This is a genomic window from Xylanibacter rodentium (assembly GCF_013166575.1).
GTDB classification, from domain to species: domain Bacteria; phylum Bacteroidota; class Bacteroidia; order Bacteroidales; family Bacteroidaceae; genus Prevotella; species Prevotella rodentium.
Genome location: NZ_JABKKE010000014.1, coordinates 1 through 57,671, shown reverse-complemented (window position 1 = coordinate 57,671; position 57,671 = coordinate 1). Strand labels below are relative to the sequence as shown.

Annotated in this window: 46 protein-coding genes, 1 tRNA gene and 1 pseudogene (1 of these 48 running past the window's edge); 29 read left to right on the top strand and 19 right to left on the bottom strand. The window is 48.9% G+C overall.

Annotated elements, in window-relative coordinates; all coding sequences use genetic code 11:
• Both HPS55_RS09185 and HPS55_RS09180 read left to right on the top strand, forming a co-directional pair.
• A protein-coding gene (locus HPS55_RS09185; RefSeq protein ID WP_172177908.1) for a glycosyltransferase crosses the window boundary here: on the top strand, nt 1–441 show its end. It extends 813 nt beyond the left edge of the window; the window shows 441 of its 1,254 coding nt (coding positions 814–1,254); the start codon falls outside the window, past its left edge; it ends in the stop codon at nt 439–441.
• Nucleotides 442–461: 20 nt separating this feature from the next.
• Nucleotides 462–1,262, top strand: a complete 801-nt coding sequence (locus tag HPS55_RS09180; protein WP_172177907.1) for a glycosyltransferase family 2 protein — start codon at nt 462–464, stop codon at nt 1,260–1,262.
• 59 nt (nt 1,263–1,321) lie between these two features.
• On the opposite strand, the gene HPS55_RS09175 is transcribed toward HPS55_RS09180, so the two are convergent.
• Complete coding sequence (locus HPS55_RS09175) at nt 1,322–2,269, bottom strand: alpha/beta hydrolase (RefSeq protein WP_172177905.1); 948 nt, start codon at nt 2,267–2,269, stop codon at nt 1,322–1,324.
• A gap of 727 nt (nt 2,270–2,996) precedes the next feature.
• Between HPS55_RS09175 and rfbD the strand changes: the two genes are divergently transcribed.
• The 8 genes from rfbD (at nt 2,997) to HPS55_RS09135 (ending at nt 10,620) form a co-directional block, all read left to right on the top strand.
• Nucleotides 2,997–3,863 (top strand): dTDP-4-dehydrorhamnose reductase, encoded by an 867-nt coding sequence (gene rfbD / locus HPS55_RS09170; protein WP_172177903.1) that lies wholly within the window; start codon nt 2,997–2,999, stop codon nt 3,861–3,863.
• 39 nt (nt 3,864–3,902) lie between these two features.
• On the top strand, nt 3,903–5,033 hold the full coding sequence (locus tag HPS55_RS09165) for a dTDP-glucose 4,6-dehydratase (protein ID WP_172177901.1): 1,131 nt from the start codon (nt 3,903–3,905) through the stop codon (nt 5,031–5,033).
• Nucleotides 5,034–5,603 (top strand): dTDP-4-dehydrorhamnose 3,5-epimerase, encoded by a 570-nt coding sequence (rfbC, locus tag HPS55_RS09160; RefSeq protein WP_172177899.1) that lies wholly within the window; start codon nt 5,034–5,036, stop codon nt 5,601–5,603.
• A 123-nt stretch (nt 5,604–5,726) separates the two neighbouring features.
• Nucleotides 5,727–6,245: a DUF3237 family protein gene (locus HPS55_RS09155; RefSeq protein WP_172177892.1), complete on the top strand. Its 519-nt coding sequence runs from the start codon at nt 5,727–5,729 to the stop codon at nt 6,243–6,245.
• 314 nt (nt 6,246–6,559) lie between these two features.
• Nucleotides 6,560–7,027 carry a nucleoside deaminase gene (locus HPS55_RS09150; protein ID WP_172177891.1) on the top strand — a complete coding sequence of 156 codons (468 nt, stop codon included), beginning with the start codon at nt 6,560–6,562 and terminating at the stop codon, nt 7,025–7,027.
• Between the two features lie 794 nt (nt 7,028–7,821).
• On the top strand, nt 7,822–9,288 hold the full coding sequence (gene xylE / locus HPS55_RS09145) for a D-xylose transporter XylE (RefSeq protein WP_172177889.1): 1,467 nt from the start codon (nt 7,822–7,824) through the stop codon (nt 9,286–9,288).
• 177 nt (nt 9,289–9,465) lie between these two features.
• On the top strand, nt 9,466–9,816 hold the full coding sequence (locus HPS55_RS09140; RefSeq protein WP_172177888.1) for a response regulator: 351 nt from the start codon (nt 9,466–9,468) through the stop codon (nt 9,814–9,816).
• Between the two features lie 51 nt (nt 9,817–9,867).
• On the top strand, nt 9,868–10,620 hold the full coding sequence (locus tag HPS55_RS09135) for a HesA/MoeB/ThiF family protein (protein WP_172177887.1): 753 nt from the start codon (nt 9,868–9,870) through the stop codon (nt 10,618–10,620).
• Nucleotides 10,621–10,669: 49 nt separating this feature from the next.
• On the opposite strand, the gene HPS55_RS09130 is transcribed toward HPS55_RS09135, so the two are convergent.
• Both HPS55_RS09130 and HPS55_RS09125 read right to left on the bottom strand, forming a co-directional pair.
• Nucleotides 10,670–11,257 (bottom strand): sugar O-acetyltransferase, encoded by a 588-nt coding sequence (locus HPS55_RS09130; RefSeq protein ID WP_172177886.1) that lies wholly within the window; start codon nt 11,255–11,257, stop codon nt 10,670–10,672.
• A 112-nt stretch (nt 11,258–11,369) separates the two neighbouring features.
• Nucleotides 11,370–12,068 (bottom strand): SIR2 family NAD-dependent protein deacylase, encoded by a 699-nt coding sequence (locus tag HPS55_RS09125; protein WP_172177885.1) that lies wholly within the window; start codon nt 12,066–12,068, stop codon nt 11,370–11,372.
• 670 nt (nt 12,069–12,738) lie between these two features.
• Here HPS55_RS09125 and HPS55_RS09120 point away from each other — a divergent pair.
• From HPS55_RS09120 to HPS55_RS09100, 5 genes are all read left to right on the top strand, one after another.
• Nucleotides 12,739–13,392, top strand: a complete 654-nt coding sequence (locus HPS55_RS09120; RefSeq protein WP_172324919.1) for an autotransporter domain-containing protein — start codon at nt 12,739–12,741, stop codon at nt 13,390–13,392.
• A gap of 87 nt (nt 13,393–13,479) precedes the next feature.
• Complete coding sequence (locus tag HPS55_RS09115) at nt 13,480–14,127, top strand: TapB family protein (protein WP_172177883.1); 648 nt, start codon at nt 13,480–13,482, stop codon at nt 14,125–14,127.
• Nucleotides 14,128–14,236: 109 nt separating this feature from the next.
• The gene (locus tag HPS55_RS09110) at nt 14,237–14,890 is read left to right on the top strand and encodes a hypothetical protein (RefSeq protein WP_172177882.1); all 654 of its coding nucleotides are present in this window, start codon (nt 14,237–14,239) and stop codon (nt 14,888–14,890) included.
• A 49-nt stretch (nt 14,891–14,939) separates the two neighbouring features.
• Nucleotides 14,940–15,221: a hypothetical protein gene (locus HPS55_RS09105; RefSeq protein WP_172177881.1), complete on the top strand. Its 282-nt coding sequence runs from the start codon at nt 14,940–14,942 to the stop codon at nt 15,219–15,221.
• A gap of 175 nt (nt 15,222–15,396) precedes the next feature.
• The gene (locus HPS55_RS09100) at nt 15,397–15,960 is read left to right on the top strand and encodes a hypothetical protein (RefSeq protein ID WP_172177880.1); all 564 of its coding nucleotides are present in this window, start codon (nt 15,397–15,399) and stop codon (nt 15,958–15,960) included.
• A 546-nt stretch (nt 15,961–16,506) separates the two neighbouring features.
• Here the strand turns inward: HPS55_RS09100 and HPS55_RS09095 are convergent.
• Nucleotides 16,507–17,451 carry an Rpn family recombination-promoting nuclease/putative transposase gene (locus tag HPS55_RS09095; RefSeq protein WP_172177878.1) on the bottom strand — a complete coding sequence of 315 codons (945 nt, stop codon included), beginning with the start codon at nt 17,449–17,451 and terminating at the stop codon, nt 16,507–16,509.
• A 399-nt stretch (nt 17,452–17,850) separates the two neighbouring features.
• Between HPS55_RS09095 and mutS the strand changes: the two genes are divergently transcribed.
• Nucleotides 17,851–20,463, top strand: a complete 2,613-nt coding sequence (mutS, locus tag HPS55_RS09090; protein ID WP_172177876.1) for a DNA mismatch repair protein MutS — start codon at nt 17,851–17,853, stop codon at nt 20,461–20,463.
• Nucleotides 20,464–20,553: 90 nt separating this feature from the next.
• Here the strand turns inward: mutS and HPS55_RS09085 are convergent.
• Nucleotides 20,554–20,635 (bottom strand) — tRNA-Leu (locus HPS55_RS09085).
• A 379-nt stretch (nt 20,636–21,014) separates the two neighbouring features.
• Here HPS55_RS09085 and HPS55_RS09080 point away from each other — a divergent pair.
• Together HPS55_RS09080 and HPS55_RS09075 are read left to right on the top strand one after the other, a co-directional pair.
• Nucleotides 21,015–21,302: a hypothetical protein gene (locus HPS55_RS09080; RefSeq protein WP_172177874.1), complete on the top strand. Its 288-nt coding sequence runs from the start codon at nt 21,015–21,017 to the stop codon at nt 21,300–21,302.
• 374 nt (nt 21,303–21,676) lie between these two features.
• Nucleotides 21,677–22,534, top strand: coding sequence for an OmpA family protein (locus HPS55_RS09075; protein WP_172177872.1), 858 nt, complete (start codon nt 21,677–21,679; stop codon nt 22,532–22,534).
• 123 nt (nt 22,535–22,657) lie between these two features.
• Here the strand turns inward: HPS55_RS09075 and HPS55_RS09070 are convergent, their stop codons facing one another.
• Nucleotides 22,658–24,166 carry an endonuclease gene (locus HPS55_RS09070; protein WP_172323545.1) on the bottom strand — a complete coding sequence of 503 codons (1,509 nt, stop codon included), beginning with the start codon at nt 24,164–24,166 and terminating at the stop codon, nt 22,658–22,660.
• A gap of 100 nt (nt 24,167–24,266) precedes the next feature.
• Nucleotides 24,267–24,863, bottom strand: coding sequence for a phosphatase PAP2 family protein (locus HPS55_RS09065; protein WP_253945870.1), 597 nt, complete (start codon nt 24,861–24,863; stop codon nt 24,267–24,269).
• A 333-nt stretch (nt 24,864–25,196) separates the two neighbouring features.
• Between HPS55_RS09065 and HPS55_RS09060 the strand changes: the two genes are divergently transcribed.
• The 3 genes from HPS55_RS09060 to HPS55_RS09050 all read left to right on the top strand — a co-directional run bounded on the left by HPS55_RS09060 (nt 25,197) and on the right by HPS55_RS09050 (nt 31,385).
• The gene (locus HPS55_RS09060) at nt 25,197–27,860 is read left to right on the top strand and encodes a chitobiase/beta-hexosaminidase C-terminal domain-containing protein (RefSeq protein WP_172177868.1); all 2,664 of its coding nucleotides are present in this window, start codon (nt 25,197–25,199) and stop codon (nt 27,858–27,860) included.
• A gap of 108 nt (nt 27,861–27,968) precedes the next feature.
• Nucleotides 27,969–30,689 (top strand): chitobiase/beta-hexosaminidase C-terminal domain-containing protein, encoded by a 2,721-nt coding sequence (locus tag HPS55_RS09055; protein WP_172177866.1) that lies wholly within the window; start codon nt 27,969–27,971, stop codon nt 30,687–30,689.
• Between the two features lie 81 nt (nt 30,690–30,770).
• The gene (locus tag HPS55_RS09050) at nt 30,771–31,385 is read left to right on the top strand and encodes a hypothetical protein (RefSeq protein ID WP_172177864.1); all 615 of its coding nucleotides are present in this window, start codon (nt 30,771–30,773) and stop codon (nt 31,383–31,385) included.
• A gap of 252 nt (nt 31,386–31,637) precedes the next feature.
• On the opposite strand, the gene HPS55_RS09045 is transcribed toward HPS55_RS09050, so the two are convergent.
• The 8 genes from HPS55_RS09045 to HPS55_RS09010 all read right to left on the bottom strand — a co-directional run bounded on the left by HPS55_RS09045 (nt 31,638) and on the right by HPS55_RS09010 (nt 39,999).
• Nucleotides 31,638–33,053 carry a TolC family protein gene (locus tag HPS55_RS09045; RefSeq protein WP_253945869.1) on the bottom strand — a complete coding sequence of 472 codons (1,416 nt, stop codon included), beginning with the start codon at nt 33,051–33,053 and terminating at the stop codon, nt 31,638–31,640.
• Between the two features lie 9 nt (nt 33,054–33,062).
• On the bottom strand, nt 33,063–34,175 hold the full coding sequence (locus tag HPS55_RS09040; protein WP_172177862.1) for an efflux RND transporter periplasmic adaptor subunit: 1,113 nt from the start codon (nt 34,173–34,175) through the stop codon (nt 33,063–33,065).
• Between the two features lie 57 nt (nt 34,176–34,232).
• Nucleotides 34,233–35,477 carry an ABC transporter permease gene (locus tag HPS55_RS09035; protein ID WP_172177860.1) on the bottom strand — a complete coding sequence of 415 codons (1,245 nt, stop codon included), beginning with the start codon at nt 35,475–35,477 and terminating at the stop codon, nt 34,233–34,235.
• A 51-nt stretch (nt 35,478–35,528) separates the two neighbouring features.
• The gene (locus HPS55_RS09030; RefSeq protein ID WP_172324917.1) at nt 35,529–36,788 is read right to left on the bottom strand and encodes an ABC transporter permease; all 1,260 of its coding nucleotides are present in this window, start codon (nt 36,786–36,788) and stop codon (nt 35,529–35,531) included.
• Nucleotides 36,785–37,513, bottom strand: a complete 729-nt coding sequence (locus HPS55_RS09025) for an ABC transporter ATP-binding protein (RefSeq protein WP_172177856.1) — start codon at nt 37,511–37,513, stop codon at nt 36,785–36,787. Before HPS55_RS09025 ends, HPS55_RS09030 begins: the two co-directional genes overlap by 4 nt.
• A gap of 342 nt (nt 37,514–37,855) precedes the next feature.
• On the bottom strand, nt 37,856–38,206 hold the full coding sequence (locus tag HPS55_RS09020; RefSeq protein WP_172177854.1) for a GntR family transcriptional regulator: 351 nt from the start codon (nt 38,204–38,206) through the stop codon (nt 37,856–37,858).
• Entirely contained in the window at nt 38,203–39,072 is an 870-nt protein-coding gene (locus HPS55_RS09015) for a hypothetical protein (protein ID WP_172177852.1), read from the bottom strand. The genes HPS55_RS09020 and HPS55_RS09015 overlap by 4 nt, the downstream gene beginning before the upstream one ends.
• Before the next feature lie 51 nt (nt 39,073–39,123).
• Nucleotides 39,124–39,999 (bottom strand): ABC transporter ATP-binding protein, encoded by an 876-nt coding sequence (locus HPS55_RS09010; protein WP_172177850.1) that lies wholly within the window; start codon nt 39,997–39,999, stop codon nt 39,124–39,126.
• 1,323 nt (nt 40,000–41,322) lie between these two features.
• Here HPS55_RS09010 and HPS55_RS09005 point away from each other — a divergent pair.
• From HPS55_RS09005 to HPS55_RS08965, 8 genes are all read left to right on the top strand, one after another.
• Nucleotides 41,323–41,826, top strand: a complete 504-nt coding sequence (locus tag HPS55_RS09005) for an RNA polymerase sigma factor (protein WP_172177848.1) — start codon at nt 41,323–41,325, stop codon at nt 41,824–41,826.
• Nucleotides 41,823–42,320: a hypothetical protein gene (locus HPS55_RS09000; RefSeq protein ID WP_172177846.1), complete on the top strand. Its 498-nt coding sequence runs from the start codon at nt 41,823–41,825 to the stop codon at nt 42,318–42,320. The genes HPS55_RS09005 and HPS55_RS09000 overlap by 4 nt, the downstream gene beginning before the upstream one ends.
• A 17-nt stretch (nt 42,321–42,337) precedes the next feature.
• Nucleotides 42,338–42,784 carry a DUF6108 family protein gene (locus tag HPS55_RS08995; protein WP_253945868.1) on the top strand — a complete coding sequence of 149 codons (447 nt, stop codon included), beginning with the start codon at nt 42,338–42,340 and terminating at the stop codon, nt 42,782–42,784.
• A gap of 47 nt (nt 42,785–42,831) precedes the next feature.
• A complete protein-coding gene (locus HPS55_RS08990) occupies nt 42,832–43,704 on the top strand; it encodes a hypothetical protein (RefSeq protein ID WP_172177844.1) in 873 nt (290 codons plus the stop codon).
• Between the two features lie 86 nt (nt 43,705–43,790).
• Entirely contained in the window at nt 43,791–47,933 is a 4,143-nt protein-coding gene (locus HPS55_RS14090; protein WP_216653141.1) for a phosphoribosylformylglycinamidine synthase, read from the top strand.
• Nucleotides 47,934–48,020: 87 nt separating this feature from the next.
• On the top strand, nt 48,021–48,569 hold the full coding sequence (locus HPS55_RS08975; RefSeq protein ID WP_172177842.1) for a chromate transporter: 549 nt from the start codon (nt 48,021–48,023) through the stop codon (nt 48,567–48,569).
• Nucleotides 48,566–49,141 carry a chromate transporter gene (locus tag HPS55_RS08970; protein ID WP_172177840.1) on the top strand — a complete coding sequence of 192 codons (576 nt, stop codon included), beginning with the start codon at nt 48,566–48,568 and terminating at the stop codon, nt 49,139–49,141. The genes HPS55_RS08975 and HPS55_RS08970 overlap by 4 nt, the downstream gene beginning before the upstream one ends.
• Nucleotides 49,142–49,232: 91 nt before the next feature.
• Nucleotides 49,233–50,213, top strand: coding sequence for a family 43 glycosylhydrolase (locus HPS55_RS08965; RefSeq protein ID WP_172177838.1), 981 nt, complete (start codon nt 49,233–49,235; stop codon nt 50,211–50,213).
• A gap of 782 nt (nt 50,214–50,995) precedes the next feature.
• On the opposite strand, the pseudogene HPS55_RS08960 reads toward HPS55_RS08965, so the two are convergent.
• From HPS55_RS08960 to HPS55_RS08945, 4 genes and pseudogenes are all read right to left on the bottom strand, one after another.
• Nucleotides 50,996–52,609: pseudogene (locus HPS55_RS08960) on the bottom strand (arabinan endo-1,5-alpha-L-arabinosidase); the annotation flags it as partial.
• Nucleotides 52,610–52,727: 118 nt separating this feature from the next.
• Complete coding sequence (locus tag HPS55_RS08955) at nt 52,728–53,198, bottom strand: T9SS type A sorting domain-containing protein (RefSeq protein WP_172177834.1); 471 nt, start codon at nt 53,196–53,198, stop codon at nt 52,728–52,730.
• A 163-nt stretch (nt 53,199–53,361) separates the two neighbouring features.
• Nucleotides 53,362–56,484 carry a glycosyl hydrolase gene (locus HPS55_RS08950; RefSeq protein ID WP_172177832.1) on the bottom strand — a complete coding sequence of 1,041 codons (3,123 nt, stop codon included), beginning with the start codon at nt 56,482–56,484 and terminating at the stop codon, nt 53,362–53,364.
• Between the two features lie 31 nt (nt 56,485–56,515).
• Nucleotides 56,516–57,151, bottom strand: a complete 636-nt coding sequence (locus HPS55_RS08945; RefSeq protein ID WP_172177830.1) for a SprT-like domain-containing protein — start codon at nt 57,149–57,151, stop codon at nt 56,516–56,518.
• Nucleotides 57,152–57,671: the final 520 nt, after the last annotated feature.

Genomic DNA, 57,671 nt, shown 5'->3' with positions numbered 1-57,671 from the left:
AGCCCTGACGATTTGCATCTGATTCTTTTCGGAAGCGTACGTTCGTCAGAGGCGTTGGACGGCATTCCTGTGCCCTACACCCATATGGGGCATGTGACTGATGAGGAGACGCTTTCGCAGCTGTATTCGGCATCCGACGTTCTTGTTTCGTCGTCGCTTTACGAGACATTCGGACAGACCATCATCGAGGCCATGGCCTGCGGATGCACTCCGGTGTCGTTCGATAACAGCGGGCAGACCGACATCATACGCCATAAGCAGAACGGATATCTGGCCCGCCACATGTCCGTGGAAGATCTTGCAGCCGGTATTGACTGGGCTCTCCGTACGAGTCTGCCGCGTCGTGACCTGAGAAAAGACGTCATGTGCCGGTATTCGGAGAGCACCGTAGCCGGAAAATACATACAATTGTACAACAGTATATCCGGAACGAAGGCCTGAGGCTCTCAATAACAGACGATATGATGAAATTCAGCATAATAACCATCACATACAATGCTGCTGAGGCATTGCCGCGCACGGTGGACAGCGTATTTGCACAGACATGGCCCTGCGTGGAACACATAATAGTGGACGGGGCTTCTACGGACGCTACGCTTGATGTGGCGCGCGATTATGAACGCCGTTCACGTGAGGCGGATTCCGGCCATGACGTTGTCATAACATCCGAATCCGACAACGGACTGTATGACGCCATGAACAAGGGATTGGACAGGGCCACGGGCGATTATGTACTTTTTCTGAATGCCGGAGACTTTTTCCCTGATGCAGAAGTGCTGACCGTCGTGGCGGCAAAAGCGTGTGGAGAACAAATGTCGCATGGAAATCGGCCTGCAGTGGTTTATGGAGATACGGATATTGTCGACTCTGAAGGGCGTTACCTTTATCCGCGACGCTTGCGTCCGCCCCGTCGTCTTGCATGGCGCTCGTTCATGCACGGCATGCTGGTGTGCCATCAGGCATTCTATGCACGCACCGACATTGCGCGAGCCATACACTATGACTTGCGTTACAGATACTCGGCTGATGTCGATTGGTGCATACGGGTGATGAAAGCAGCAGAGAGACAAGGCTTGCCGATAACGAATACCGGTACTACCGTGGCATGCTACACAGAGGAGGGGCAGACCACACTGCATCATCGTGCTTCGCTGAAAGAGCGCTATCGTGTCATGGCATATCATTATGGGGCTTTGCCGACACTGCTGATGCACTGCTGGTTTGTATTAAGGAACTTTATAAGGAGATTAGGTTTTAAGTAGGTATTCAAAATTAATCGTATATAACCTTAATCTGATGATAATTGATTTTGAATATCTACTTACCTGAGAAATGTCATAATCCTGTCCCTGTATTCGTCGGGATAATCGTAAAACGAGCTGGCATGTTCGGTGCCTCGCGTTATCCACATTTCTTTGTATCCATGTTTGGCTGTGTACAGGGGGAAAACCATCCATGACGGCACGAATGTGTCGGTTTCGCCATGTATGAAGAGCATGGGGCGGCGACATTTGGCCACCTGTTTCAACGGTGAGGCCTGTCCGAAACTCCATCCGTATTTCAGACGACATAGCATACTTGTTACAGGTAATAGCGGGAACGACGGCAAGCCGAACTGTTCCTTTAGTTGCACGCTGAACTCGTCCCATACGCTCGTATATCCGCAATCCTCGACAAAGCATGTTACATACCGCGGCAGTTCCTCGCCTGACACACACATCGTCGTGGCCGCACCCATCGACACACCGTGTACCACAATCTGTGACTCGCGTGTGCTGTCGCGGAATGTCTGTTCTGCCACTTCTGTCCACTTTATAACGTCTTTGCGGTCTTTCCATCCCATCTGAATTTCCTTACCGTCGCTCAGCCCGTGGGCATGCAGGTCGGGTATCAGTACGTTGTAGCCCAGACAGTGATGATACATATGACCAAGAAAAAGAAACTTCACCGCGCAGTCCTTATATCCGTGAACCACTACGGCCGTGCGGCCGTGGGCGGAATCGTTGCGTGCATATAGGGCATGATGGCGTTCGCCGGAAGGCATGGTGACAAATGTATCGCGCAATGCTCCGCATCGGCGCATGCTGTCCGTCCACTCCTGCATATATGGGTAATTGCTGTATAGCGTGGCGTATGCACTGTCCATGTCGTGCCTGTTGGGATCGGGTGTGAGCGAATAAGAAAGCATGTATAGTCCGCTCCATGTAATGGCGGTAACGAGAACAATGACAACCGCCAAGACTGAATATATTATTCTCTTTTTCTTCATAAACTTATTCTTCTTTTATCATACATCACAGCAAATGTAATACATTTCTTCTTTATTGCAATATTCTTTTGACATAAAAACAGATTTTTCTGACATAAAAACATAATGATACACTATTTACGTTTTGTTGATATCCGTTAAATATCCGATGGTTAGGATGTCGGTATCTGTTGTGTCTGCTTTACGGTTGTAAGATTAGGTATTCAAAATCAATTATCATCAGATTGTTCCAAAATGAGATTACGGTTATATACGATTAATTCTGAATACCTACTTAAGTTGGTCAACAAAATTAAACTACATAATCGTCCGGATATATGATGGATGCGCCTTGAAAAGGCAGCAAGCGCATAGCCCGGGGTAGAGCGAAGCGGCACCCCGGGCTATGTGCTTGTTGCCCCGTTGGGGCGCGTTCTGTCAGGGCACGTTCTGTCCGGAGGATGATATAGTTTAATTTTGTTGACTAACTTATAATATAGTTTGCAATCATTGGCTTTCATGTATGGATATTTTTTTTCGATTACAAAATCCAATTAAAAGATAAGGAAAGTCAAAATAAAACATTAAATTTGCAACGGCATATCTATATAGGTAGGGAATACATCGGATAAACTTCGCGAAGTGGCGTAGCTTATGCTGGAGAATGACTACGATAAATACTTGATGTCGATTATATGGCGTTGGGCATTATATGCCGGACTTTAAAAGAAAATTTAAACGAAGACAAATGAATATATTAGTGACAGGAGCCAACGGACAGCTCGGACATGAGATGCAGTCGGTGGCTGAGAAGAGCGGAGATAAATTTGTATTTACCGATGTTGCCGGGGGATACGAGCGACTGGACATCACTGATGTGGAAGCCGTACGCCGTATGGTGGCCGAAAGGGAGATTGAAGTGATAGTGAACTGCGCCGCATATACCAATGTAGACAAGGCCGAGACTGACGTCGAACTGGCCGATATGCTCAACAACAAGGCTGCCGGAAATCTGGCGCAGGCCATGAAGGAGGTTGATGGAACGCTGATACACGTGTCGACCGACTACGTGTTCCAGGGCGACCGTAACGTGCCATGTCGCGAGGAGTGGCCCACAAATCCGCTTGGAGTGTACGGCAAGACAAAGCTGGCAGGCGAGAAGAGCATCGAGGCCACGGGCTGCAAGCACATCATAATACGCACGGCGTGGCTGTATTCCAAGTGGGGCAAGAACTTCGTGAAGACTATGCAGAACCTAACGGCCACACGCGACACGTTGAAGGTGGTGTTCGACCAGGTGGGCACTCCCACCTATGCCGGCGATCTGGCGGCCGTGATAGGCCATATCATCGGGAGCGGACAACTCGACAAGACAGGCGTTTATCACTTCTCCAACGAAGGAGTGTGCTCATGGTTCGACTTTGCCAAGGCCATCTGCGAGCTTAGCGGCAACACGTGCGACATACAGCCGTGCTACAGTGAGGAGTTTCCCAGTCCGGTGGAGCGCCCACATTTCTCCGTGCTTGACAAGAGCAAACTGAAGAGCACGTTCGGTGTGACGGTGCCTTACTGGACCGACTCGCTGAAGAAGTGCATCGCAGAGCTGGCCGAGTAATCCCACATTGTCCTATATCTGATAAAAAACAACATTGAAATGAAGAATATAATTATCACCGGCGGTGCCGGATTCATCGGTTCTCATGTGGTGAGACTGTTCGTGAACAAATATCCCGAGTATAATATAATCAACCTCGACAAGCTGACGTATGCCGGCAATCTGGCCAATTTGAAGGATATAGAGGACAAGCCCAACTATACTTTCGTGAAGGGTGACATCTGCGACTTCGAGCTTATCCGCAGACTGATGCGCGAGCACAGTGTGGACGGCATCATCCATCTGGCCGCCGAGAGCCACGTGGACCGCTCGATAAAGGACCCATTCACCTTTGCTCAGACCAACGTGATGGGCACGCTCACGCTGTTGCAGGCAGCGAAGGAATATTGGGAGAGCCTGCCCGAGAAATACGAGGGCAAGCGATTCTATCACATTTCGACCGACGAGGTGTATGGCGCGCTGCAGCTCACCAACCCCGAGGGCATAGAGTCGCCGTTTACCACCAAGGCTTCGTCGTCGGAGCATCACCATGCCTACGGTGAAGATTTCTTCCTTGAGACGACAAAGTACACCCCACATTCGCCATATTCGGCATCGAAAGCCGGTTCCGACCATTTCGTACGTGCGTTCCACGACACCTACGGTATGCCCACCATCGTGACCAACTGCTCTAACAATTACGGTCCGTATCAGTTCCCCGAGAAACTCATTCCGCTGTTTATCAACAACATCCGTCATCGCAAGCCGTTGCCGGTATACGGTGAGGGGCTCAACGTGCGCGATTGGCTGTATGTGGAGGACCATGCCCGTGCCATCGATGTGATATTCCATAAGGGAAAGATAGCCGATACCTATAATATAGGTGGATTTAACGAGTGGAAGAACATCGACATCATCCGCGTTGTAATCAAGACGGTGGACCGTCTGCTGGGACGCCCTGAGGGTGCCGATGACGACCTGATAACCTATGTTACAGACCGTATGGGGCACGATATGCGCTACGCCATTGACTCTCGCAAGCTACAGCGTGAACTGGGGTGGGAGCCGAGTCTGCAGTTTGAGGAGGGTATCGAGAAGACTGTGCGCTGGTATCTGGACAATCAGGAATGGATGGACAACGTGACCAGCGGCGACTATCAGAAGTATTATCAGGATATGTACAACAGATAAATGGAGGTAATAAAGACAGATATAGAAGGCGTGGTAATCATTGAGCCACGTATCTTCAAGGATGCCCGTGGGTATTTCTTTGAAAGTTTTTCTCAGCGCGAGTTTGATGAGAAAATCCGCCATATAGAGTTTTGTCAGGACAACGAGAGCATGAGTTCGTATGGTGTGATGCGTGGTCTGCATTTCCAGCGTCCGCCGTTCACGCAGAGCAAGTTGGTGAGATGTGTGAAGGGCGCTGTGCTCGACGTTGCGGTGGACATCCGCAAAGGATCGCCCACGTATGGTAGGCATGTGGCTGTGGAACTGACGGAAGACAATCATCGGCAATTCTTCATTCCGAGAGGTTTTGCACATGGTTTTGCCGTGTTGAGTGATACGGCGGTGTTCCAGTACAAGTGTGACGAGTTCTATCATCCCGAGACTGACGGAGGTATATCAATCATAGATGATTCTCTTGGCATTGACTGGCGGATACCCACCGAACATGCCATTCTTTCGGAGAAGGATACCAGACACGAGGTGCTGAAAGATTTCGACAGTCCTTTTGATATTAATGTAGATCTGTATTGATGTCAGGAGACAAGCAAGGGCTGTATCGGAAAAGATAGTGCCATGTCGGATGGCTGCTGTTTTTCTGATATAGCCCTTGCTTGACGTCTTGTTTGTTTTATTCCTGTTTTATGTCTTGTTTTTATGAAAAAGCTGTTCCTTTGCCTTATTGTTTCTATATTGTCTTATACTGTTTCTGCCCAAAAGGTGATACCGCGGGCCGAGATTCCGAAGATGACTTTTGTCATGCAGCTCAATGTCACCGTCGGGCCGGCATACAGTATAGGTGACACACCGCTTGGCCGACGGCAGATTATACCCATTACGGGCGGAACGTTCGACGGACCGTTTCTGCGCGGTACGGTGTTAAGCGGTGGGGCTGACTATCAACTGTTGTCGGCCGATGGCAAGCGGACTGAACTGGAAGCTGTCTATTCCATCAGAACAGACGACGGTGTGTATATCCATGTGCGCAACAGAGGGATTATGGTGGATGGCAAGGATGAGAGTGGAGGCGGCTCCTCTTTTTATTTCAAGGCGGCTCCACGGTTTGAAGCTCCGGCCGACAGTGAATATGCCTGGTTGAACAATGCAATCTTCGTATGTTCTCCCTCGTTCGGACTGAAGAACGGTATCACGCTTGATGTGTGGAAAGTGGAATGACGGTAATCATCTCTCGTTTTCTTGCCATGGCAGAGTTTGAGCAAGCTCACTCTGCTCATTTGGCTTAACGAAAGCGTTGGATTTCATCCTTCGTTTTCTCACCATTGCAATGCCCAAACAAATTTGGCATTGCTCATCTGGCTTAACGAAAGCGTTGTTTAAAAAGCATAAAGAACTGAAAGAATAAAGAATAACAAAGAGTGGATGTTGGGCGGCAGGCAGGAATTGATTATATTTGTAATGTCCGGTATCATAAAGGATTGCCTGTGATACATGGAACAGTATTAAGGAAATAATAAAAACGCATAGACATTATGAACAAGGAACAACTTATGGCAAGAGCTATCAGACTTTCGGAGGAAAGCGTCAGTCATGGCGGTGGCCCTTTCGGTGCTGTCATTGCCCGTGATGGAGATATATTGGCTGAGGCAGCCAACTGTGTTACGACTCACTGTGACCCTACTGCACACGCCGAAGTCAGTGCTATACGTGAGGCGGCAGCACGTCTTGGAACGTTCGACCTGAGCGGTTGTGAAATTTATACATCTTGTGAACCGTGTCCGATGTGCCTCGGTGCAATATATTGGGCTCGTCTGGATAAGATATATTATGCCAACAACCGTGAGGACGCGGCACGGGCCGGATTTGACGACGACTTTATATATCGTGAACTGGAACTGAAGCCGGCCGCCCGACATAAGCCGTCTGAAATAATAATGGAGCAGGAGGCCAAAGAGGCTTTCCGCAGATGGATTGACAAGGATGATAAGACAAAATATTGAAATGGCAATAACAGAGTTGGCAGGCTTGTATTTTGGATGGTAGGAAAAACGAAGATAAACGGGTGGACAATTGGTAATCACATCGTATGTATCTGTGACATATTGACGAGCAAAATAGTGTTTTTGAATCATAAAATCTGTTGTTTGCGCACACAGTGTTTTGATTTACGTCAAGAATATATGTGTTTTCTCGATATAGAAGGCCAAATATCTTGTATGGTTCGTAAATTCGCCGTATCTTTGCAACGTCAAAAGGTTAATAGATTGTTTTAGGTTAGTAGTAATATTTATAGTTTTAGGTTTTTAGTTATTGGTAAAAAGAAAGTTTAAATGTGGATAACATAGGCAACCGTGAGGTTCCCTTAACTTTCAGAAAGTTAGTATTAGTCATTGTCTCGGCTGCACGCCGTAATGAAACGACAGCGGATGACAGACTGAAATGACATATTAACAAACATAGGCTTTGGACGCCGCTGCTCGATGACGAGTGGTGGCGTTTTTGGTATTTTCACCGTAGACTTTATTGACAATATTTGCGGTTTGAACAAAAAATATTCAGGAATGGCTTTATATTTGGAGGAAAAGTGTTATATTTGCTCTGATTTATCGAAAACGACCATAAAATGAACGTTTTCGTCAAGCCAAATGAGCAGAGTGAGCTTGCTCAAACTCTGCCATGGCGAGAAAACGGGGGATGAAATCCAGGGGATTCCGTAGTCTTGAACGTATACTTAATGTGTATGTCATTATAATTATAACAATGATGTGTATAAAACAAATCTAATTGAATATAAATGGAAAAGAATCAGACAGGTAGCAAATCTTACCTTATTTCAATCGTGATGGTCGCCGTGTTGGGCGGCTTGCTCTTCGGTTACGACACGGCAGTGATATCGGGAGCAGAGAAGGGGCTTCAGGCTTTCTTCCTTGGTGCTTCAGATTTTACCTATACTGACGGATGGCACGGATTCACTTGTGCCAGTGCCCTTATAGGGTGTATTATCGGCAGTGCTGTTTCGGGTTTTCTTGCCTCCAATCTCGGTCGTAAACGTTCACTTTTTCTTGCTGGTTTGCTGTTTTTCGTATCGGCATTGGGTTCAATGTCACCAGAATTCCTCTTTTTTGAGCACGGTGTACCGACAAAGAGTCTGCTCGTGGTGTTCAATATTTATCGCGTTATAGGAGGCGTTGGAGTAGGATTGGCCTCGGCCATCTGCCCGATGTATATAGCAGAGGTGGCACCGTCGAACATTCGCGGCACCCTTGTGTCGTGGAACCAGTTTGCCATCATCTTCGGCCAGCTCGTGGTATACTTCGTCAATTTCATGATTCTCGGAGAGCACACCAATCCCGTTATCGAGCAGATAGGTCAGGGCGTAAATGCCGTCGCTTCCGGCAGCGACCCGTGGACCATTACCACAGGATGGCGCTATATGTTCGGCAGCGAGGCTGTACCGGCCGGACTTTTCGCCTTGTTGATATGTTTCGTTCCGGAGACTCCGCGTTATCTTGTGATGGTGGGGCAGGACGACCGTGCGCTTGGTATCCTAAGCAGGATAAACGGTGCGGCTTTGGGCAGCCGTATCCTCTGCGATATCAAGGATACCATCAGCGAGAAGACCGAGCGTCTGTTCACTTACGGATGGCTTGTAATTTTCGTCGGCATCATGCTCAGCGTGTTCCAACAGGCTGTGGGCATCAATGCCGTGCTTTACTATGCTCCGCGTATCTTTGCAGACATGGGTATGGACAAGCCTATGGTTCAGACGGTGATGATGGGTGTGGTCAACATTCTCTTCACTCTCGTGGCTATATTTACGGTCGAGAAATGGGGCCGCAAGCCGTTGCTCATTTACGGTTCTATCGGTATGGCAATAGGAGCTTTCGGTGTGGCCGTCACATTCGGAAATCCTGATCTCAGTTTTGTCACCATGGTCAGCATCATGGTATACAGTGCCTCGTTCATGTTCTCGTGGGGGCCCATCTGCTGGGTGCTCATATCAGAGATATTCCCCAATACTATCCGCGGCGCCGCAGTGGCCATCGCCGTGGCTTTCCAGTGGATATTCAATTGGATTGTAAGTTCGACATTTGTGCCGATGTTCAATATGAAGACTGCTTCCGACCCCGATTTCGGTCACTGGTTCACCTATGGTCTTTATGGTCTAATCTGTGTGGTGGCTGCCGTGTTCGTTTGGAGACTTGTACCGGAAACCAAGGGAAAGACTCTTGAGGAAATGAGCAAACTTTGGAAGAAATAGTAACTACGTGTGATTTGAGTTTTACTTATGGGATGTGCCGATGTATGTGTCATTAGTGTATATCGATGGTTGATATATCGGTACATTTTTGAGAAATGTGGATATTATAAATAATGGAAATCCGGAATGGTGAGACATTAATCTTTTACCCATCCGTAAAAAAACTACTGATACGTTATGAAGACAGTGATGATAGCAGAAGACAATGATAGTAACTATATGCTGATGACATATATATTGAAGCATAACTACAGTGTCGTGAGAGCCCGTAACGGGCAGGAAGCAATAGATATGGCAGAGAAAGGCGGTGTAGACCTTATTCTGATGGACTTGAAAATGCCGGTGTGTGACGGTTTGGAGGCAACATGCCGTATAAAGAGTATGATGCCGGACATACCAATAGTGATGCTCACGGCCAACGCTTTCGATACAGACCGCCGAAAGGCAATGGATGTGGGATGCGATGAGTTTCTTTCAAAGCCTGTAAACAGGGAGAAGTGTCTGAGTGTTATAGCAAGATTTATATGATTTCAACAAGTTCCGATAAGTAGGTTCTGGCTTTATGGAGTAAAAAAGTCTATGATTGGTTTTACAAAAGAAGAGCTTTCGCGCTATAGTCGTCATTTCCTGTTGAAGGAGTGTGGCGTTGAGGGACAGAACAGGATACGCCGTGGGCGTGTGCTCATCGTCGGAGCCGGTGGTCTCGGCTCTCCGGTAGCTCTTTATCTGGCTGCTGCCGGTGTGGGTACGATAGGCATTGCAGACGGTGACGTGGTCGACTTGTCCAATCTGCAACGTCAGGTCATACATACCACGGCCGATGTGGGACGCCCCAAGGTCGAATCGGCCTGCGAACGAATCAAAGCTATCAATCCTCATGTCATTGCAGAACCAATATGTGATTTGCTTAACGAGGCCAATGCTGCTGACATAATCCGCAATTACGATTTTATAGTCGATGCTACAGATAATTTTGCGGCAAAGATGCTTATCAACGATACATGCGTGACCATGGAGAAGCCGTTTTCACATGGCGGCATATTGCGTTTCGAGGGACATACGTTCACGTGGGTGCCAGGCTCGGCCTGTTACCGTTGTATTTTCGGAGGGGAACCTCCGCTCGATGTCGTGCCGCCGGCTGCGGAAACCGGTGTTTTTGGGGTCATTGCCGGCATACTGGGCACCATTCAGGCGGCCGAGGCATTGAAGTTTCTGACAGGTATTGGACATCTGCTTACCGACAGTCTGCTTACTTTCGATGCAAAGACGATGGATTTCGGAAAAATCTGTGTGAGCCGTAATAAACAATGTGGTGTATGTGCGGTTGTGTAAAATTACACCGTATCTATTCGGAATGGTTGAAATACAGATTCTATAGTTATTATGATATTATGTCAACTTTGTCTTCATCTGTTATCTCGCGAATGATGTGGCATGGATTGCCTGCTGCAAGTGTATGTGGAGGGATGTCTTTTGTTACAACACTTCCTGCACCTATTACGGCTCCATCGCCAATATTCACGCCGGGCAATACGGTTACGCCTGCCGCTATCCATACATCGTTACCGATGGTGATGGGACGTGCCCTCATTACTCCTGAATTGCGTTGAGTGGCCTTGAGTGCGTGTATCACTGTGCACAGACGGCAGTCCGGACCTATGAAAACATTATTGCCGATGGTTACATCGGCTTCGTCAAGGATGGTAAGATTGAAATTGCTTATGAAGTTCTCACCGATGTGTATGTTTGTTCCGAAGTCACAGTGAAAAGGGCTGTGTATTGTAAAGTGCTCGCCGATATTCCCCATGATGTTTCTTATGATCTGATTGCGTTCTTCACTGTGTGATGGTGGAAGAGAATTGAGCTTGAAACATTGTTCCTCGCATATACCTAATGCTACGGCAAATTCTTTTGCGAAACCGTTCATCCATTGTCCTGAACGAATAAGTGAAAGATTGTCTTTCGTCATATCTATGATATTGTCTTTGTTAATGGCCGGATAGGATGGCTGTGATGCCTTTTAAAGCAGATGCGTTAAACGCCAGTCATATTATATTGCTTTTAAGCAAAAAAACTATTTGTCATTTCATCAGCAGTCCGCACAACTCACGCATGCCTTCAGATGCTCCTTTCATGATGTGCTGTATGTGCCGGTGCCCGGAAGTTTTTACTGGTTTGGGGTCGATGAGGTATACCGGCACTCCGGAACGGACATAGTGTATAAGGCCGGCTGCGGGATATACATTAAGCGATGTGCCGATGATGATGAAGATGTCGGCATCTGCAGCCTTGTCTGCCGCCTTGCTTATCATGGGCACCGCCTCACCGAAGAACACGATATATGGGCGTAGCAGCGACCCGTCACCGGCCGGTGTACCCGGTTCCACTCGGCAGTTGTCGGCTGTCAGCGTTTGCCAGTAACGCTGATCCTCCGTGTCGCGTGAGGAACATACTTTCATCAGTTCGCCGTGCAAATGGATGACATCTGTTGAGCCGGCCTGTTCATGCAGGTTGTCCACGTTCTGTGTCACCACCGTCACGCGATACTGTTCCTCGAGCTGTGCCACGAGCCGGTGGCCGTCGTTGGGGACTGTGGCCGCCAGTTCCTTGCGTCGCGCGTTGTAGAATTCCGTTACCAATGTGGGGTCGGCCAGCCATCCGTCATGTGACGCTACCTGTTCGACGGGATAGTTCTCCCACAATCCGTCGGAGTCTCTGAACGTTTTTATACCACTCTCTGCCGACATTCCGGCACCTGTCAGTAATACTATTTTCTTCATAATCGATCGTTTTGTCGTGTGAATCCTTTTGTATCTGCAAATATATTACATTTTTGTCTAAAACCAAGCGCTTGTCGTGTTTTCTTTTGCCCCATCTGCATTTCGTATATTGCCTGAACCGGGCGGAAAAGGATGTTCCGGTTGCAATGGGAGTTGTGCAGACTGGCCGGAAATCTGGCGGCCCGCAATCCGGCAGGCCGGATGCAGAATTACGAATGAACCCCGTAGACGGACGAACAGACACAAAAACAATATACAAACTTAAAAAACATGAAAAAACATTTGTCTGCAACAAATAAAAACCATACCTTTGTAATTGTCAAATCAGCTTGAAAGAGCTGGACGACACGACATTTGGGTAAAACAAAAGGACGTTTACGGACGTTATCTTCTACACACAAATCTCGCAAATTTGTCAATCGGGGAAGATGCGCGACGGGAACGTCCATGTCGGATGTATATCATTGTGTGTATGCTCATTGCCATGGGCGTACCGTTGTATTATATATCTCATGACGTGGGCGAACTGCTGTTGCTAATCCCCCGGTAAGGCAATGCGAGAGCCTGTGTGTGGGATAAGTTCAACACAGCCACTCACGTCTTTTTCATTCTATTTCAAACCAATAAAACAAAGCTGAATCTGAGGTGGCTATAAGCTGAATATATTATTATGAAAAAGCTAATTGTAGCAGTGTGTGCATTATGCCTTACGTTCGGCAGTGTCAATGCACAGAAGGTCATGGAAGACAATGTGGAGGGAACGGAACAGACAAAAACGACGTCGGGCAAGAGCGGTGAATCGGATAACGATGTGTTGAAATGTGGCTTCGGAGCTGAATACCAAGGCATAGACGGTGGATTTGGAATGGGCTTTAACTTGATTTACAATCATGTCATGGTCGGCTTTTCATGGTTGTGGGGTGACACAAACGATACTGTGACGAAAAACGATGGATGGCGGGTAAGTTTGGGATACAACTACCGTTATTGGCTCGGCAAGGCTGTATTTATCGAAGGTACTGCCGGTTTTGAATACTGTCATGTGTCTACAGAGTACAAAACCCAAAGCACAAGTGGTACAAGAAATTCCATTCCATTAGCCCAGCAGCTGTCTGGCTCCAACAGGCCCAAAACGGAAATCCGTAAAGACAGCAACGGTGATTTCGGATTGTTCCTGTATCCGAGAGTAGGTGTAAAATTAGGCAAGGTATCTGGAACAGATTGGGGTATATATGCCGGTTACCGTTGGGATTTCAACAAATTCAAGTTTTCTAAAGAATACACTGCAGACTATTTTACTATTGGTCTGACAGGGCTTTTTTAAGGCGCTAATCTAAAGTATTAATCAAAGGTTCATAAATATATGAAAAGATTTGGTACATTATTTTCTTTATTCTTATTCTGTGTCGCAATGTTTTCACAAGGGTCGGAGGGGTATATACAGCAAAGAAAAGGTTCTCGAGTACGTTATGCCGTGATATATGCCAACAAATTGCGTGGTCATGTAGAAAGGACTGTAACTGATGTTTCAGATGATGGTGGCAAACACAAAGTGACACATCTCTACACAATGCTCAACAAAAAAGGGAAACCGTCGAAAAGCGCCGCACTGATGGGAGCCGGGGATGGAATGCAGACATCGGTCACAGTGGAAGACGGAGCATACTATCTCACGCTTGACCTAATGTATGGCAGTATGGGTAATGACAACCGTTCGGGATATCTTCTGAAAATGCCGAAAACACTGAAAGTTGGCGATGAGCTGGAAGGTGGAACCTTGAAGGCGTCTATGAAATTCATGGGCTCCACGATAAACAATGAAGTGACATTCAAGAATTTCAAAGTGACAGAAGAGACAACACTTCAGACAAAGGCCGGAGACATAAAATGTTTGAAAATCACGGGACGAATAACAGGGCGTGTGTCACGTCAGAATGTTGACGAGGAACAAACTTTATATGTGGCTCCTGGTATAGGCATAGTAAGGCAAGAAGCAATGAATTATATGGGTAGCAAGACACCCTATCTTTCTGAAGTAACTGAGATTGAAGGCATATAATAGGCAAAGACCAAAATGAGAGCAACGGAACACGGACACTGTAAACGCACAAGTATATACAGATACCTGTTTCGTTGCCTTGGATTAAAAAACATATTTATAAATTATTATGATAGCAAGAAGGTTGATTACGGCTTTTGTTATGATTCTGTGCATGTCACTGCAACTGCAGGCACAGAATATATGGAAAAGCATACTGAACGGTGTAGCCCAGGGCACATCACAGGTGCTGGAGGCCAACACGATAAAGAAGGTGCTCAACAACCCGTCTCTCCAGTCGGCGGATATGCAGAACTATCTGAAGTTCTATCGCCTGGGCGAAGTCTACGCCGCACAAGGCGACTATGCCAATGCTGCGGAAAGTTATTGCGGTGCATACAACATAGCATCCGCATCGAGAGACAAAGTTCTGAAAACCGTGTGGAATAAGTACGGGTGGGCGGACGACACGAAGAACAAGGTGGTGGCTGCATGTGCCAATGCCGGCATACCGAATCCGTTTGTTCCAGCAACGAATTACCAAAGCGCCGGCAGCAGCTACAGTCCGGGCGTGTCAAGTTCGTACTCGTCGGGAAGCTCTTCGTCATCGCGTTCGACTACGCATCGTGTTTGTACGCTCTGCAACGGAACAGGACTGAAAATCAAGGAGCACTACTCTGCCGGACAAAGGAAATACTGCAACATCTGCTGTGCGGAGAAAGGTACGGGGCACATGCACGTAAGGTGCGACCTGTGCAGCGGTACAGGTAAACTCAATTACTGACACATCGGTAATATTCATACAAATACCCAATCAAAAAGAAACAGCGATTATGAAACACAAATTGACTATACTGCTCTGCGTAGCGACAAGCTTCATGATGCAGTTCGTGTTCACCTCGTGCGAGGAAGACGAGGATGAAGGCTCCGAAAGCTGCTATTCGTGCTACGGGTTCGGTGGATGTATATTCTGCGGCACCACCGGAAAATGCCCTATATGCTACGGGGTGAACCTCGATGAAGATCCTTGCAGCTATTGCAGGAATACGGGCAAATGTCCCGACTGCAAGGGTACCGGCAAATGCTCCGTATGCGGCGGGGACGGACTGATATAGCTGTGGACGCCACGGTTCGGTGGCGTGGCGAAATGCTGATATTTATAGTAGGGACACATTCTTGTATTTGTCTGCTAGTAACATGCTGATACTCAATATTTATTTGGCGGACAAATACAGTAATATGCCTAGTCTATTAATTAAAAACAATTCAAAAACAAATATTTATACAACAATGAAAAAGAGAACATTTTTATGGCTTTTCGCAGCCATGACGTGCATGCTGGCATTCACAGCCTGCAGCAGTGATGACGATGATGATAACATAGATGACATCGAGAATGCCGGAACGGGAGGAGATGAAGAAGTTGGAGGTGATGACACGCAAACATCACGATATAAGGTTAGTGATTTTCTCCATAATTGGTATATAGATTCATTAGAAAAAGACGGAAACGAATTTACAACTTCATTGGTATATGAATCACAAGGGAACATGGAAATGGTGAAAAAGTTGCGTAGCGAGGGTATCGAATTCACTTCAAGTAAAGACGGCTTTTTCTGGTACACGTATAGAAATGAAATTGAGACAGAACCATTTACATGGTCATTGGGTAGTAACTATGCATATGCAAGGGATGGACAAATAATGTATATTAAACAAGGTTCTGTCGTAAAAACATACATCGTAGGAGTACAGAAAGAACCTACGGAATTGAATTCTATAAAATTTGTTTCAATAGTTTTTTGGGATTCAGATGCCCAAAAAATCCTTATGCGGTACTCACGAAAAATATAAGAATCATATCTGCCCTATCACGGACAATAAACTCCTTGTAAACCAGTATTCAAAATACGATAGACGGCAATCAGATTGATTGTAATCATTTTTCACTGCGTTCAACAACATGTCTATTTGTTCGCCAAATATACGGAATATCAATATGTTACAAACGGACAAATACAAGATGTGTTGTTGAACGCAGTGAAAATATGTCTCTACTTTATGCAATATTTATATTTTGGCACAGCCTCATTTATGCGATTCTAAATTCTTATAAATCCCCTCTCGTTCATTTACCAATAGCAATTCTATATATAACTATGTGTTGCAGGTTACTCGTTCATCAATAACCATTGTAGTATAATGTGGCGGTGACCGTTTGGGACAGTAAAGTCATTGACTTTACATATTTAGGTTAATGACTTTACTTGCTGAAGTTATTGACTTTACAGAGTAATGTCAATAACATTGTTTTCCAGATAGGGCTGTTCCGCTATGCGGCTGTGGCGTGAACGGGGGACTGCTTCTTTCTGAACCAGTGAAGATGGGTGTGTGTCAAAACTATAGAATGTCTATATCTTCAACCGGAATACCCGTCATCTGGGATATTGTGGTTGAATCCATGCCATATAATTTCAATTTGCGTGCAACATCAGTCTTACCTGAAATTTCACCTTCAGCGCGTCCTTCTTTAAGACCTTCAGCACGTCCTTCTTTAAGACCTTCAGCATGTCCTTCTTTAAGACCTTCAGCATGTCCTTCTTTAAGTCCTTCAGCACGTCCCTCTTCCCTTCCATTTACAATGGCATACTCCATAACTCCTATAGTATCGCGAAAGCGTCGCAGACTGTCATCATACATCATACGTTCCTGTTTGCTCAGTGAGGCAAGGTCTGTTATCTCGGCAAGACGCTTGAATACGGCACTTTTGGCCGCAAATGGTAGTCTGTTAAGTGTTTCCATATTTTTAAGTACATAAATCCATCGTTCAAAGTCATTCTCACACTCGTCTACATCTTTTATGAACAGAGGAAGTTGCAGATATATCAGGCGCATCTTGTCCGAAAACAGTTTGTGGCTGTTCATGTCCATCAGAGCAACATCGGTGCGAAATTCATTGGAAATCTCGCTTTGGCAGAAATTAAGAAATGATATGCAATATACAGCTTTGACGTCATAGCGCCATTCCGATCCTCGTTCTCCTTGTGCGGCAATGGCACGTGAGGCATAGTAGACTGTTCGTTGCTTGAAGTAAGTCTGCGAGCGGTTTTGCATCTCGACTATGATGTTTTCGCCTGTGTCCGTCTCGCAATAAATGTCGTATATCAGCGATCTGTCGTCATTGCTTACGGGAATCTGTTCCTTGTCAAGAAACTGCAGATTGGTGATATAACGCTCACCTTCAAGCAGGTTGTTGAGGAAATCGATAAGTAACGGCTTTGACATTTCCTGTCCGAATATACGTTTGAAGCCTACATCCGAAAAAGGGTTGATGAAGTTTCCCATAAGCATGAATGTTTATATATTGCAAAGATAGTGCAAACCGAATGCAATCAAGCTCGCTTGAATTGCTGAGATGCAGCCTATCTTCTGCAAAGATAATTATTGTTTTGCAAACAGGCAAGTTTTTTGAGAAGGAAATATTATTTCAAACTTCTTGTAGCTTATTTAAAGAACAACAGTCTTTACAATGAGAATAAGTTGGTGTTGCAGAACTTCTGAATAACATTATTCCTTTCGTTTCATGTATGTTTTATCGCCATGGCAGAGCAGAAAGAAGTTTCGCCTTGCTCATTTCGCTTAACGAAAACATCGGATTGCATTCTTCGTTTTCATAAAACCATCCATTTAATTTTGTTTTTCGCATCATTTGGAGTAACTTTGCATACTCTAAAAACACTGTATATGGCGACGAAAGACAAGGAACTGACCCCGATGATGAAACAGTTTTTCGACCTGAAAGCAAAGCATCCCGATGCTGTGCTGCTGTTTCGTTGTGGAGACTTTTACGAGACATATTGTGAAGATGCCACCACTGCATCACGCATACTCGGCATCACGCTGACACGACGTAGCAACGGAGGTACGGAGATGGCCGGATTTCCACATCATGCGCTTGATACATATTTGCCAAAACTTGTACGTGCGGGCAAACGCGTAGCCATTTGCGACCAGTTGGAAGACCCGAAACTGACCAAAAAACTCGTCAAACGCGGCATCACCGAACTTGTGACGCCGGGTGTGGCCATGAGCGACAATGTGCTGAATTATAAGGAAAACAACTTTCTTGCCGCTGTGCATTTTGGTAAGTCGGCCTGCGGCGTGGCCTTTTTAGACATATCCACCGGCGAGTTCCTTACCGGTGAGGGCACACAGGACTATGTGGACAAGCTGCTCGGTAACTTCTCGCCCAAGGAGGTGCTTTACGACCGTGCGCGCAAGCAAGATTTCGAACGCTGTTTCGGCAACCGTTTCTTTACGTTCGAACTTGATGACTGGGTCTTTACAGATCAAAGCGCACGGCAGAAGCTGCTGCGCCATTTCGGTGTGAAAAACCTGAAAGGATTCGGAGTGGACCATCTGCAGAACGGAATCATTGCCGCAGGGGCAATATTGCAGTATCTCGAACTCACGCAACACACACAGATAGGCCATATCACGGCCATAACCCGTATAGAGGAAGAGCGCTACGTGCGACTCGATAAATTCACCATACGCAGCCTGGAACTGCTCAGTGCGATGCAGGATGACGGGGCATCGTTGCTTGATGTGATGGATCGTACGGTGTCGCCAATGGGGGGCCGGTTGTTGCGCCGGTGGCTGGTGTTTCCCCTGAAGGACGAGCGTCCTATAACAGACCGTCTCGATATTGTGGATTACTTCTTTCGTGAGCCTGATTTCCGACAGTGTATAGACGAGCAGTTGCATCGTATGGGTGACCTTGAACGCATCATTTCGAAAGTGGCTACGGGACGTGTTTCGCCGCGTGAGGTGGTTCAGTTGAAAACGGCTCTGCAGGCCGTGATGCCTATAAAGACAGCCTGTCTGTATGCCGGCAACGACGTTCTCAAGCGGGTGGGCGAGCAACTCAACCTGTGTGAGTCGTTGCGCGACCGTATAGAGCGCGAGGTGGAGCCAGATGCGCCGCAGATGGTGAACCGTGGCGGAGTGATATGCAGCGGCGTGAGTGCCGAACTCGACGAGCTACGCAATATTGCATACAGCGGCAAGGATTATCTTATGCGTATACAGGAACGTGAGACGGAGCAGACGGGCATTGCCAGTCTGAAGATAGGCTACAACAACGTGTTCGGCTATTATCTCGAAGTGCGCAATACCTACAAGGACCGTGTGCCGAAGGATTGGGTGCGAAAGCAGACTTTGGCCAATGCCGAGCGTTATATCACTCAGGAACTGAAGGAATATGAGGAGAAGATACTTGGTGCCGAAGACAAGATTCTGTCGCTTGAGGCTCGGCTTTTCAATGAGCTGATAATGTCCATGCAGGAGTTTATACCGCAGATTCAGATCAATGCCAACATTATAGCACGTCTCGACTGTCTGCTGTCGTTTGCCAAGTCGGCCGAGGAACATGGATATATACGTCCCGGGATAGACTCGACAGACATTATAGACATACGTCAGGGCCGCCATCCGGTCATAGAGACACAGTTGCCGCCCGGTGAGCAGTTTGTGCCCAACGACATATACCTGGACAGTGAGAAACAGCAGATAATGATAATCACCGGTCCGAACATGGCCGGTAAGTCGGCCCTGCTGCGTCAGACGGCCTTGATAGTACTGATGGCTCAGGTGGGCTGTTTCGTGCCGGCCGAAAGTGCGCGGATTGGTTTGGTGGACAAGGTGTTCACACGTGTGGGGGCAAGTGACAATATCTCATTGGGCGAGTCAACCTTTATGGTTGAGATGACTGAGGCATCGAACATTCTCAACAATGTATCGCCGCGCTCGCTTGTGCTTTTCGACGAACTTGGCCGTGGCACGTCTACCTACGATGGCATCAGCATAGCATGGGCCATCGTGGAGTATCTGCATGAGAATCGAAGGGCCCGTGCCCGCACGCTGTTCGCCACACACTATCATGAACTGAACGAGATGGAGAAAAACTTCAAGCGTATAAAGAACTATAATGTTAGTGTGAAGGAGGCCGGTGACAAGGTTATCTTTGTGCGTAAGCTTACGCGTGGCGGTTCGGAACACTCGTTTGGTATACATGTGGCCGATATAGCCGGCATGCCAAAGAGTATAGTGAAACGTGCCAATGTTATACTTCATCAGCTTGAGGCCGACAATGCGTCGGTTGGGGCATCAGGCAAGCCTGCCGCAACCATCGGTGATGCACACGATGGCATGCAACTGTCGTTCTTTCAGCTCGATGATCCTGTATTGTGCCAGATTCGCGATGAGATTCTCGGGCTTGACATCAACAACCTTACACCGGTTGAGGCTCTCAATAAACTGAATGATATCAAGAAGATTGTGGGAGGAAAGGGGTGATGGTAAAAATGATAAATCACGGTTGCTTCTTAAAGGAAAAGGTGTTCATGACTGTGATTTCTTACTGCGAAGCCTTTTCCTTATTCGTTGTGCGCCTGATAGGACTCGAACCTACACGACCGAAATCACCAGATCCTAAGTCTGGCGCGTCTACCAATTTCGCCACAAGCGCATAACGGGTGCAAAGATACGGAGATTTTTGTGAATAGCCAAATTTTTTGTTGTGATTTATAACGTTTCTGTGGAGAATGACGAAACGATTGGTAAAATTAGTTGTTAAGCAATGGCCGATTTTTCATGTTGGAAAGCACGATGATCTTAAAACATTCCATAACACTCTTTAGACAATCTTTATTTGTGTTAATTTGTAATATAATTAATTGTTATTCTTTCTTTTTATAACTTTTATGGTGATTTGTGTTAGCATTTTGTTCTAAAATTCTTCTTTATTGTTAATTTTGTCCCAAAAAACGTTGTCGGAATAACAACGATACGAAAAAAACACTATATTTGCGGTAGCTTACTTATGTTTAACCCTAAAAGAAATACTTATGTTCAACAGTCCTAATGTACAACAAATCCAGAGTTGCCTCGACGCTTACATGATGCGTGTGGGCAAAATTGAAATCAGCGACATTGAGGCCAACCATGAGTTGGAACGTGCCGGAGTGATGATTGATGATCTTGTGTATCCAGGGGAGCCCTTAAGAGCTTTTCTGCGTAAGTTACGCGATTCAAACTTGTTGCCCAAAAATATAAGGCAACAGAATTCGGTGTGGGCTATAAAGCATTCGAAACTGAACGCAAAGATGCAAATGATATTCAAGCAGTATTTATGAGAGAGGATGCATATGGCAGATTCTGGCTTTTTTTGAGGAAGTCTGAGTTTGACGAAAAAATGTGAAGGGCAAGTCTGACTCTTATGTCTTTATGAAGACAGGGAATGACAATGCCCTTTGTTTTTTGTGAGAATACTGCCATATATGTAATTTTCAGTCGTTACCATTCCGCTAAAAGGTGTGAATATTGTATAATGACACGCCTTTGAGGTTAAAATACTTTAATTGGCTGTTACTTTAAGTTATATATGACGTCATATATATAATTTTGCAAACGTACATACCTTGCCGGTGTAATGGCTATGATGCAGGCATGTTGCCGGAAATGTATATAAATGTGCGGAAAATAATAATAATAACAGATATACACAATTATGCAGAAAAGATTATTTTTGATTACTATGGCTGCCGGCTGTTTGTTTATGAGCAGTTGTGTGAGCAAGAAAGCCCTTGAGGGTTGTCAGAACGAAAACAAGGAATTGACAGGAGAGATTAAGGAACTGTCACGCAATTATCAGGAAGCCAAAGAACAGTTGGCTGCGAGCAGATCCCGTGTGGCAAGCCTTGAAGATCAGCTTGAAGTGCAGAAGAAAGGTGCGGCCGCATTGCAGCAGGCCCTTGACAAGAGTCTTACGGCAAGCAACCAGACAACGGTGAACATATCGAAATTGGTGGATCAGATAAACGAGTCAAATCAGTATATCCGCCACCTTGTTGAAGTGAAGAGCAAGAGCGACTCGCTCAACATGGTGCTTACTAACAATCTGACACGCTCTTTGAGCCGTGAAGAGATGAAAGAGGTTGACGTGCAGGTGCTCAAGGGTGTTGTGTATATCTCGCTGGCCGACAATATGTTGTATAAGAGTGGCAGCTACGAGATAAACGACCGTGCGGCCGAGACATTGAGCAAAATCGCAAAGATTATCATGGACTATAAGGACTATGACGTTCTTGTGGAGGGAAATACGGACGACGTGCCTATCTCACGTCAGAATATACGTAACAACTGGGACCTGAGCTGTCTGCGTGCGTCGAGCGTAGTACAGTATCTTCAGACACACTATGGTGTTGACCCCAAGCGCCTCACAGCCGGTGGCCGCGGTGAATATAATCCGTTGGCATCCAACGGCACCGAGGTCGGTCGTACGCGCAACCGCCGCACTCAGATTATCATCACTCCCAAGCTCGACCAGTTTATGGATCTTATTGACAAGGCTCCCGAGGCTAACTGACAAGAATGGACATATCGTTTATGATATAATAAAAACAGGATGTGGCGATTGCCACATCCTGTTTTTTTTGTTTCTTTTTAAGCCTTGGCCGTCATGGTCTTGTCTTCTCATTATGTCTTTGCCTTAAGGCTCTACTTTCAGTTTCCATGTTTTCCCGTCTTGGTTTATTATTATGAAATCCCGTTTACGGATATCGGTTACAGGTTTACCGTCGAGTGTGTATGCCTTGTATGGACGTGAAAAATCAGGATACCCGTCATTTGCGATTGTCGGGGCTGATATATCGGTGGAGGTCTTTATGCCTTTCACGGTCATTTGTTTGATTTCCCATGTACTTGCCTGGACCGATGTGCTGCGATAGCGGAAAACGATGTTTATCTTCTTGCCTGCATAGCTGTTGAGCGAGATGTCGCCAGACTCTCTGAATGTCCAGTTGTTGCCGGCGGGCCATGTGAATCCGGACAGTTTTGCGGTCTGTCCGTTGCATGCCACCTCTACCGACAGAATCTCCGACGGATTGTTGCAGTAGTTGACAGCGTGCTCAAACGACAATGTTGCTTGTGAGCAGCCGGTGAGGTCTATTTCCGGTGTGGTCAGTGTGGCCTCGGCGGCATGGGCGGTATTCTGTGAGAACGCCGTTCCTTTCCACCCGTACTGGCTGTCACGTTTCCATACTTCAAATCCTGCGTAGGGGCCGTTGACGGTCTCGGCGGTGCAGTTGCCGGAGTTGTCGGTGAACATAGCCTCGTATATCATGGTTTCCGTTGGCTCGGGGTCGGGTGTGACGCTGCCTCCTCCGCCATATCCCGATGTGGACAATGTCGTTTCGGGGTTGAAGGCATAGTTGATGCTGTCGCCCCAGATGTATTCCATCAGGTTGGGGAAGTCGACAAACGGGTTGCGGTTGCCTTGGATGCGGCTTACGGCATTGTTGCGTTCAACCTCCAGAGCGTCGACAGCGTCTTTCCGTGCCCACTCCATATATAGAGTATATGCCCATTTGCGCAGCGTGGGATAACTGCCCTGCTGGAGTATCTGCAATGCCTGTGTGCCGCTCCATGAGAATTGCTGGTAGGCGGTGGCCATGTACATATATCCGCGTGCAAAGTCGCCTTTCCATTTGTCGGCCGGTTCCCACAGCTGATAACCCTCGTTGCCGGTTCCGATGCGTGTGCAGCCGTTGTCGGTCTTGACGGAAGTAACCTTGCCCATCGGATAGTTCGACTTTGAAGAATTTATTTTCTGTTCGCATGGCATGAGGTTGTATAAGTCCTTGTATGCCTGGTTCTGGGTTCCTCCCCACCAGCTTTTGGGAAATGAGTGCTCGATGTTCATTCCGCTTATCACTGATCCGCTTTTCCCGAAATACCGTATGTCGTTGCTGTACCGGTCTACCACCTGTCCGTTGTCCATTCGGTCGGTGGAGTAGAAGCCCTCCCAGGTGTGTCCTGTTCCTGAACCATAGTCGAGAACATCGGCTTTCTTGATTATTTCGTGTACTGCCGTTTTCAGTTCTGCTCCTTTTTTACCTTTCAGTGAAGCATAGTAGCCGTCAGGTATTTGGGCCTGAGCTGTCTGCATGACGAGGAGTGACGCCATGGCTGCGGCTATTGTTTTAATATGTTTTCTCATAACTTGTGATTAGTTGTTTTTTTTATATTGTCTGCAAAGGTAACACTTCTTTGTCAAAAACAGTATGCGTCGGGGTATTTAGGATGCGAAATGTTTGTTTTCAGAATCTCACCGACACGTCGAGGGTATTGCCGGTGAAAGCCATTTTCATGTCGCCTTTGCGCGAAAGCCGCGGGAAAAGGCGGTCGGTGACAAAGTAGGTCAGCTCTGTGGACAGCACTCCCACGGCGGCTCCTGTCGCTACGTCGTACCAATGGTGCCGGTCGCGTCGCACGCGGTCTGCAGCTGTGAGTGTGGCCACGGAATATCCACCTATGCTTATCCATGGCGAAACATGGCCGAACTCATGGTGCAGCACGGTAGCCCCGGCAAAGGCAAAGGTGGCGTGTCCGGATGGAAAAGACCGCCGGTCGCTATGGTCGGGACGCCATTCGCGTACGGTGTGTTTCAGAGAATAGGTGATGCCTGCCGACATGACGAACGACATGGCTGTATTGACGGCAAGATGGGGCCAGTCGTTCCTGCTGTCCACGCCGCAGGCTTTCAGGGTCAGTACGGTGGCGTATGGGGTGTATTGCAATATGTCGTCCAATCCGTTGCCGTGGCGCTGTTGTGCCATGGTGAAGGGCACTATGCCACACATTATTATATATGTGGTGAGAATACGCTTCATGTTACACGTAAACTTAAGTTTCATGGTTGCAAAAGTACATAAAAAGCACGAGTTTTTACACTGGCATAATAAAGAAATTATTTTTTTTCTTTAGAGGAAATTTACGTAAAATCAGCGAGATAACAGGATTGTTGCGCCATTTTGAGGATTTATTATATCCGTATCTTTGCGTACTGTCAAAAAACAAAGAGAAAAAGCAAAAAACAAGGATTGGGTTTGTCCGTTTGTTCATGGTTTTTGTATATCTTTGCACTCAAACTACTATAATTTTGAAACCAAATCATAATGATTGGCTCTTGGAGTGTGCAAATCAGTATTCTAAATATCAAAAATTATAAATAAAAAAACAATTACTTTATGAAGAAACTTTTATCTTTTGCCATGCTCTTTGCGTTTGCTCTTTGCATCAATGCACAGCAGCGTAAGACATGGGATTTTACAAAGGGAATCAGTGATGCCACTTTGGAAAATCTTGTGGCTGACCCGAATTGGAGTGTTGAAAATAACGGAGATGGCACGTTCAAACAGGCTGTAGATCAAGCAAAAATGTCTGGTGAACTGATGGCAAATAACGTTATAATAGAAGAACTTAGAGGTATTAAGTTCGGTACCGGAGGACTTTCCAAGAATAAGAACTATATTATAGGTTCCAATAAATTCCGTATGTCTCGTAAGAATGAATCATTGATATTGCGTGTGGCTCCCGGTCAAACTATCACGATGAAAGCAAGAAGTGCTAATGGTGATGCTCCGAATCGTGGTTTCAAGGGTGATGCTAATATGGAGTATGTATCTGGACCAGAGAATGGTATCTGTTTAGGATGGAATCTTGAGGCAGAGGGACGCGATGAGCGTGGCGATTATACTCTTGTGTGGAAAGTCAAGGATGAAATAGAAGGTCTTGAGGGTGATTCTCTTGATGTCGCGATCACAGCCTCTCCTGAAGGAGGTCTTGACATATCTTTAATCCAAATTGATGAGGGGGATAATCCTCAAACCGACAAGAAGCAGGTGGCCTATCTTTATGACTCAAGCTATCCGGGATATGAATTCGGTGAAAACGACCCCAATTATGACGTACTCGTGAATATGTTGTCTTTGGAACTCGAAGCCGCTGATATTGTAGCTATTGATGTTGCCGGCAACCCTGCCGATGTTACAGTCGATTCATTACAGTATTATAATGCGGTTGTGGTAAGCAGTGCCATCAATAGTACAAACCCGTACATCAATACTATAAAGAGTGCCATTGCATATGTTCCTATGCTCAATCTCAGCCCCGATCTTTATGAAGCATGGGGATATGGTGCAGCTCGGGAAACCAACACCAATATTCTTACCGTTGGAGATAAGGCATCTAAGGCCGATATGTTTACTGATGCTGATGGTAACTCTTTTGTTGCCGATGGTAAATTGGCTATTTTTGAGTCTGCAGCTATCCGCGGTTACGAAGCGGCTGCCGGAACATATTTTGCAAATGACAGTGTGTGGGCCAAGGCTGACGGCGTAAATGCAATCCATGTGCACAATGCCAACCGCAATGCGTATATGCTTTTACCATATACATTCCCTTATGGTGATTTGGCTGAAAATTTCCCCCAACTGATGAGCAATGCCGTATTGACCGTTGCCGGTACAAAGACAGAGGTCACCAAGTCGGGCAAGCCGTCTATGGTTCAGGATTTTTCAAACTTCTCCACTACCGTTACTTTGCGTTGCTCTACTAAAGGAGCAAGAATCTATTATACTCTCGACGGTAGCGAGCCTACATTGAATAGCACTGAGTTTACAGAGCCGTTTGTTGTTGACGTTAAGGATGTTGTAGTTAAAGCAATATCTATGGCCGACGGATATTCAGTGAGTGACGTTATGGAGGCCAAGGTTGAGATTCATGAATTGGCCAAGGCGCCTTCTTTCTCTTGCAATGAGATGGACGGTGCAACCGAAGTGACACTTATTCCTGCTAATGAAGGTGAGGTTATATACTATAATATCACAGGAAGCAGCGAGATTGAAAGATCTGAAATATATAGCGAGCCAATCGTTCTGACACGTCATCAGACAATTACGGCCTTTACTGCGGCATACAGCGATTATCTGGCATCGGAACCGGTATCAAAGGATATCGTTGTGAAGAATGAGAAAGTGCGCATCGATATTGTTTCGCACATGGATGCAAACAAGGCAGATTGGGCTCCAGCCGGTGCAAATCCGACTTATTATAATGGAAAGAACGGTCATGCTTACTATTCAGATAATGTAATAGAACAGACAACAGATCCTGAAACCGGTGATGATATATTTGTATGCGAGCCGGCTAATGTTGTAGTTTGGGTTAATCCGAACAAGGGTTGGGAGGTTCGTACAGAGGCACAGGCTGTGTTTTGGCAGAACAACGGTTGCACCCACAATGTTGGTGACGGTAGCGGATACAATCCCGAGACAGCATTGGATGACGATGTGAACGCAACAAGTTCTTGTTTGTCATTTGGAAGCAGCAGCACAACAAACTCTTTCGGTACAAAGAATCCTTCATATACAGGAAGCATTCAGAGTACAGAGGCATTCCAAGGACCGTTCGATGTCGTGGCAAATATAGCGAATACAGCAAAGAATGGTGGTAATATTGCTGCTTATGTATATGTCACCACAGATACCTTGGGCGGTAATTGGACTGAGCTTGGTGAACTGAAGACAAGTACAACTGGACGTTTATGGAAGAACACGGTTCTTGGTTATGAAGGAACAGACAAGGTGTTTGTAAAGGTATGTGCTAGTAACAGCGTTGGTGTTTTTGACATATTCATCAAGAATGAGGGTGAACTCTCCAAGGAATACATTGCCAACGTTACCGGTATAGAGATTGTAAATAGTAATGCTGCCGCAGCAGGTAATGTGGTACGCACTATGATTTACAGCATCAATGGTACACAGCTTGACAAAGTTGCTAAAGGTATCAATATCGTGAAAGAAGTTTATGCCAACGGTGTTGTGAAGACAAAGAAGATTATTGTGAAATAATTCTTAAGGTATAATCCAAAGGAGTGTATTATTGATTGGTAATACACTCCTTTTGTTCTAAATACTAAAGATTCAAATATATTATCAGTAACTAAAAAACAATTGAGAATGAAAAAGATTTTAACTTTAATCGGTGGTGCACTGCTGGCCATGCAGTCGCTCACTGCTACGGCAGAGAACCGCAAGTGGGATTTCCGCAACTGGAGTCCGGCAACGGTGGCAAATCTTAAGGCCGGTGCGGACTGGTCGGACATAGAAAAGGCAACAGATATTGACAAGGGACCTACAGACCTTTCAAGGGACAACTGCTTTTGGGAGGTTACCGCTTCCGGTACGGCAGAAGGAACAACGCTTACAGCCAATGGAGAAGTTATTGCAGAACTGAACGGACTACTCTATACTAACACCACAAGTCGCTCGTTGGCCATTGCCGTGAACTATGGCGACGTGTCTTCTCTTTCAGGTAGTGGTTTCGGCCCTTATCAAGGTGCTTCGTATCTGTGGCTGGGCAGCAAGACGAAAAACTATTTCATCATTCCGGGCGTAAAGGCCGGTGCCAAGATTAAGATGGGTGTGGAGAGCCATAACACTACCAAGGCACGCGGCGTGAATTTGTATGTGGGCCATGGCACAAGTGGCACAAAGTTGAAGTCGCCTGCGGGTGAGGATGTTTCGGTACCTAAGACGTATACCGAGCAGGAATGGGAGGTTCCTGTTGATTTGAAAGATGCGCCTAATGCCGACGGTACATACGATATTCAGATTCAGAACACCGATGGTTGCCACTTGTATTATATTGAAGTGGTTGAGGATATGCCGGAGCTGGAGAATGCCAGATTGGCTTATATATACAGTTCTGCAATGGGAAATGCATCTGAAGAACCTTACTATGACGTCCTTATGAACAATGAGAACTTCAAAAATGTGACAATCGAGGTTATTGATGCTACTCAAGCCATTGACGCCCTGGCTCTCAGACAATACAACGTTGTTGTGGTAAGTCCGATGCTTAGCGGCAGCGAGGTTGGATTGGAAGCTGTGAAAAGTTCAATAGCATATGTGCCGATGCTTAATCTCAATCCCAATCTTTATAAGGCGTGGGAGTTGGGCGATGTCATTTCTACGGCTACCAATATTATAAACATCCCAGAGGTGTTCCGTGAGCATGATTTGTTCAAGCCAAGCAGTTCAAGTGACAACTATATCGATGAGAATGGCAATCTGGTCTTTTTTGAAGATGGTGGTGTGACCGGTGTCACTATACCGGAAGGAACCTATTTCGCAGACGACCGCGTGTTGGCAACGGCTGGTGACGCTGTCATATCGCATATTCACAATCCATCTCGCAATGCTTATATGCTCCTGTCATACGGTGCGGAGAATACATCATTTGCCGGTAGTTTTGTTGACCTGATGGGTAATGCTGTAAAGATTCTCAATTCTTCAAAGCAAGATGTTACGCTTGCTGCTACTCCCGTGTTCACTTATAGTTTCAAGAATTTGAGTACCGACGTGTCAATAAGCTGTTCTACAAAAGGTGCAGAGATCTATTATACGACAGATGGCAGCGAACCGACATCAGCAAGCACTCTTTATACTGAGCCGTTCAATATTTCATCTGAGAACACTGTAGTAAAGGCGATTGCTTATGCTAACGGATATGATGCCAGTCTTGTGGGTGATTCAGTTGTGGCTATATACACTACTACGGCCTCACCTATATTCTCTGTTGAGCAGCAGGAGGGCAAGACTGTTGTAACTCTCAGCACAACCGAAGAGGATGCCATCATATACTACAACATCGCAGGTAGCAACAAAGCCAACGAGTCTACCATCTATACCGAGCCTATCGAGATAAAGAACTATACCACCCTCACTGCATTCACAGGTGAACTTGGAGATAAAAAGCAGTCGGAGTGCATTACTAAAGATATATTTGTGCAGGGTAAGGAGATACGTATCGACGTGGTTTCTCATTTTGATGCCAACAGAGCAGACTGGTCTAACGGTGAGAGCAAGACATTCTATTATACAGAGGGAAAGAAAAATGGATACCCGTTCTATAACACACATGAGGAGACTGGAAAAGCTTCAGACGGTGTGACCGACTCTACATACATTGTTGTCGACGGTCCGGCCAACAAACTTACTTTATGGAATCCCGGTAAGGGATGGGAGTTCAAGAGCTATGGTCAGGGCGCATTGTGGGAGAACAACGGTCCGGTAGCTGATGTAGATAACTCTAACGATGCCAAGCGTTATCGCGGAGAGACCGCTTTGGACTTCGGTGCGTCAAGCTATAATATCCAGTTTGGAAATCCGTACAAGAGCGACGGTGTGCATGGCGATCCGTACTCTTGCTCTATTGAGAGCACTGAGGCTTTCCAAGGTCCGTTTGATGTTGTTACATTTGTAGGTAACGGTAGTTCCAATAACCTTCCCCGTGCAGATATATATGTATCGACAGATACTACTGATGTGAACAACTGGACAAAGGTTGATTCTGTGACATTCAGCAAGAATTATCGTTATATCAAGAAGAGTGTCATCGGATACGAGGGAACTGAAAAAGTATTTGTAAAGCTTCAGGCCGACTTCTCAAGCGTGATGGTGTTTGACATTATTATCATGAACAACGGTGAGAAATCACAGGGCGTAAATGGTATTGAGGAAATCACCGACAGCAAGGAGGCTTGTGGCGAGATAGTACGTACTGAGATCTATAGCATCAACGGTGTCAAGACAAGCCGTGCCGCCAAGGGTATCAACATCGTGAAGGAGGTTTACGCCAACGGAACGGTTAAGACACGTAAGGTGATGGTGAAATAATCTTATTTGCAGAATAATAAAAAGAGGGTTTGCGTTAATAATGAAATGTAACGTAAACCCTTTATTTTTAAAAATATAGATATGAAAAAACTTTTATTCTTATTGTTTATTATAGTCGTATCATTATATTCATGTTCTTCTCAAGATGATTATGATTTTGATATGAGAACCAAACATAGTCCGATGCAAGAAAGCACACGTAGTGTAGAAGAGAAATATGAAGATGTTAATTTCCATTTATGTGTTACATATTCTCCATCAATGACAGATTGTGTTGGTTTGGTTTCTTTTTCAAGAATCATATTGTATAGTTATTTTGGTGATGATGCATACAACCCACCTTTGATAGGGAGTTATAATGTAGATTATTATTCGCAATCACAATGTTTAGGTGGATCTTTCAATTATGATAGAATGATGACCTTTAGTATACCGTCAAAGGATATGTTGATACAGAATGAAAGATGGTATATGACTGTAGAGATTGATATTGCGCCATATCTTAAGTTTGGAGATTATAAGGTTATATTATATAATGCTTTTCAAGAAGATTGGACAATTGAACTTGGTGAAGTTATTTGCACATCAGTTCAAGCTGGTGATAAGTATCAAATGCCAATGACAGAGTTAATGAATGAATATACAGGCCAAAGGGATTTTTATCTTCAATTATATGTAGTGCCATATAATAATTGATAGACATTTTAGTATTGCATAATCCGGTATTCATATAGATTTAGCGGCGGACTCTTTTCACAAAGGATCCGCCGCAATTGTTTATGAATAATAGACTGGATTATGTCTTTATATTATGGTAACAAACATTCGGATTTCATCCCTCGTTTTCTCGCCATGGCAATGCCCAAACAAGTTTGGCATTGCTCATTTGGCTTAACGAAAACGCTCGTTTTTTATATATATCTGTTGTAACGTCAATTCCGTTTGCAGTTAAAACCCGAGTTCATGTCCGCGGTAGAAATCGAGAAGAGCCGTTTGGTACATATATTCGTATCGTGCTTGTGTCAGGTCGCTTTCGGCTTTCAGATAGTTGTTTTTTGCCTCGTTGAACTCTGTTATGGCGGCTTTTCCGTTCTCGTATTTCGCTGTCATCAGCAGGAAGGCATTTTCGCTGCTTTGTCTGGTCTGGCTGCTGCTGTTGTATTTGGCTGCTGCAGCCTTGGCGTTGTAGTACACCTGTTGAATTTCCTTGTATAGTGTTTTCCTGGTGTTGTCCAGTTGCAACATCTGTATCTCACGGCTGATTTTGGCCGATCGTATGTTGTTGCGTGTTTGAAAGCGGTTGAATATCGGGATACTCAGGTTGAACCCTATATATTGGCTGAAGTTGTTCTTCATCTGCTCGGAGAATGACTCGGCTCTGAATCCGGAAGTCTTGTAATAGTTGGACCCCAGTCCGGCGTTGAGTGACAGCTGCGGATAGAGAGCCGAACGTGCAATTGCAATATTCCGTTCCGTGCCTTTCAGCCGTAGTTGTTCAGCCTGTATTTCCGGTCTGGATTCTAAAGCCTCTGCGAATATCACGTCGGGCGACGGCAGTATTGCCGTATAGGTAGAAGTGTGCCCGTCGGATGATGGAGTGCTGTCTGTTTCGGGACGGATGATGGAAAAATTCTCAGGTGTGGGCAGCTCAAGCAACTGCGATAACGTAAGTATAGCCAGCTTCATGTTGTTGTCTGCCTGTGTAGCCGTGTATCGGCTTTGTGCCAATGTAGCCTTCTGTTGGGACAGTTCCACCTCACTTGCCTTTCCGTTGTCTGCCATAGCCTGTAGCCTTTCGGTCTGCATTGAGTCTATGCTGATTTGTCTTTGTGCCACGTCGGCAATCTCCATGGCATAGAGAATCTCCACGTAAGCCTGTGCCACCTGCATCCTTATGTCGTTTCTGGCTTTTTCGAGGTCGGCCGTGGCAGCTTCAAGATTCAGTCGGTTCAGCTTGATTGTATTGGGAATGTTCATGCCAGTGAATAGCGGAATGCCCGTTCCGATGCTGAACGATGTGCTGCTCGTATTGGTGTTGGTATAAGTGTTTTGTGCCGTCAGTCCGCGGCCGAACGAGAAATTCTGGCTTACCGAGGCATCAAGGTTTGGCAGCCTGCTGTTTCGGGCTGTAGACAGTTGAAGTTCCTGCCGGCGTCGTTCGTTCTCGTGTTGTTTTATTCCAATGTTGTGTTCCAGAGCATGGTCGATGCACTGCTTCAGTGTCCAAGTCCTGACTTGTTGTGCCGGCATGGCTGTTGCGGCCAACATGAGTGTCAGTGACAGTACCGGCTTTATATGGCTCATTCTCATGATTGTCTTCGTGTGTTTGTTGTTGCGTGATTGATATTGTCCTTGATTAATCATTTGGCGTGATTATTTGTTGTCGTCCTCTCCTACAATCTGCGGGCCGCGCACTTTGTCCTTTGCCGTCAGTCCTTTCTTGATTTCTATGTTCACGCCGTCGCTGAGTCCTGTTGTTACCGGCTTCCGCTCGTAGGTCTTCTTGTCACTGCTGCCTTTGACTATGTATACGAATGTCGAGTCACCTTCGAAGTTGATGGCGCTTTCCGGCAGAGTGAGTACTCCGGTGACTTTGTCAAGCACAATCTCGGCGTTGGCACTGTATCCCGAACGTATGTTTCTGCCGTTTGCGATATTTACGGCCGCCTTTATCTCAAACTGGTTGGCACCGTTGTTTTCCAAGGCTTTGGGCGATATGTACTCCAGCGATGCGTCGAATTTCGTGTTATGCATTGCTCCGATTGTAATTTTCATCGGCATGTTCTCTTTCAGTTGTCCCACTTCGGTCTCATCGATGTTTCCCTTGAATATCAGGTCGTTCATGTTTGCGACATTCGCTATGGTCGTTCCGTCGTTGAATGAGTTGCTCGGTATGACTGAGTTGCCCACTTTGACAGGAATGTCGAGTATTACTCCGGATATTGTTGAGCGTATCAGAGTCGAACTGGCATTGGCATTGCTGCGCGACACACCGTCGCGTACCACCTGCAGGGCGTCGTCCGCCGCCATCTTTTCCTCGTGTGCCTGTTGCAGTGCCTGGCTCACTTTGTCAAATTCCTCGGCACTGACCAGCTTCTTGTCGTACAGATTCTTTTCGCGCTCAAAGTCCGTCTTGGCTTGCTTCAGGTTGATTTCGGCCATGCGCACGCGGCTTTCGGCTGAACTGAGCGAGCTCATCTCGGGTATCACTGTCACCTTGGCTATCACTTCTCCGGCCTGTACATATACTCCGGCCTCCTTCGTTATTTCAGTGATAATACCGCTTATCAGCGGTTTTATGCTTACCTCGTTGCGCGGCTCGATCTTGCCGGTGATGATGGTTGTACGGGCAATATCGCCTTTCTTGGGCAGAAACTCGTTGTAGGCCACAGGTTTCGGCTGCGACTTTTGATAGAGGAATACGAATGTTCCGATGAAAATCAAGGCGATGATGACCGCGATAATCAGTTTTGAATACTTCTTCATATTGATGTCGTTTTTTTTGTTGTTTTTTCTTTTTATGGCAGGGAATGGGATGGAAATCTACTCGTCCCTCATGGCATCCACAGGTTTTATGCTCATGGCCCGCCATGCCGGGGCGAGTCCGGCCATACCACCGAGTATGGTAAGTAGTGCGGCAGCGGATATGGCCGTATGGAAGTCAACCTGAAACCTTGCTGCGGTAATCCCGTCGGTAGTGGTGCCCAGTTCAAGCATCTGCAGTATGGTCACGGCAAACAGAATGCCGCTCATGCCTGCCACAGCGGTCAGCACTATGCTTTCTGCCAATATTTGCGACAGGATGTTGGACGGTGTGGCTCCTATGGCTCGTCTTATGCCGATTTCGGTGGTTCGCTCGCGCACGGTCACCATCATTATGTTCGACACACCGATGGCTCCGGCCAGCAGTGTGCCTATGCCCACGAGCCATATCAGAAAGTTCACACCGTTGAACAGATTGTCGAGCATCATGAACATCACCTCGGTGTTGAATATAGCCACGCCCTGTTCGTCGGAGGGATCAACCGAATGAGCCCGTGCCACCACTTCGCGCATGCGGTCGGTCAGTGAACTCATGGTCACACCGGGTCGTGCCGTCACGGCAATGATGTCGACACTGTTGCCGCGGTTGTATGCTTTCTGTACCACAGTGATAGGCAGTACTATCGCTCTTTCGGCCCGTCCTCCGATGTTGATGTTTCTCATCGAGCAGTCCACACCCACCACATTGTAATATATATTGTTCACGCGTATGGCCTTGCCGCAAGGGTCTCCGCCACCCGGGAAAAGGTCGTTGTATATTCTCCGGCCTATCACACACACCTTTCTGTTGTGCGTCATGTCCATCTCGTTGAGGTATCGGCCGTATAGCATTTGCGGTTCGGCAATGCTGCTGTAGTCAGGGGTGGTGCCTCTTACGCTACATGATGCCGACCGGTCTTCAAACACAGCATTGTCGCCACGTGAGAACAACAGCGGACAAGCCTTGTCAATCTCCGGTATGTGCTGTTTGAGCCGCTCTACATCCTTGTATACCATTGTCCATTGCCTGCCTTTGCTCAGACCTTTGTACGCCTTGGTGGTAGGTTGCGCCCATACCATGGCCGAGTTGGTGGCAAATCCGGCGAAGTTGTTTTGCAGCATTTCTTTCAATCCGTTGCCGCCTCCGATTAGGGCTATCAGCATGAACACGCCCCAAAAGACTCCGAAGCCGGTCAGAAAACTGCGGCTCTTGTTGCGTGTGAGTGTGTCTATGATTTCCCTGTATGTATCTATGTCGGGTTTCATTTTTTTGTTGTTATGGGAGTTTTTTTGTGGGATTAATGGAATTATTGTTTGCTATTCGGCCCTTAACGCCTCTATCGGCCTTATCCTTGCGGCTTTGCGTGCGGGTATTAGTCCGGCGATGGTGCCGGCTGCTATCATCACGAGCGTAGCTTCGATACAAACATCCAGTCCTACTGTAGGATTGGCGAAAATCGTAGCCTCAAACATCCCCGTGTCCACTTTCTCGTGCCCTATGGTAGCATCCATATATTCGTTGGCGGCTATTCCGCAGAGCATGCCGGCATATCCGAATATTGTGGTAATGATGACACTTTCCACTATAATCAGCCGCAGGATAGACCAAGGTGTGGCCCCTATGGCCTTGCGGATGCCGAATTCGCGGGTGCGTTCTTTTACGGTGATGAGCATGATGTTGCTCACGCCGACAATGCCGCTGAGCAGTGTGAACAGCCCCACTATCCACAGTGCCGTGCGTATGATGCCTATGCCGGTGTTCATCTGTATGTTGTCCATGTACCGGTTCCACAGCCATACGGCGCTGTTGTCATCGGGAGCGGCACGGTGGTTGGTGTTCAGTTTGGTGCGGTATCGGTCTTCAAAGTCCTTGTTCTGCTGCTCGGTGACCAGCCCGTGAAACGAAAACTCGATGTCGCCGACCTCGTCGCCCATGCCGTATATGGTCTTTATCGTGGTGAACGGAGTGAACGTTTCGTTGTCCTGCATGCTTTTGTCGGGCTTGTATATGCCCACCACCTTATATGCCGTGCCGTTGATGTTGACGTGGCGCCCCACGAGGCGGGCATATCCTTTCGGCATCAGCTCCTTTGCATGATCCTTGTTCACCACCAACACCTTTCGCCTTTCGCGTATGTCGATATTGTTTATGAAGCGTCCGTACAGCAGTTCGCGTTTGTTTATCTCGAAGTGGTTGGGGTATACTCCTGCCAGGTCAGGATTTACATATTGGTTTCCGAAGCTCATTGTCACACCATACTGGCTGAGTGATGCCCCGACATTGTCGACATTGTCGGCGAACAGGCATCCGGTGCTCGTCATGTCCTTTTCGTTGAGACTTATTTTCCGGCCCTCTTTCAGTCCGTCGTACGGTTTTGATGTCCAACCGCCGAACACCATCATCGAGTTGGTAAGGAAGCGGTCGGAACTTTGCAATTGTGCGTTTATCAGCCCGTTGCCGGCGCCGAGCAGGAATATCAGCATGAATATGCCCCATGCCACGGAGAAGCCTGTGAGTGCCGTGCGGAGTTTGTTGCGTCGGGCGGTTGCCCATATTTCGGTGAATATGTCTTTCATTTCATCACTCCTCCCATGCCGAAAGGCGATGCATGGTGGTCGTTGTTCTCCTCTATGCTGCCTATCAGTCCGTCCTTGATGTGTACTATCTTGTTTGTCTCGTTGGCCACGCCGCTTTCGTGCGTCACCACCACTATCGTGATGCCCTGCTCCTCGTTGAGCTGTTTCAGCAGCTGCATCACCTCCACACTCGTCCGTGAGTCGAGTGCTCCGGTCGGTTCGTCGGCAAGGATAATCTGCGGCTGTGTTATCAGTGCGCGTGCTATGGCCACACGCTGCTTCTGTCCGCCCGACAGTTCGTTAGGATAATGTCCCGCCCATTGCGCCAGTCCCAGCCGGTCGAGATATTCCATTGCCATCTGATGGCGCTTGCGGCGGCTCACGCCCTGATAGAACAGCGGCAGCTCAACGTTTTCCACTGCTGTCTTGAACGATATGAGATTGAACGACTGGAAGATGAATCCAATCATGCGGTTGCGGTATTCCGCCGCCCGCCTTTCGCTCAGGTTCCATATCAGCTGTCCGCCGAGACGGTATTCGCCCGAGTCGTAGTTGTCGAGTATGCCAAGAATGTTGAGCAGTGTGGACTTGCCCGAACCCGACGAGCCCATTATCGATACAAACTCTCCGCGACATATGTCGAGGTTTATGCCTTTGAGCACGTGTAGAGGCTGTGCGCCGTGATAGGTCTTGTTGACATCGCGGAGAGTCAAAACGCTTTCCATAAATCCATAATTTTTGTTTTATTGTTTATATGTTGAATTTAATTTTCAGTTTTCTCGCCGTGGCAAAGTCTGGGAAAGCTCGTTTCGTCCATCAGGGTCGACGAGAACATTCATTTCCGTTGCAAAGGTAATACTTTGTATTGAAAATATACTGTCGGTATTTTACCCCCCCATTTTATATTTTGTTAATACTAAAATACGTAATTTTGCTTCTGTGCATCTTGATTGACGGAGATGTTTTTATTGCATTAGACGGGTGTGGTGGCTGAAAAGTTGCGATTAAGTTGTAAAAACTTCGCAATCTAATCGGCCCGCTCAGGTTTTGGCCGTGCATCCTTGCCGTCACTCCCACCGCTTTACCACCTCGTCTATGCCAATCCCCAGCAGTCTCATACGGCGGAACACGTCGGGCAGTGTCTGCTCCATAAACTCCCTGCGGCGTGCCTGCATGATGGTGTCGCGTGCGCCTGCGGACACGAAGTAGCCAAGGCCGCGGCGGTTGTAGATGATGCCGTCGCGTGCCAAAGCGTCGTACGCCTTCACGGCCGTGTTGGTGTTCACCTGCAGCAGCACGGCATATTCGCGGACGCTCGGTATGCGGTCGTCGTCACCGTAGAGGCCGGCCAGAATCTCGTCGCACAGGCGGTCGGCCATCTGCAGGTATATGGCCTTGTCGTTGCTGAATGTCGTCATAGGTTGATGGTTCTGTCGTTGATTACCTGCATGCGTCTGAACAGTTTCCAGCTCACTATGTAGAATACCACAGAGAGCATTGCGAATATGCCGGACAATATGTATAATGCCATGATTTTCTGTTCGATGCTACATCTGCGCCCGAAGAGTGTCCCGTCTATAAACGGGAAGTTGCCGGTATGCAGCAGTATTATGGCCAGCACTATGGCTGTGAGCGTAGTGAGCAGCCAGGCATTGCGTCGGAACAGTGTGCCGCCCAGAATATAGAATGAATGCGCCATCACACAGAATGAAATGCAGTACGTCATTATGGCATAATTCTCTTTCTGCTTCAAGGCATGTATGGAGTCGCCAGTGTGTGCCGTTCCACAGTTGGCCAATACATTACATACGGACTCGTATAATATGCCCGTACCTGTCGCCACCACCGAGCCGGTATATCCGTAACCGGCTATCCACCATATCACAATACGTATCAGATCGGCCGCCACCGATGCACATATGAATATCAGCGCGAATCCCACCGTGGCCCACAGCCAGCGCACAATATATTTTTCGGCATTGGATGCCGGCAGCATACAGAAGGCGATGCGCTGTTGTTTTGTCCTCATGTTGGCAAATATAAGGCTTGCCCCCGCCACCATGAATACAATGAAGCTGATATTGGTCTCTATCGCCATTGACCTGTACTGACTGGTGATATAGTCGGGAGAATACATGACGTTGAGCATGTTCAGAAAATGTACTGTATACAGTATGAGCAGCCCGAAAGTCATGCCGGCCATTATCCTTACAGACGATTTCCAGTTTGTTGTAGCGTCCCACTTTGCCGTGAGCCAGAGGCGCTTGGTGTTCAAATTTTCCATTGTCGTTGTTTTATTTGTTTGCTGTTGATTGTCGGATTTCATTCCGCGTTTTCATTCCGGTTCTTGATTGTTGTCCGTCCGGTTCACGTAGTTGAACAGCAACTCGAGATTCAGCGGTGTCTCGGGCGATGCCTCGTTCCGTCGTGCTATCACGGAGTTGCCCTGAAGCGACGGCTCGGCATACAGGACATCATCGCTGTCGGCGGCTCCGGGCTGGCGTATTTCGAACGAATATTGCGAGCATATGTCGGCCACGGAGGCATTGAGAAGCACTTCGCGGCGGTTTATCATCAGGATGTGGTCGAGCAATTGCTCTACGTCGTGTACCTGATGTGTGGAGATGACGACAGTGCGGCTGTCTGTCATGCAGTTGGCCACCACGCGGCGGAACTGGCTCTTTGACGGTATGTCCAGTCCGTTTGTCGGCTCGTCCATCAGCAGCAGTCGTGTGCCGGCGGCCAGTGCAAAGCTCATGTATACCTTCTTTTTCTGTCCCATCGACAGTTTGCCCAGTTGCATTGAGAGCGGCAGCTCGAAGTCGCGAAGACACGTGTCGAGCACATCTCGGCTGAAGTTGGGGTAGAACGGGGCGTTCATTTTCACATACGTGTCGAGCGATACCGGTGGCAGGTCGAATTCTTCGGGCACTATAAACATCTCGCGGAGCATCTCGGGGCGGCGCAGCCGTGTCTCCACGCCATCCATTTTCACTGTGCCATGTTGCGGGCTGAGCAGTCCGCTTATGATATAGAGCAGTGTCGACTTGCCTGTGCCGTTCTTGCCGAGCAGTCCGTAGACGCAGCCTTCGTTCAGCGTCATGCTGAAGTTCTCGAAGATGTTGTCACCGTGCCTTGCAGTGTCAGACTTGAGGAATGGCAGGCCGCGGAGGCTGACATACTTGAAGCTGATGTTGTTGATTTCAATCATATATGTGTCGTTTTTATATTGTTGTTTCGTTTGTCGTGTCTTGACCGAAGCTGTCGCAGGCGCTACGGATTGGCGGCTTGCGGTGTACTACTGTAATAGTACACCGCAAAGGTAATACAAAATAGGCGCCCATACAAATGTTTTTCTGTGTTTTTGCGTCGAAATTTCTTTTTTAACATTTCCACATATTCTATATAACAGAGGGTTGACCTGCTGACTTTCCTGGCATAAAGACATATTGTAAGTAGGTATTCAAAATTAATTATCATAAGTTAGTCAACAAAATTAAACTACATTATCGTCCGGACAATAGGATGGATGCGCCTTGAATGAACGCGCCCCGACGGGGCAACGAGCACATAGCCCAGGGTAGAGCGCAGCGGCACCCTGGGAACTACACGATTGCACGCATTCGCCCTGAAAGGGCAAAAGCATTAATTATCAGATACTTACAATTTTTATATTACATATATTTTTATGCTTTTGCCCTTGCAGGGCGCGGGGATTGGCGATGTTTGAATTCCAGGGTGCCGCTGCGCTCTACCCTGGGCTATGTGCTCGTTGCCCCGTCGGGGCGCGTTCATTCAAGGCGCATCCATCCTATGTCCGGACGATAATGTAGTTTGATTCTATAGACCGACTTACGTAAAGACATGCCTTTGTGTCATGAATGTAATGTCTTTCTTGCATGAATGTAATGTCTTTCTTGCATGAATGTAATGCCTTTCTTGCATGAATGTAATGTCTTTCTTGCATGAATGTAATGCCTTTCTTGCATGAATGTAATGCCTTTCTTGCATGAATATGTCTTTATGTCTGAAAAGAGGTGCTTCTTTCATATTGATATGTATTGATGGCGAAACCGTAAAGTTCCTTCTCCGTACGTTGCGGTATGTACATATTATTCTGAAAAAAACGCATTTTAATTTTCGTGAAATAGAAAAACCGTCAGGCCTTCTCTGCTTTCTTTACACACGTTTTCTGCACTGTTTTCTTGCCGTAAGGGCCTCCCGGCACTCCCGCAACGGCCGTTTCGCATTGCAATAAGGCCGGTTTCGCAATGCAATAACGGCCTTATTGCAATGCGAAACGGCCCTCTCTGCTTTCTTGACAAAGTCACGCTGTCGTAACGTGTTGACTGTCAGCGCTTCCGGTTTGAGCCAAAAATCGCGAATTTCAAGGTCTTGGCCGGAAATCGCAATTCAAGTGCCGCTTAACATATGTTAAAGTAAAGATAGTTCGTATTCAGATGTTTTTTTGAAAAAAACCGTGTTTCCGATGTCACAAATTTCCGTTATATCCGTTTTGTCATTAGAAACAGATATGAAACCAGATACGTTCAACCGTGAAATATTGCCGATACGCATGCGTCTGATGGTCAGAGCACGGCAGCTTACAGGCGATGACGGCAGTGCCGAGGACCTCGTACAGGAGGTGATGCTCAGACTGTGGAGCATGCGCGACGAGCTTGACCGGCATGCCAACCCTGAGGCTTTGGCCATGACCATACTGCGCAACAAGGCCAACGACCGCTGGCGGCGGTGCAGGCTCGAACGCGAGAGTGTGCAGACGGTGATGCCTTGCGGCACGTCTGAAGAGGAACGGGCCGAAGCGGCGGACGACGTACGGCTGATAGAACATATTGTAAACGGTCTGCCGCCATTGCAGTCACGCATCTTCAGGATGAAAGAAATGGAGGGATATGAGGCCGATGAGATAATGGCAATAACGGGATGCACGTCCGAAAGCCTCAGGCAGAACCTGTCGAGGGCGCGGCGGAGGATACGTGAGGAGTTTATAAGGATTACAACATCGAGAGTATTATGACAAAGGAGGAGACAGGAATACTGATAGAAAAATATCTCGACGGCGATACCACCAATGCCGAAGAGCAGCTGCTGAGACAACATTTTAATGATGTTTCCTCAGCTGATATTCCCGAAGAATGGCGGGTGTACAAGGCGCTGTTTGCCTGGGAGACGAATTGTGGGGCGGCCTGCCGTGGCGTGGACCGTACTGTGGCGGCCGGAAGTAGTGAGGACATGGCCGCGCGGTCGCCGGTGATGCGGCGTTTGAATATGCTTCTGACTTCGGCAGCCGCTTCAGCGGCCATACTCATGGCAGTGTCCGTGTGGCATGTGCCGTCGGCCGGCCGGCAGTGTTATGCCGTGATAGACGGCCGTATATATACCGACAACGATGTGGTGGAGCGTGAGGCCGAAGAGGCTCTGTCGCTGGTGGCCGGTTCCTGTGACGACGCTTTTGATGCCCTGATGATGATGAGATCGTGTGGCGGAGATATAACAGACGATGACGAATAAAAAAACGAATGGCAGTTATGAAAAGATATTTTTATATCGGCAGCCGCATGGCCGCGATTGTCATCATGCTGATGATGACGGCGGCAACGGCCCTGGCACAGAACGTGCATGTAGGTCAGCTGTTCTCGCGCTTCGGCCATGCCCGCGGTTGCAAGATGGTAGAGATGCACGACACGGAGCTGAAAGGATACAGCCTCAGTGTCTACAAGAGCCTTACCTATGGCAGACGTCAGCAGAACGAAGTGAACAGCAGGCTTATGTCCGACCGCAAGCATGCAAAGAAAATACGTGAAGTGGTGGACGACGGCCGTATAGTGAGCGGCTATTACATGATGCCGCCGGTTGCCGCCGGTTGCAACCGTTATATATTGTTCAGCAATACCGGAGACGGCAGTGGCGCGGTGATATATATAGAGGGCCGTCTGTCGCCCGACGACATCATGAAGATATGTTACGGCAAGTGATTGCAGGCAACAGCATCGGAAAAGAAATAAAACAATACAATACAATCATGAGAAAACTATTACTTGCATTATGTGCGGCCGCAACGGCTGTTGCAGCCGGAGCCGTGGAGGCCGGAGACACTACGGTGGTGTATCAGGGAAAGACATTCGTGTTGGGCACTGACAGCAGTGAGACAAAGGTGGCTGTCTATGAAAGTCATGGCGCCGAAATGAAGAAGACACACGAAAGCTCGTATGTGGACGGACGGGAGATAGAGCAGGTGTATATCACATCGCCGTTTCTGCCGCAGAAGAGAAGTCCGCGCCGCTATCGCGACCATATTCCCGAATTTTATTACGGAATGGCCCCTTTGGCCGGAAGCGTCGGCGGATTCAACGGCGGCAGCCGGCTGCATACCAACGCGGGCAAGTCTTACGAGTGGGGACTCACGCTGTTCGGCATGGGCATACCGTTCAATCACGCACATACTTTCGGAGTGACAACGGCATTGTCATGGGGATATGCAAGACATAATTTCGACAAGGGATATGCCATGTTCAATGTGGACGGACGTACGGAACTGCTGCCGCTTGCCGACGACGAAGGGGCAGAGAAAAGCTATATGAGCTACTGGTACTTGCGTGTGCCGGTGATATTCGACTGGCAGAAACGCATCAACGCCAATGAGGTGTATGCCGGCTTGGGTCTGTCGCTGGAATATCGCAGCGACGAGCATTCGCGTTTCAAGGGAGGCAAGAGCGGCACAATAACACCTGCCGGAGATATCAACATGAACCATGTGGGGCTCAATCTTGAGGCTCATGTGGGCTACGGTGGTCTTGTTATCGGATTGCGCACTGCTCTTACACCGTTGCTCAACACGTCGTCAGCGCCACGATGCTATCCCGTGAGCATGACGGTGGGATTGAAGCTGTGGTAAAATATAAGGCCTAAGATTTTGCTCTCTCCCTAAATTAATGTAACTTTGCCGGCGGAATACAAATACACATATTAATATACAAAGGCATGATACTTTTTTTTAGGACTCCGCAAAAGAGCGTGATTGCTACCGAGACAGACCACCGGTTGAATCAGGATGAAATCAATGAACTTTGCTGGCTTTACGGCGATGCCGAGCTCGTAGAGAGTGAAAGCATGGACGGCTTCTTCGTAGGCCCGCGTCGCGAGATGATAACTCCTTGGAGTACGAATGCCGTCGAGATTACACAGAACATGAATCTCCGCGGCATTTTGCGTATAGAAGAGTTCTTCCCGGTCGAATCGAAGGATGCCGGGCACGACCCTATGCTGCAGCGCATGTATGACGGACTGGACCAGACGGTGTTCACCGTCAACCTTGAGCCGCAGCCAATCAGGCATGTCGACAATCTGGAAGAATACAACGAGCAGGAAGGACTGGCGCTGTCGCCCGAGGAAATCGAGTATCTGCACAAGATAGAGAAGGAGCTGGGACGCCCGCTTACGGATTCGGAGATATTCGGTTTCGCACAGATCAACTCCGAGCACTGCCGCCACAAGATATTCGGCGGAACGTTCGTCATCGACGGACAGGAGATGGAGTCGAGCCTCTTCGCAATGATCAAGAAGACGACACAGGAGAACCCGAACAAGATTCTTTCGGCATACAAGGACAATGTGGCCTTTGCCCAGGGACCGGTGGTGGAGCAGTTCGCGCCGGCCGACCAGACCACAAGCGACTGGTTTCGCGTGAAAGATATAGAGAGCGTAATCTCGCTGAAGGCCGAGACGCACAATTTCCCCACCACGGTGGAGCCTTTCAACGGTGCGGCAACGGGCACCGGCGGTGAGATTCGCGACCGCATGGGCGGCGGTGTGGGCTCATGGCCCATCGCCGGAACGGCTGTCTACATGACGGCATATCCGAGGATAGAGCAGAGAGTAGAGAGCAGAGAACAGAGGTATGATTACTCTCAGGACTCGGCACAGGGTGAAGCTGCAAAAGGTAATCATACCTCTTCACTCGACACTCAGAACTCAGAACTCTTTGGTTTCCCTGCACGTCCCTGGCTTTACCAGACTCCGGAGCAGATTCTCATCAAGGCTTCGAACGGCGCAAGCGACTTCGGCAACAAGTTCGGGCAGCCGCTTATCTGCGGTTCGGTGCTCACGTTCGAGCATCAGGAGAGCGCAGAGAATACAGAGAGAGCAGAGAGCAGAGAACAGAGGTATGATAACTCTCAGGATTCGGCACAGGGTGAAGCTGCAAAAGGTAATCATACCTCTTCACTCGACACTCGGAACTCAGAACTTAACGTCTCTTCACTCGACACTCGGAACTCAGAACTTAACGCCTCTTCACTCGACACTCGGAACTCTAACCCGAACTTGAACCCGAATACCAAGTATGCCTACGACAAAGTGATAATGCTGGCCGGCGGCGTGGGCTACGGCACCAAGCGCGACTGCCTGAAGAAAGAGCCCGCCAAGGGCAACAAAGTGGTCGTAGTGGGTGGCGACAACTACCGCATCGGACTGGGCGGAGGCTCGGTATCGTCGGTAGACACCGGCCGCTACAGCAACGGCATCGAGCTGAACGCCGTGCAGCGTGCCAATCCCGAGATGCAGAAGCGTGCCTACAACTTGGTGCGTGCGCTCTGCGAGGGCGACGTGAATCCGGTGGTGAGCATCCACGACCACGGTTCGGCCGGCCACCTGAACTGTCTCTCGGAACTGGTGGAGGAATGTGGCGGACGCATCGACATGACACAACTGCCCATCGGCGACAAGACATTGAGCGCCAAGGAGATAATAGCCAACGAGAGCCAGGAGCGCATGGGACTGCTCATCGACGAGAAGCACATCGAGCAGGTGCGCCGCATCGCCGAGCGCGAGCGTGCCCCGATGTATGTGGTGGGCGAGACCACTGGCGATGCGCACTTCTCGTTCGAGCAGGGCGACGGCGTGCGTCCGTTCGACCTCGACGTTGCGCAGATGTTCGGTCATTCGCCCAAGACCATCATGCGCGATGTTACCGTAGAGCGGCATTATGAGAATGTAACTTATGTAGGTCAGAGTGCAGAGTGCAGAGAGCAGAGGTATGATAACTCTCAGGACTCGGCACAGGGTGAAGCAACAAAAGGTAATCATACCTCTTCACTCAACACTCGGAACTCTGAACCGGCAACCTCTTCACTCAATACTCTTGACTCTGCACTGGACAACTATCTCACCAACGTCCTCCAGCTTGAGGCCGTGGCCTGCAAGGACTGGCTGACAAACAAGGTTGACCGTTCGGTGACGGGAAAGATTGCACGTCAGCAGTGTCAGGGACGCATACAGTTGCCGTTGAGCGACTGTGGTGTGGTGGCACTCGACTATCGCGGACGCAAAGGTATCGCCACGTCGCTCGGTCATGCTCCGCAGGCAGGACTGGCATCGCCCGAGGCCGGCAGTGTGCTATCGGTGGCCGAGGCGCTGACCAACATCGTGTGGGCTCCGTTGGCCGAGGGTATGGACAGCCTGAGTCTGTCGGCCAACTGGATGTGGCCTTGCCGCTCGCAGCAGGGTGAGGACGCACGTCTGTACAGTGCCGTAAAGGCTTTGTCCGACTTCTGTTGTGCCATCCATGTCAACGTGCCTACGGGCAAGGACTCGTTGTCGATGACACAGCAGTATCCCGGCGGTGACAAGATAATAGCTCCGGGAACGGTTATCGTCAGTGCCGGCGGTGAGGTGAGCGACGTGCGTAAGGTAGTGTCGCCCGTGCTCGTCAACGACAAGAACGCATCAATATATCACATAGACTTCTCCTTCGACGAGCAGCGTCTGGGCGGAAGCGCTTTTGCCCAAAGCCTCGGCAAGGTGGGCGACGATGTGCCTACGGTGAAGAATCCGGAATACTTCTGCGATGCTTTCAATGCCGTTCAGGAACTTGTCAAGCGCGGATGGATAATGGCCGGACACGACATCAGTGCCGGCGGACTAATCACGACATTGCTCGAAATGTGCTTCGCCAATACCGAAGGCGGACTGAGCGTCAACCTTCACGACCTGTGCAGCGACGGCGACGTGGTGAAAACGTTGTTTGCCGAGAACCCCGGAGTGGTCATAGAGGTTAGTGACGAGCACAAGACTGAGTTCCGCAAGTTTATGGAAGATTGTGGCGTGGGATTTGCTAAGATTGGATATTCGGTACCGGGAGAGCGCACGATTAAGGTGAAGAGTGGTGACTTCGAACACGTGTTCGACATCGACGCGCTGCGCGATGTATGGTATCGCAAGTCGTACCTGCTCGATCGCAAGCAGAGTTTCAACGGATGTGCCGGCGAGCGTTATGCCAACTACAAGAACCAGCCGCTTGAGATGAAGTTCAACAAAGCCTTCACCGGCAGTCTCGCACAGTACGGGATATCGGCCGACCGCCATGATATGACGGGCGTGAAGGCTGCCATCATACGTGAGAAGGGTACCAACGGCGAGCGCGAGATGGCCTACTCACTCTATCTGGCAGGCTTCGACGTTAAGGACGTGATGATGACCGACCTTATCACCGGTTGCGAGACGCTTGAGGATGTGAACATGATCGTGTTCTGCGGAGGATTCTCCAACAGCGACGTGCTCGGTTCGGCAAAAGGGTGGGCCGGTGCCTTCCTCTTCAATCCGAAGGCCAAGGAGGCTCTTGACAAGTTCTATGCACGCAAGGATACGCTGTCGCTCGGCATCTGCAACGGTTGCCAGCTTATGGTTGAGCTCGGTCTGGTGGGCAGCAAGGAGGGTGGCAAGGCCCGTATGCTGCACAACAACTCGCATAAGTTTGAGAGCGGTTTCGTCTCGCTTGACATCCCCCAGAACAACAGCGTTATGTTCGGCTCGCTCGGTGGGAGCAAACTCGGTATATGGGTGGCCCACGGTGAGGGTAAGTTCTCGTTGCCCGAAGCCGAGGACAAATATAACGTGATAGCCAAGTACAACTACGCCGGCTATCCCGCCAATCCCAACGGCAGCGACTACAACGTGGCCGGTATCTGCTCGGCCGACGGCCGACATCTGGCAATGATGCCGCACCTTGAGCGCGCCATCTTCCCGTGGCAGAACGCATGGTATCCCGCCGACCGCCGCAATGACGACGTGACACCGTGGATAGAGGCGTTTGTCAGTGCGAGGGAATGGATCGCCGGGAGAAAGTGAATTGAGTTTTTTTAAAAAAAGGAGTCAGAGGAGTAAAAGGGAGCGATAACTCCCTTTTACCATTTGGCTCCTTAATACTTATAGGAAATGTCCGATATTTATCTTACATCTTTCAAGACATTTTTCAAGATAGGGTTGTTTACCCTTGGTGGCGGATATGCCATGATACCGCTTATAGAAAAGGAGGTCGTGGACAACCATAAGTGGATGACGCGCGAGGAACTGCTCGATGTGATTGCCATCGCGCAGAGCTGTCCGGGAGTGTTCGCCATCAATCTTAGTACGTTTGTAGGCTACAAACTGCGCAATACGCGTGGTGCCATATGCACGTCGTTGGGCACGGCCTTGCCTTCGTTCATCATCATCCTGCTGATAGCCATGTTCTTCCGGCAGTTTCAGGACAACCATGTGGTGGCGGCCGTCTTTCGCGGAATACGTCCGGCGGTGGTGGCTCTGATTGCCGTACCTACATTCAACATGGCCCGCAAGGCCGGCATCGGTTGGGCCAACTGTTGGATTCCCATACTCGGAGCGCTGGCCATATGGGCTTTTGGCGTGTCTCCGATAGCAATAATCGTCATAGCCGGTGTCTTTGGCTGGCTATACGGCAAATTTATAGCACCTACAGAACAATGATATTCCTACAGCTTTTCATAACATTCTTCTTCATCGGACTTTTCGGTTTCGGTGGAGGTTACGGTATGTTGTCGCTCATACAGGGCGAAGTGGTGCACCATTGGCACTGGATGACAACGAGCGAGTTTACCGACATCGTGGCCATAAGCCAGATGACCCCCGGACCCATCGGCATCAACAGTGCCACCTATTGCGGATATACTGCCGTGCACAATGCCGGCATGGGCAACGCCATGGCCATACTCGGCAGCATTACGGCTACATTTGCCCTCGTACTGCCATCGCTCATTCTGATGATTCTGATAAGCAGGATGTTTATGAAATACATGAATACCTCTGTCGTGCAGTCTGTTTTCATGGGGTTACGTCCGGCGGTGGTGGGACTGCTCGGAGCGGCTACGCTACTGCTCATGACGTCTGACAACTTCTCTACACCGTCGCAAAATCCATGGCAGTTCTGGATAAGCACGGCGCTCTTTGCGGCAACGTTCGTCGGGACCATGTATTTCAAGATAAACCCCATACGGATGATTCTCTACTGCGCATTGGCCGGACTGCTGTTACTGTACTGACGAAAGTGTCAGGTATCGATGTGCCGTGAGCATAGACATGGAATGATGTCATGTGAGTGGCATATAACAATAATTTTTTTAACTATCATTTATGAACAGATTGGTATCTATTGTCTCATTTGTTGTTTTCCCGCTTGTCGTTCAGGCACAGTCATTCGTTACCGACCGTCCGATGGTTCACGACCCCGTTATGGCACGTGAGGGAAATATGTATTATATGATGAGTACGGGCCGTGGCCTGCAGATGGCAGAATCTGCGGACAGAAAGACATGGCGGGTGTGGCGTGATGTGCCGTTGTTGGACGAGATTCCGGCATGGACACACGATTCGGTACCGGGATTCCGCGACCATGTATGGGCTCCGGACATAATACGGTGGCAGGACCGTTGGTGGATGGCTTACAGCTGTTCGACATTCGGAAAGAACACTTCGGCTATCGGGCTTGTCTCTGCCGACAGTCTGCGGCCGCTTTCGGCTGATGGCAGGAATATGATAAAGTGGCGCGACGAGGGTCCGATAGTGTGTTCGAAAGGTAAGCGCGACAATTGGAATGCAATCGACCCTAATTTCATCATCGGTGAAGACGGTATGCCGTGGCTTGTGTTCGGCTCTTTTTGGGACGGCATACAGCTCGTACGACTTGACTCAACCATGCATATGGCACGACCGGCGTATCAGCGTACTATCGCCCGCCGCGTGACAAACGGGCGTGAGAATCCGGTTGAGGCTCCGTTCGTTTTCCGTCACGATGGATGGTTTTATCTGTTTGTGTCGTGGGACTACTGCTGCCGTGGCATGGAGAGCACATATAAGGTGGTGGTGGGGCGCAGCCGCACTGTTGCCGGTCCGTATCTCGACCGCGACGACAAGGATATGGCCGAGGGTGGCGGAACGCTCGTTATCGAAGGTGACAAAAAGCGATATGAGGCTGCCGGGCATAGTGCGGCATACCGTTTCGACGATGAAGACATCTTTATATGCCATGGTTATAGTATAGCAGATAAGGGCGCTTCCGTGCTTGTGCAGAAGAAAATAAAGTGGACGGAAGACGGATGGCCGGAAATAGAATAATTGAGAATTGAAAGTTGATAGTTGAAAATTATGATTTGCTGCAAGAATACTAACGTTTTCGTTAGCCATATGGGCAGAGTGAGCTTGCTCAAACTCTGCCATGGCGAGAAAACGCGCATGAAAATGAACGTTTTCGTTAGCCATATGGGCAGAGTGAGCTTGCTCAAACTCTGCCATGGCGAGAAAACGCGGGATAGAATCCGGCATAAAGATATCTTTTTAGCAAATCATAATTTTCAACTATCAACTTTCAATTCTCAATTATTTTACTCTTCCGTTACCCCGCAGTTTTCGGTGTCAAGCACCAGATGCGCCTTCTCCATCGTGAGGAACGTGCCTTTTACGCCGGTGGGCAGTCCGCTTACGGTGTATGAATAGTTGTAGGTCTTGCCGGTGGCGGTTGCCGTAACGGTTTTCATTGTTGCCTTGTCGCCGTCCACAGTTACGGTCATGTCGACAGCGGCACCGTCCATGTCGTCACCAAAAGTGTCCCAGTTGTAGTCGTGTGTCATTCCGGCTGTGCGCTGTGCCTCGGTGGCATAGTCTCCCCATCCGTAAGCGTCGGCCCTCAACACGAAGTATTCCTTATATCCGCTTTCACCACGTTCCTTACCGTTGGTCAGTACGAGCAGCCAGTTGTTCCAGTTGGCGGCCTTGTCGGTATAGTTGGTGAACGAGTAGTGGAACTCACAATTGGACGATGAAGAGGTGAGATAAGGTGTGAATACCGTCCAGAATGCCGCGGTATTGTCCTCGGCCCCGTATGTCACGTGGCGCTGTGTCTCTGTTTTCTTGCCCCAATAGTTCTTCTTTCCGGTCGAGGTATATCCGGCATATACTATCGTCGCCTTGCGTGGCGAAGACTCCCAGTCCGTTTCGCGGCACACAAGCAGTTTCTGTGTGCCGATGGTAAGCAGCCCCTTTCCGGCATCATATTTCCAAGTCCTGCCGCTGAAAGGTGAGCCCTGCACCTTGTGGTCGGCAGTGAATGTCAGCATTGTGGGTGTGCACTGCTTCTGATACTGATATTCCAGAACGATGTTTTCCCAAGTACCTACGAGTTCGTCCTCCGTTATCGGAGCCTGTGGCACGGCGCCGTAACACTCCGGCATCACCACCGGCCATCCGTCTTCCGTCCATAGTATGCGGCGTACCTGTCCCATCATGATGGCGTTGCTGTAAGGATCGTCGTAGGCGTTGGCAGGCAGACGGCCCTGTGACGAATAGTACCAGTTGTCGTTGCCGTCGTCAAAAACCGCGCAGTGGCTTATGCCCACCCATCCGTAGCCTTGCGAGAATTTATAGGGATGTGTCAGCAACGGCCAGGCGTCGCCACCGTTAGCAGTGACGTTTGTGCCGTCTATGCCGTAGTAAGGACCGTCGATGTTCTTGGAGCGTACCACTCGCGTATTGTATGCCACGGCCAGTTCGTCGCAGGCCATGAACAGATAGTAATATCCGTTGCGGTATACCACCTCGGGAGCTTCCGTGGCCTGCCAGCGGTTGCCCATCTGTCGGGTGTATATGCGCTTTCCGTAGGCGCTGATGTCGCCCCATGGCATTCCGAGTTCTTTCTTGGGCATGCCTGTCTCGGCATCAAGTTCTAAGGCGGCGAATCCCGAATGCCACGAGCCGTAGACGAGCCAGTGCCCGCCTTCGGGCGTTATTATATACGATGGGTCTATAGCGTTGTATTTGAAGTAGCAGTTGGCCCAGTCGTCCGGTTTGACATGATAGTTTAGTTGCTTGTCTGATGCGTTTGTCAGCACATATCCTTTGTCGGTCCAGCTGCTTGCACGCCACGGGGTGGCAGTCTCCATCATACCGATGAAGGCCCGTTCGCTCCATGTGCCGTCACCGGCGATGGTGCCCGGACAGGTGATGGCGTAGTACATGCGATAGAGCCCGTTCCTGACCTTGCGCACACATGGTGCCCAAAAGCCGAACTGATTGTCATCGTTGAAGTCGGCCGTACTTTCGCCAAGTCCCATGGCAGCGCGTATCTCATTGAGTTTTGGCTTGACCCATGCCGGCAGTTTTGGCATAGTGGTGCCAAGAAATGTCCAGTCTACAAGATTGCGCGAGCGGCGGCACATGAAGTGCCCGTGCCCCGTATGTGCATTGCCGAAACTGGCGTCGGTGGTGTACATATAATAATATCCGTCTTCGGCACGCATCACAGACGGGTCGTGCACGTTGGCCAGATTCCATTGGCGCCGCTTGTCCCATCCTGAAATGTTGCGATAATAGTCGCTGTATGTCGGTGCCTTGTAGTTGTTGAGGCGTTCGTCCAGCGGCATCGTTGTTATACGGCTGATGTTGCTGATGTTCTTTCCGCCGAATGTCCAGCTGCCGTCAGTGCCTTTCTTGAATGCGGCGTCGGTGGTGCCCGGGATATTCTCGTGTGTGCCGTCGTTCATCTCGGCCACAAACTGTGCTTGTGCTGCGGTGGCGGTGGCGAGCAGTGCCGCCATCATTATGTGTCTTGTTTTCATGTCATGTTCCTCTCGTATTTTATTTCTTTAAGAATTTGACGGAAGTTTCTCCTGTCCGCAGCATGTATACCCCTGAGGGTAGCCCGGTCACGTCGACGATAGTTTTGCCCTCCATTACCCTTATATTGCGCACTTTCCGCCCTCCGGTGTCATATACTTCGACCTCAGTCCCGGGCTTGCATCCGGTCAGTGTCAGCCTGCCGTCTATGCAGCCTTCCAACATCGGGGTGTTGCAGCAGCGTTTGGCGGTGGCTATGCTTGTGGGGTCTACGAGGGCAAAGTTTATTTCTTTTGCTCCGTATATCACGGTGCCGTCGGTGCATACCACGGAAAACGAGTCTTCACCGTCGGCAGCCAGCAGAAATCCCACCTTGTCCATAAGCACCTGTGTGCCGCTCTGTGGTTCCACCAGCGCCCATTCTTCCTGTACGTTCTGCGCCATGGCAGCTGCAGGACAGGCCATCATCAATGGTAGTAACAGTCTTTTCATATGCTCTTGTTTTTTGTCAGTAATTCATAACGGTTGTCATTTGTGTCGGTACGTCATCACCGCTGTCTTCCTGTAATGACGTCAGAGATAGTAGTTCCGGTTACAAAAGTACGATAAAAAAGTGAGATACGGAAAAATGCGGCACAATATAATAAGGGCTGTGTCATTTCTCCACGAGCAGTATGTCGCCGACGATGCCCGAGGGCACGAGCCTGCTCTTGCGGTCGTAGAGCTTGGTGTACATCTGTATGCGGCGTTCGTGCTCGGGCAGCATGTCATCGCCTACAAGCCGGTTGACCAGTGAGTTCCTCACTTCGATGCGGATATCGTTTTTGCCGTTCTTCATCATACCGGTGACGTCAGTTTCCCACGGTGTGCACCACACTATGCCGGCATCGTGTCCGTTTATATATACACGTGCTATGCCCTTTATGGCAGGAAGGCGCAACATGAGTCTTTTATTCTCTTTCGTGTCGGCTTTTTTATGCTTGCCCTGTCTTTTGCCGGGCAAGTCGTACTTGATGGTTTTCTCGTATATGGCAAGGCCCGAGAAATATTTTATGTCGGGATTGTCGTGTGTGGTCCAGTCGGTCAGTTCGCTGAATACTACCGGATACTTTGGCCCGCCCATCAGCGTGTCGAATGTTACGGTCCACGGTCCTTCTATCGGCGACGCTGTCTCTTCGGTATTTATGCTGTATGTCTTTAATCCTGTCGCTGCCTTCCGGCGTGCCACGATGAATCCGGCCTCGTCGGGGAGCATCCGTAACACGGCTTTCAGTCCGTGTGGTGTGTGGATGGTGGCAAGTCGGCGCCGTTTGCCGTCGATGGCGTCCCACCATTCAGCTTCAGGATAGTCGGTGCGCAGTGTCACGGTGTCGGCAAAGGTGCGTGTTTTTGAGTGGTTTACGAGGAAATAAATATCGGTCTCGTCGGTCTTCCGGTGCGAGAAGAACACCCTGTCGGTGGCGCTTTTCTTGCTTCTTATACCGAGGTCGGGGAGTATGCCGGCCTTGTCGAGCATTTGTGCGAGAGCATTGTCGGGCATGGTGCGGTTGTCGAACACGGGCAGTCCCTGTGTCTTGAGCTGTGCGATGCGCTTTTCCGACTCTGGTCCCACCACGGCTGTTTTCTCTATGGCAAGCATGCGGTAGCGCGAGGCGTCGATGTGTTGCAGTCCGTCGGCGGAGCAAACGTCGAAGTCGTAGCCCTCGGGGATTACCGGCAGATTGTGTGCCAGCAGTTTCATGGGGGCTTCGTCGCCGGCGTATACTATGATGTCGACCACCGGTCGCCCTTGGCGCATCATATAGCTGTTGCGTGCCTGGTAGTCCCAGAATCCGCGCAACAGCGGCCACATCGGGTTGCACCTGTTCAGGGCGTAGTCGCGGTTGTAGCCGGTGTTTATCCTTACCGGCCCGGACGTGCCGGCGGAATGCACCCATGGCTGCGACTCGGATGCGCACACTACAAGTTCGTTAACCCTGAATGCAGCAGCCATGTCGGTCTCGTCCTTCACCTCTCCGGGCGTGTTGTTGTAGTTGAAGTCGGTGTAGGCTTCGGCCGACGCTATGTGCTTGTTGTAGATGTTGGCTGCCGATGCCGCTTCCTTGATGTCGTAGGCACCGTTGTGCATGCGTGTCCAGAACTCACCCTGCGGGCGTTCCACCCGTCCCTTTGCCGCAAGGTTGTCGGAGCAGATGCTCTGTCCGTTTCCCATGGCCTGTGCCGTGAAGTGCACTCCGGCCTTGGTGGCCATCCGCTGCAGGGTGGTGAAGTAGCGGTCGTTGATGCCGCCGGCAATGGTACGGCGCAGGTCGTGCAGGAAATTCTCGGTCTCTTCCACCGAGTTCACTATGTAGCCCTGCATGGCCGGCAGGAAGGGCGTGATGTCGTATCCGCATGTCTTGCTGAACAGTGCGGGGAAATCGTGCGTCCAGTTTTGTGCCCCGGCCTCGTGACTGTCCATGCAGATGCCCGACAGGGGGCTGCCGGCGGCTCGGAGCGAGTCGATTATCACTTGTGCGTAGTTGTTCCAGTGTGTTTCAGCCGCGTGTGCGTTGAGTTTGTCGCATTCCAGACCGAGCAGATTCTTGCGCCCGTGCTTTGTCTTGCCGTTGGTGGGTGCGTAGTAGAAGTGTATTATCTTCCAGTCGGTTCCTTTCGGCGCGTGCCAGTCGAGCCGGTCTTGTGCGTCGATGCGTGCGGTCAGGTCGATTATGTCTTTTCTGTTTACCACCTCGTCGCCCTTGTAGTCGGGTGTTTCCGTCCGGCGGATGTATTCGGTGCTGTATGCCGCGCGTTCCTCCCACCGGTATGTGGCCGCGCGTGCCGACAGCTCCACGTTGCTTATCTTCAGTTCGCCCGTTGCCGGTTTGTCGCCTATCATGGCCTTGGTGTTGTTGTCGGCCTTCCACCATCCGTGCAGGTTCAGGCGGAAGAAGCGCCCCGTTGCTGCCGGAAAACTGATGGTGAGGTTGCGACTGAGCGACGACTTGCGGTAGCAGGGCTTCAGCGTGGCTGCCTTGCGCCATGTCACGCTGTCGTCGCTTACCTCCAGCTCGCCCAGTGGCGGCAGCAGCGTGAAGTTGTTGCCGCAGAAGTCGTCCTGCGGGTCGCACGGCTCGTTCATTATGCTCTGCGGACCTTTGCTGTAGCCGTTCGACATGTACGCCAGCGAGCGGGCTGTGAACGGCTTGTCGAAAGCGGCAATAAGCACCGTGGTCTCCTCGCGGGTCGAAAAGCCCGCGGGCAGGCACTTCACCGTCTCATGGCAGCCGCTCTTCACCGGTATGGCCAGCACGGCCACGCGGTGGCTTCCCCTCCTGGAGGCCTGCGGCAGCCCGCCGGTATAGTGCGTGCCTCCATGTACCAGTGTCTCGCTGCTGTAGAGTGCCTGCATGCCCAGTTCGGGCGTTATCCACGGGCCTCCGCATACGTAGCCGTTGGAGATGTTCATCTCGAACGACAGGCCGAGGCGTGCCGCCTCCTTGGCCGAGAGTTTCAGCATGTACCACCACGTGGGGCTCATCGACGGTGCGGCATCGGGGGTGCCGGGGCCGTGCTGCTGGTCGTAGTATACCACGCCGCCCACACCGGCCCGGCTGTAGGCTTCGAGGTCGGCCCGTATGCCTTCTTCGGTTGTCGTGTTCTCGCCGTGAAACCACCATACCTTGGTACGTGTAGAGTCTGGCACGCGGCTGAACTCGTCGTACATCTTGTCCACGTTCTGTGCTCCGGCGCTTGCCGCGAAAGCGATGCTTGACAGTAAAATCAGTTTTTTCATATAGTTTTATATTTACAGCATATATATACTTTCACTCAAGCATCGCCATTATCCGCTCCATCTCGCTCCTGCTGACCCGTCGGCCGCGCAGTGAGCGGGTGAGGGGGAACGATGCGAAGTAATCGTTTGCCGATACGTACCATTGTCGGCTCTTTATCATCGGTGACTGTGCGGCTATGCTGTCCACATGCGCTATGTACGACGGATTGACCACCGATACGAACTGCCGGCCGTCGGTAGCGGTGAGTGTCAGCACGTTGTACTGTGCTTTGCGGTTCGCTTCTGCCACTGCCCATTGTCGCGTGTTGGTGCTTACCGTTATGTGCCATCCGTGGCTGTTGAGTGTGTTCATCATCCTCTTGAACAGTACGCCGTGCGGTGACGTGTCGCGCATCCCGTGGTAGGCTATGTGGTAGTGTATCATCTCGTGCAGCAGTATGTTGTGATAGTCGCGCTCGGTGATGTCGTAATAGCGACTCACCTTTATTGTGAAACCGGTACAGACGGACGGCCGCAGAATTTTGCGTCGCTCGCGGGTACAAATGAATTGTCCGAGAATGGTGCGCGAGTTGGTCACGGCAAAGCGCGGCACTGGGAGTTTCCCATCGAAGTATGCTTTGTTGAACTTGTCAAAGTATATTGCCAATATATCTGTTGTGATGTCCATATGTTTTGCAAACTTAATTAAAATCCGTTTAAAAATCAAGCTAAATCATTAAAAAGTGACCGTTTTCGTTAAGCCAGATGAGCAGAGTGAGCTTGCTCAAACTCTGCCATGGCGAGAAAACGCGCATGAATATGACCGAATATTGAAGTCTTTTTTGTTTTGTCGTTTTCCGGTTTCTGTCCCGTGGTCTTTCCGCGGCGTTCTTGTGGTAAAACGGTGTTATTGACTTTAGTTTTTAAAGTTATTAGGATTACACCTTGAAGTCAATAACTTTACCGGGTAATCTTATTGACATCATTTTCCGGTGATGTCCTTATCATGTTATGTCTGCGGTCCCGTCGTCTTCTGATAAGGCAGCCTCTATGTCTGTACATTGGTATACTGCTCATTTTTCGATGGTGTCATCTCTCCATAGTATCTCATTTCTCCCATTGTTCCTTTCCCTTTCATGCTATATAATAATGTGTCTCCTATCTTGCTGGTGTTGTTTTGTATGATTTTGCGAAAATTTTGCTTAAAA

Coding starts and splice junctions, on each gene's coding strand:
- HPS55_RS08955 (WP_172177834.1), bottom strand. CDS start 53,198: ATGAAAAGACTGTTACTACCATTGATGATGGCCTGTCCTGCAGCTGCC.
- HPS55_RS09180 (WP_172177907.1), top strand. CDS start 462: ATGATGAAATTCAGCATAATAACCATCACATACAATGCTGCTGAGGCA.
- HPS55_RS09110 (WP_172177882.1), top strand. CDS start 14,237: ATGATAGCAAGAAGGTTGATTACGGCTTTTGTTATGATTCTGTGCATG.
- HPS55_RS09055 (WP_172177866.1), top strand. CDS start 27,969: ATGAAAAAGATTTTAACTTTAATCGGTGGTGCACTGCTGGCCATGCAG.
- HPS55_RS09065 (WP_253945870.1), bottom strand. CDS start 24,863: ATGAAACTTAAGTTTACGTGTAACATGAAGCGTATTCTCACCACATAT.
- HPS55_RS09015 (WP_172177852.1), bottom strand. CDS start 39,072: ATGGAAAATTTGAACACCAAGCGCCTCTGGCTCACGGCAAAGTGGGAC.
- HPS55_RS09115 (WP_172177883.1), top strand. CDS start 13,480: ATGTTTTCACAAGGGTCGGAGGGGTATATACAGCAAAGAAAAGGTTCT.
- HPS55_RS09040 (WP_172177862.1), bottom strand. CDS start 34,175: ATGAAGAAGTATTCAAAACTGATTATCGCGGTCATCATCGCCTTGATT.
- HPS55_RS09100 (WP_172177880.1), top strand. CDS start 15,397: ATGAAAAAGAGAACATTTTTATGGCTTTTCGCAGCCATGACGTGCATG.
- HPS55_RS09070 (WP_172323545.1), bottom strand. CDS start 24,166: ATGAGAAAACATATTAAAACAATAGCCGCAGCCATGGCGTCACTCCTC.
- HPS55_RS09080 (WP_172177874.1), top strand. CDS start 21,015: ATGTTCAACAGTCCTAATGTACAACAAATCCAGAGTTGCCTCGACGCT.
- HPS55_RS09155 (WP_172177892.1), top strand. CDS start 5,727: ATGAAAAAGCTGTTCCTTTGCCTTATTGTTTCTATATTGTCTTATACT.
- HPS55_RS08945 (WP_172177830.1), bottom strand. CDS start 57,151: ATGGACATCACAACAGATATATTGGCAATATACTTTGACAAGTTCAAC.
- HPS55_RS08970 (WP_172177840.1), top strand. CDS start 48,566: ATGATATTCCTACAGCTTTTCATAACATTCTTCTTCATCGGACTTTTC.
- HPS55_RS09125 (WP_172177885.1), bottom strand. CDS start 12,068: ATGAAGAAAATAGTATTACTGACAGGTGCCGGAATGTCGGCAGAGAGT.
- HPS55_RS09095 (WP_172177878.1), bottom strand. CDS start 17,451: ATGGGAAACTTCATCAACCCTTTTTCGGATGTAGGCTTCAAACGTATA.
- mutS (WP_172177876.1), top strand. CDS start 17,851: ATGGCGACGAAAGACAAGGAACTGACCCCGATGATGAAACAGTTTTTC.
- HPS55_RS08975 (WP_172177842.1), top strand. CDS start 48,021: ATGTCCGATATTTATCTTACATCTTTCAAGACATTTTTCAAGATAGGG.
- HPS55_RS09120 (WP_172324919.1), top strand. CDS start 12,739: ATGAAAAAGCTAATTGTAGCAGTGTGTGCATTATGCCTTACGTTCGGC.
- HPS55_RS09045 (WP_253945869.1), bottom strand. CDS start 33,053: ATGATTAATCAAGGACAATATCAATCACGCAACAACAAACACACGAAG.
- HPS55_RS09105 (WP_172177881.1), top strand. CDS start 14,940: ATGAAACACAAATTGACTATACTGCTCTGCGTAGCGACAAGCTTCATG.
- HPS55_RS14090 (WP_216653141.1), top strand. CDS start 43,791: ATGATACTTTTTTTTAGGACTCCGCAAAAGAGCGTGATTGCTACCGAG.
- HPS55_RS09000 (WP_172177846.1), top strand. CDS start 41,823: ATGACAAAGGAGGAGACAGGAATACTGATAGAAAAATATCTCGACGGC.
- HPS55_RS09150 (WP_172177891.1), top strand. CDS start 6,560: ATGAACAAGGAACAACTTATGGCAAGAGCTATCAGACTTTCGGAGGAA.
- HPS55_RS09060 (WP_172177868.1), top strand. CDS start 25,197: ATGAAGAAACTTTTATCTTTTGCCATGCTCTTTGCGTTTGCTCTTTGC.
- HPS55_RS08965 (WP_172177838.1), top strand. CDS start 49,233: ATGAACAGATTGGTATCTATTGTCTCATTTGTTGTTTTCCCGCTTGTC.
- HPS55_RS09135 (WP_172177887.1), top strand. CDS start 9,868: ATGATTGGTTTTACAAAAGAAGAGCTTTCGCGCTATAGTCGTCATTTC.
- HPS55_RS08990 (WP_172177844.1), top strand. CDS start 42,832: ATGAGAAAACTATTACTTGCATTATGTGCGGCCGCAACGGCTGTTGCA.
- HPS55_RS09140 (WP_172177888.1), top strand. CDS start 9,466: ATGAAGACAGTGATGATAGCAGAAGACAATGATAGTAACTATATGCTG.
- HPS55_RS09035 (WP_172177860.1), bottom strand. CDS start 35,477: ATGAAACCCGACATAGATACATACAGGGAAATCATAGACACACTCACA.
- HPS55_RS09075 (WP_172177872.1), top strand. CDS start 21,677: ATGCAGAAAAGATTATTTTTGATTACTATGGCTGCCGGCTGTTTGTTT.
- HPS55_RS09130 (WP_172177886.1), bottom strand. CDS start 11,257: ATGACGAAAGACAATCTTTCACTTATTCGTTCAGGACAATGGATGAAC.
- HPS55_RS09020 (WP_172177854.1), bottom strand. CDS start 38,206: ATGACGACATTCAGCAACGACAAGGCCATATACCTGCAGATGGCCGAC.
- HPS55_RS09005 (WP_172177848.1), top strand. CDS start 41,323: ATGAAACCAGATACGTTCAACCGTGAAATATTGCCGATACGCATGCGT.
- xylE (WP_172177889.1), top strand. CDS start 7,822: ATGGAAAAGAATCAGACAGGTAGCAAATCTTACCTTATTTCAATCGTG.
- rfbD (WP_172177903.1), top strand. CDS start 2,997: ATGAATATATTAGTGACAGGAGCCAACGGACAGCTCGGACATGAGATG.
- rfbC (WP_172177899.1), top strand. CDS start 5,034: ATGGAGGTAATAAAGACAGATATAGAAGGCGTGGTAATCATTGAGCCA.
- HPS55_RS09010 (WP_172177850.1), bottom strand. CDS start 39,999: ATGATTGAAATCAACAACATCAGCTTCAAGTATGTCAGCCTCCGCGGC.
- HPS55_RS09050 (WP_172177864.1), top strand. CDS start 30,771: ATGAAAAAACTTTTATTCTTATTGTTTATTATAGTCGTATCATTATAT.
- HPS55_RS09175 (WP_172177905.1), bottom strand. CDS start 2,269: ATGAAGAAAAAGAGAATAATATATTCAGTCTTGGCGGTTGTCATTGTT.
- HPS55_RS08995 (WP_253945868.1), top strand. CDS start 42,338: ATGAAAAGATATTTTTATATCGGCAGCCGCATGGCCGCGATTGTCATC.
- HPS55_RS09165 (WP_172177901.1), top strand. CDS start 3,903: ATGAAGAATATAATTATCACCGGCGGTGCCGGATTCATCGGTTCTCAT.
- HPS55_RS09030 (WP_172324917.1), bottom strand. CDS start 36,788: ATGAAAGACATATTCACCGAAATATGGGCAACCGCCCGACGCAACAAA.
- HPS55_RS08950 (WP_172177832.1), bottom strand. CDS start 56,484: ATGAAAAAACTGATTTTACTGTCAAGCATCGCTTTCGCGGCAAGCGCC.
- HPS55_RS09025 (WP_172177856.1), bottom strand. CDS start 37,513: ATGGAAAGCGTTTTGACTCTCCGCGATGTCAACAAGACCTATCACGGC.